Source organism: Streptomyces sp. R-07 (genome assembly GCF_049913175.1).
GTDB lineage: Bacteria > Actinomycetota > Actinomycetes > Streptomycetales > Streptomycetaceae > Streptomyces.
Genome location: NZ_CP183978.1, coordinates 5,987,235 through 6,044,655, shown reverse-complemented (window position 1 = coordinate 6,044,655; position 57,421 = coordinate 5,987,235). Strand labels below are relative to the sequence as shown.

Sequence of the window (57,421 nt, the reverse complement as noted above, 5' to 3'; positions counted from 1 at the left end):
GCCCTCGCTGCGCATGAGGACCTCCAGGACGGCGAACTCCTTCGGCGCGAGCTGGACCTCCTTGCCCTCGCGGAAGACCTCGCGGCGGTTCGGGTCGAGCTTGATGCCGGCGCGCTCCAGGACGGGCGGGAGCGGGACGGTGGTGCGGCGGCCGAGGGCGCGCACGCGCGCGGTGAGCTCGGTGAAGGCGAAGGGCTTGGGGAGGTAGTCGTCCGCCCCGAGCTCCAGGCCCTCGACGCGGTCGCTGACGTCGCCGGAGGCGGTGAGCATCAGGACGCGGGTGGGCATGCCGAGCTCGACGATCTTGCGGCAGACGTCGTCGCCGTGGACGAGCGGGAGGTCGCGGTCGAGGACGACGACGTCGTAGTCGTTGACCCCCACGCGCTCCAGGGCCGCTGCGCCGTCGTACACGACGTCGACGGCCATGGCCTCCCGGCGCAGTCCGGTGGCCACCGCATCGGCGAGCAGCTGCTCGTCCTCGACGACGAGTACGCGCACGTCGTACATCCTTCCCGTTGAGCCGCTGTCCGAGGTGGGGACCGGCTGAGACCTGAGCACTGACTGTGCGTGTCCATCCTGCCCCGTACGCGCGTAAACCGGCTGTAAGACGGTGGTGCGGGGCCCGGGGAGGGAGGGTGGTGAGCGGGGGGCGCGCGGTGGGGCGCGCGGCCCGGAACGAAGAATTCACCGGATTCACGGGCCAGTTGAGGTTTCTCTGAGGAAAGGGCTGGGGAGGACGACTGCACACCCCGTGATCACGCCCTGTATGTGGCGCGCCACCTACCGCTCTCTGTCCCCCAGAGTTCGCAGTGTGTGATCCACCCACCCTCGGCACACCCCCGTGCCACCGGACCCACGAGGAGGGGGCGACGATGGACGCTTTCACCGCAGGACTGCTGCACCGCATCAGGACCACGCAGACGGACCTCACGCGGGCCCGTGAGACGGGCGACGACTACCTGGCGGAGGTGGAGCAGGCGGAGCTGGACGACCTGCACCGCCTGGCCGCCGAGCACGGCGTGGAGGTCTAGCCACGCCGGGCTTCCGCCCGTCCCACCGGTACGCGTACGCGAGGGCCCCGGCGCCGTTTCCCGGCACCGGGGCCCTCGTGCGTCCGTCTCCGGCCCGCTAGTCGTGCCAGGCCCCCAGCTCCTCCAGGAGCTTCTGGAGGGGCCCGAAGAGGCCCGGGGAGGCCGCGAGGGTCAGCTCGCCGGACTCCGGCTCCCCTGGGCGCCCGCCGGTCAGGCCGCCCGCCTCGCGGGCGATGAGGGCGCCCGCGGCGAGGTCCCAGAGGTTGAGGCCGCGCTCGTAGTACGCGTCGAGGCGGCCGGCGGCGACGTCGCAGAGGTCGATGGCGGCCGAGCCGCCGCGCCGGATGTCGCGGACGAGCGGGATGACCCGCTGGGCGACGTCCGCCTGGTGGGCGCGGCGGGCCTGGATGTACCCGAAGCCCGTGCCGAGGAGTGCCTGGTCGAGGGCGGGTGAGGGGCGGACGGCGAGGGGCCGGTCTCCCGCGTACGCGCCGGCGCCGAGGACGGCCCGGTAGGTCTCCCCGCGCATCGGGGCCTCGACCACGCCGACGACGGTCTCGCCGTCCCGTTCGGCGGCGATCGAGACCGCCCAGGTGGGCAGGCCGTAGAGGTAGTTCACGGTGCCGTCGAGCGGGTCGATCACCCAGCGGATCCCGCTCGTCCCGGGGCTCGACGCGCCCTCCTCGCCGAGGAAGCCGTCCTGCGGGCGGTGCTCGGAGAGGAAGCCGGTGATCAGCTTCTCGGCGGCGATGTCCATCTCGGTGACCACGTCGATGGGGCTCGTCTTGGTCATCGCCACGGCCAGGTCGTCCGGCCGGCCGTCGCGCAGCAGCGCTCCGGCCCGCCGGGCGGCCTCCAGCGCGAGGTCGAGCAGTTCGGTGAGGAGAGGGTCGGGAACGACGGTCACAGCGGGCTCCTTACGCGTACGGGCTGTCGGCGCCGGCCGCGGCGGGCCGCTCCGCCCTGGCCGGGCAGCAGCCGATCGGGCAGAGGTCGTGGGAGGCGCCGAGGGCGCCGAGCGCGCACCGCTCGACCCTGGTGCCCCGCTCGTTCGCGGCGCGCTCCAGGACGAGCTCGCGGACGGCGGCGGCGAAGCGCGGGTCGGCCCCGACGGTCGCCGAGCGCCGGACGGGCAGGCCGAGCTCGGCCGCCTTGGCCGTGGCCTCCGTGTCGAGGTCGTAGAGGACCTCCATGTGGTCGGAGACGAAGCCGATCGGGACCATCACGGCGGCGGGCACGCCGGCGCCGTGCAGCTCTTCCAGGTGGTCGCAGATGTCGGGTTCCAGCCACGGGATGTGGGGGGCGCCGCTGCGGGACTGGTAGACGAGCTTCCAGGGGTGGTCGATCCCGGTCTCCTCGCGGACCGCGTCGGCGACGACCCGCGCGACGTCGAGGTGCTGGCGCACGTAGGCGCCGCCCTCGCCGTGCTCGGTGACGGGGCCGGAGGTGTCGGCGGCGGAGTCGGGGATGGAGTGGGTGGTGAAGGCGAGGTGGGCGCCGTCCCGCACGGAGGGGTCGAGCTCCGCGAGGGAGGCGAGGACGCCCTCGACCATGGGCGTGACGAAGCCGGGGTGGTTGAAGTAGTGCCGGAGCTTGTCGACCCGGGGCAGCGGGAGGCCCTCCGCCTCCAGGGTGGCGAGCGCGTCGGCGAGGTTCTCGCGGTACTGGCGGCAGCCGGAGTAGGAGGCGTACGCGCTGGTGGTGAGGACGGCGATGTGGCGCCGGCCGTCGGTGACCATCTCACGCAGGGTGTCGGTGAGGTACGGCGCCCAGTTCCGGTTTCCCCAGTAGACCGGCAGACCGAGCCCGGCCTGCTCGAAGTCCGTCCGCAGCGCGTCGAGGAGCGCGCGGTTCTGGTCGTTGATCGGGGAGACGCCGCCGAAGAGGAAGTAGTGCTGCCCCACTTCCTTGAGCCGTTCCTTCGGGATGCCGCGGCCGCGCGTCACGTTCTCCAGGAACGGGACCACGTCGTCCGGGCCCTCGGGGCCGCCGAACGAGAGCAGCAGCAGGGCGTCGTACGGGGCGGGATCGTGCTGATCGGACATGGCACCGATCCTCCCACCCGCCTCCGGCGGCGAGGGGCGCGGCCCGTCCGTGGCCGGTCGTCCGCAGAACCGTTCGTCCGAAAAACGAGGATGACCGATCGACTTCAACACCGTAGGCTTTAGCTATTAATTACACGTGTTGACCAAGGACCTCTCTTGCCCAGTCCCTACCGCGCGATCTTCGCGGCGCCCGGAACCGCATCGTTCTCCGTCGCGGGATTCCTCGGCCGGATGCCCCTGTCCATGATGGGCATCGGCATCGTGACCATGATTTCGCAGGTCACGGGCCGGTACGGCCTCGCCGGCGCGCTCTCGGCGACGCTCGCGATGTCCGCCGCGGTCCTCGGCCCGCTGGTCTCGCGCCTGGTCGACCGGCACGGACAGCGCGCGGTGCTCCGCCCCGTGACGCTGGTCTCGCTCGCCGCGGCCGCCGGACTCCTCCTCTGCGTGCAGCAGAAGGCGCCGGACTGGACCCTGTTCGTGTTCACGGCCGTGATCGGCTGCGTGCCCAGCGTGGGCGCGATGACCCGGGCCCGCTGGGCGGAGATCTACCGGGGCGAGGCGCGGCGCCTGCACACGGCGTACTCCTGGGAGTCGATCGTCGACGAGGTGTGCTTCATCGTCGGCCCGATCCTCTCCATCGGCCTGTCCACCGCCTGGTTCCCCGAGGCCGGCCCGCTCTTCGCCGGGGCGTTCCTGGCCGTCGGCGTCTTCTGGCTGACCTCGCAGCGCGCCACGGAGCCCCGGCCGCACCCGCGGAGCGGCGACGAGCGGGGCGGCTCCGCGCTCCGCTCCCCCGGCCTCCAGGTGCTCGCCCTCGCCTTCGTCGCCACCGGCGCCATCTTCGGCTCGGTGGACGTGGTGACCGTGGCCTTCGCCGAGGAGCAGGGCCACAAGGCCGCCGCCAGCCTCGTCCTGGCCGTCTACGCGCTGGGCTCCGGCCTGGCCGGCGCCGTCTTCGGACTGCTCCACCTCAAGGGCGATCCGTCCCGCAGGTGGCTCCTGGGCATCTGCGCGATGGCCGTGAGTATGATCCCCCTCCTACTGGCCGGGAACTTGCCGTTGCTGGCCGTGGCGCTCTTTGTCGCGGGCCTGTCCATCGCACCGACGATGGTGACCACCATGGGCCTCGTCGAAGCGCACGTACCGCGCACCAAGCTGACCGAGGGCATGACCTGGACGGGTACCGGGCTCGCGATCGGCGTGGCGCTCGGCTCCTCGGCCGCCGGCTGGGTGGTCGACGCCTCGGGAGCCGAGGCGGGGTACGTGGTGCCCGTCGTCTCGGGCGCGCTCGCGGTCGCGGTGGGTCTCCTCGGACACCGCCGGCTGCGCAGGCCGGCGCCGAACCGGGAGGGGCAGCGTGAGCGGGACGACAACAGCGGGGCCGGGGAGCGCCAGGACGGCGAGCAGCCCGTGGCGTAACTGGGCGGGGAACGTCACCTCCCGCCCCGTCAGGGAGGTGAGCCCGGCCTCCGCCGAGGAGCTCGCCGAGGCGGTGCGCCGCGCGGCCGAGGACGGGCTGCGGGTCAAGACGGTCGGCACCGGCCACTCCTTCACCTCGATCGCGGCCACCGACGGCGTGCTGATCCGGCCGGGTCTGCTGACCGGGATCCGGCGGATCGACCGCGAGGCGATGACCGTCACGGTCGAGTCGGGCACGCCCCTGAAGCGGCTCAACGTGGCGCTGGCCCGGGAGGGCCTGTCGCTCACGAACATGGGCGACATCATGGAGCAGACCGTCGCCGGCGCCACCTCCACCGGTACGCACGGCACGGGCCGCGAGTCGGCGTCCATAGCCGCGCAGATCCGCGAGCTGGAGCTGGTGACGGCCTCGGGCGAACTGCTGACCTGCTCCGAGAAGGAGAATCCGGAGGTCTTCGCGGCCGCCAGGATCGGTCTCGGCGCCCTCGGTGTGGTCACGGCGATCACCTTCGCGGTGGAGCCGGTCTTCCTGCTCACCGCGCGCGAGGAGCCGATGACCTTCGACCGGGTCACCTCGGAGTTCGACGCGCTGCACGCGGAGAACGAGCACTTCGAGTTCTACTGGTTCCCCCACACGGACAACTGCAACACCAAGCGCAACAACCGCAGCGCGGGCCCCGCCGCTCCCCCCGGGCGGATCAGCGGCTGGATCGAGGACGAGCTCCTCTCCAACGGCCTCTTCCAGGTGGCCTGCTCGCTGGGCCGGGCGGTGCCGCCGGTCGTCCCGTCGATCGCCAAGGTCTCCAGCCGGGCCCTGTCGGCCCGTACGTACACCGACATCCCGTACAAGGTCTTCACCTCGCCGCGCCGGGTCCGCTTCCTGGAGATGGAGTACGCGCTTCCGCGTGAGGCGGCCGTCGCCGCACTGCGCGAGGTCAAGGCGATGGTCGAGCGCTCACCGCTCAAGGTGAGCTTCCCGGTGGAGGTGCGGACGGCTCCCGCGGACGACATCGCGCTGTCGACGGCCTCGGGGCGGGAGACCGCGTACATCGCCGTCCACCTCTACAAGGGAACGCCCCACCAGGCGTACTTCACCGCGGTGGAGCGCATCATGACGGCGCACGGGGGCCGCCCCCACTGGGGCAAGGTCCACACCCGCGACGCCGCCTACTTCGCCGAGGTCTACCCGCGCTTCGCCGAATTCACGGCGCTGCGCGACCGGCTCGACCCGGACCGACTGTTCGCCAACGACTACCTGCGCAGGGTCCTGGGCGACTGACGATCACTCGGGCCCGCGCCTGACGGTCGGTCGGGTGCGGGCCTGACGGTCACTCCGCTCCCCCCACGGCCCCGGTCCCGGCTCCGGCCGGGTCCGGGGCCGTGGGGGTCTCGGGCTGCCCCGTCCCCGCGGTCGGCTCCTGGGTCGGCGCGGTCGGCTCCGTCGTCGGGCCGGTCGGTGTCGGGGCGGGCGTCGTCCCGCCGTCGGCGGACCCGGACGGGGTGGGCTCCGCCGAAGGGGTCCCGGTGCCGGTCCCCGCGGTCTCCGGGTCGCCGGGGGTCGGCATGGTTCCCGTCGTGGGCGTGCCGGCGCCGCCCTGCTGCCGTCCGGTGCCGTCCGCGGATCCCGACGGCGTGGGCGTGGGCTCCTGGTCCCGGTCGGGCGCCTCCTGGCCCGTGCTGCCGCCGCCGCGGACGACGGAGCCGAAGGTGGTGGTGTTTTGTGTGCCGCTGAAGTCCTGCCCGGAGACCAGCTCGTAGGCGGTGATGCCGCCCATGGTGACGCCGAAGACGAGGGCGGCGGCGATCGCCGGGCGCTTCCAGCCCCGGACACGGGTGCCGTGGGTGGTCGCCTCGCCGAACTCCTCGTCGGACGGCGGCGGGGCCGGGAGCGTGGCCTGCATCAGGGTGCGGTCGTCCAGCGGCCCGGCCGGGACCGGGACCTGACGCGCCTTCGGCTTGGCCGCGGCGGTCACGTCGCGGACCTGCTCGCCGGTGCGCTTGAAGAGCTGCTGGAAGAGCGGTCCTCCGCAGGTCGCGATGACACTGATCACACCGGCGCCGAGGATCGTGCCGTACACACCGAGGGTCGAGGCGAGCTTGGCGGCGATGACCGCGGCCAGGGCGCTGCCGGAGACCTGGGCGACGCTCAGGTCGATCCTTCTCCTGCCGCTCCCCTCCTCCTCCGGCTCGTCCCTGTCGGTTTTCGGCCTGTGACGCATCTCCGACCCCTGATGGTTCATCCGTTCGCCTTGCACCCAGAAGGGACAAACAGGAGAAGCGAATAGTTCCGTTTCTGCTGTTTCTGTGAAGAGCGACACGTACGGGGGAAGATCACGGAGACTCAACTCCCGTACCGCCCGAGAAGTTGGGCGGCGCGCCGGTCCACCCAGGTGGCCCGAATGGAGTACATTGACGAACCCTGGGTCCGGACGCCCTCACGGGTGCCCGGGATCATGGGGAGAGGGTCGGACACGACGCTCGAACCGGCGACGCCTCGGCATCGCACGGAAACCGACTGCACAGAGTGACCGCCAGTCACTCCGGGTAGCCGACAGGTAACCGTGCCATAACGGCGCTCCAGGGTCCATGCCCGACACGCCGGGCAACTCGGCAAGGTAGTGGCAGGCTGCACCCGGGCAGGCCACACTCGACTAGCGGAAGCAGCGACGCACGTGACGTCGGCAGGCACCACCCGGGAGGTCCCCATGCCCGAACTGCGTGTCGTGGCCGTCTCCAACGACGGCACACGACTGGTGCTGAAGGCTGCTGACAGCACGGAGTACACGCTTCCGATCGACGAGCGGCTCCGTGCCGCCGTGCGCAACGACCGCGCGCGCCTCGGCCAGATCGAGATCGAGGTGGAGAGCCACCTCCGTCCCCGCGACATCCAGGCCCGCATAAGGGCCGGTGCCTCCGCGGAGGAGGTCGCCCAGCTCGCCGGCATCCCCGTCGACCGCGTACGCCGCTTCGAGGGCCCCGTGCTCGCGGAGCGCGCCTTCATGGCCGAGCGGGCCCGCAAGACCCCGGTCCGCAGGCCCGGGGAGAACACCGGCCCGCAGCTCGGCGAGGCGGTGCAGGAGCGGCTGCTGCTGCGCGGCGCCGACAAGGACACCGTGCAGTGGGACTCCTGGCGGCGCGACGACGGCACCTGGGAGGTGCTGCTCGTCTACCGGGTCGCGGGCGAGGTCCACACGGCCAGCTGGACGTACGACCCGCCCCGGCGGCTCGTCCAGGCCGTGGACGACGAGGCACGGGCCCTGATCGGCGAGACCGACGACACGATCGCCGCGGCGCCGGAGCCGAGCTTCCCCTTCGTGCCGCGCATCGCCCGGCTGCCCCGGGACAGGCCGCTCGACCGCGCCCTGGACCGCCAGATCGACCGGCCCGACCGGCCCGACCGCCAGCTGGAGCGGGCGCCCGCACCCGTCGAGCCGGAGGAGGAGCGGGACTCGCTGACGAGCCTCCTGGAGGCCGTGCCCAGCTTCCGCGGCGACATGGTCGTGCCCGAGCCGCCGGACACCGAGCCTTCGGAAGAGGCGGAGGCGGAGGAGCCGCCGGCCCCGGCCGCCTCGGCGGGCGCGGGTTCGGCGTACGCCGACGTCCTGATGCCACGCGCGGTCTCGGGTCACCGCGACCGTCTGCACGGCGCCACGGACCGCCAGGCCGAGGCGGACGGCGTCCGCCCGGGCCGCCGCGCCGCCGTGCCGAGCTGGGACGAGATCGTCTTCGGCACCCGCAGGAAGAAGCAGGACTGACAGCAGTACGAGAAGGGCCCGCGCCGCTCGCCGACGCGGGCCCTTCTCGTACGCGCTACCGCGGATCCGTGTCACACCGTGTGACGCGGGTTCCTCTCGTACGCGCTACGGCGACGGACCGGGCCGCCGAACGGCGCGGGCTCGTCCGTACGCGCTACCGCGGGTCCGGGCCCGTGGCGACCGGGCGGGTGGGGTCCGAGGACCATTCCGACCAGGAGCCGGCGTAGAGGCCCGCGGGGATGCCCGCGATCTCCAGGGCGAGCACTTCGTGGGCGCCCGAGACACCCGAGCCGCAGTAGACCGCGACCGGGGTTCCCTCGGCCGCGCCGAGCGCGGTGAAGCGGTCCCGCAGGACGTCGGCGGCCAGGAAACGGCCCTCGGCGTCGACGTTCTCGGTCGTCGGGGCGGAGACCGCGCCCGGGATGTGCCCGCCGACCCGGTCGATCGGCTCCACGTCACCCCGGTAGCGCTCGGCCGCCCGGGCGTCCAGGAGCAGCCCCGTACGGGCCAGCGACGCCGCCGCGCCGGCGTCGAGCAGTCCGAGGGCGCCCGGTTCCGGCCGGAAGTCGCCCGGCTCCGGGGCGGGGACCTTCTCCGTGAGCTCCCCCGTCCAGGCCGCGAGGCCCCCGTCCAGGACCCGCACGTCCGGGTGTCCCGCCCAGCGGAGCAGCCACCAGGCGCGGGCCGCGCCCCAGCCGAGACCGCCGTCGTAGACGACGACCGGCCGGTCCGCCGACACGCCCGCCCGGCGCATCGCGGCCCCGAAGACCTCCGGGTCGGGCAGCGGGTGGCGGCCGCCGCTCCCGGGCGGTCCCGCGAGTTCCGCGTCCAGGTCGACGTAGACCGCGCCGGGGAGGTGGGCGGCCTCGTACGCGGGCCGTCCGGGCGGGCCGCCGAGCGTCCAGCGGACGTCCAGGAGGACCGGCGGCCGGGCCCCGGCCGACTCGCTCAACAGTTCGCTTGCGGAGATGATGGGCTTCATGGGAGCCATCCTCGCGCAGCCGCACGGCCGCGGGGGAAGGACCCGGCGACCTCCGACGGGATCGCGCCACGATCGGTGCGGCCGGGGCGCGCGGCGCCGCCGCCGGTGACACCATCGGACAGGGGCACGGCCACGACGACGGTCCGAGGAGAGAGTGACGATGACCGAGGCGACTCCTCGCCCTCCCGGCACACCCTGCTGGGTGAGCCTGATGGTGCACGGCCTTGACGCCACGCAGGAGTTCTACCACGAGCTCTTCGACTGGGACTTCGTCCCCGGCCCGCAGCAGCTCGGCCCGTACGTGCGCGCGCTGCTCGGCGGCAAGGAGGTTGCGGGCATCGGCCAGCTGCCGCCCGACCGGCACCTGCGCATCGCCTGGACCCCCTACCTGTCCGCCGAGGACGCCGACGAGACCGCCGAGAACATCCGCTGCTGCGGCGGCACCGTCGCCGTCGGCCCGCTGGACGCCGGCGAGGCGGGCCGCCTCGCGATCTGCTCCGACCCGGTGGGCGCGGTCTTCGGCGTCTGGCAGGCGGAGGCGCACCACGGCACGGCGACGGCGGGACCGCCCGGGACCCCGGTGTGGAACGAGCTCCTCACGTACGAGACGTCCTCGATCGGCAAGTTCTACCGGACGGTCTTCGGCTACGAGGTGGAGCCGGTCGTCTCCGCCGACCACGACTACGCGACGCTCCACGTGGCCGGGGCCCCGGTGGCCTCGCTGCACGGCGTCGGCAACGCACTCCCCCGGGACCGGGGCCCGCACTGGATGACGTACTTCGAGGTCGCCGACACGGACGCGGCCGCGCGGCTCGTCGTGGAGCTCGGCGGTCAGGTGCTGCGCCCGCCGCGCGAGGGCACGGCGGGCCGGCTCGCCCTGGTGGCGGACCCGGAGGGCGCGGTCTTCACCCTGGTCAGATCCGCCGAACACTGAGCGCGGGCGGTCGGGCGGTACTGGTCAGCCGCGCCGGCTCCGGACCAGGCCGCGGCGCAGCCGGGAGGTGCCCGGCCGTTCCCGGGTGGCCCCTCCGCCCGGGAGTCCGAGCTCGGTCAGTCGCTCGGCGGTGAAGTGGCGGGCGGTGTCGGGGTCGGCGTGGTGTTCCGCAAGGAACGCGGCGGCCTCCTCGCGGAGCCCCGGGTGGACCTTGTGCCGCATGCAGTAGCCGACGGCCCTGACCAGGGGCGTGAGTGAGGCGGGTGCGGGTCCGGGGACGGCGGGCTCCTCGCCGCGCTCCAGGTCCGCGACCAGGTGGTCGACGACGGTGAGCGGGATCCGGTTGCTGTTCTCGAAGGGGGTGAGCCGTTCGAGGACCTCGGCCGTGCCCACGCGCGCGATGGGGACGCCGTAGTGGACGGCGGCGGTGAGCATCGCCGTGGAGAAGCAGCCGACGACGAGTTCGGGCCGGCAGCGCTCGTAGAAGGTCTCGGCGAGCAGCGGCCCGTCGAGCACCGTGAGCCGTACGCCGCTGCGCTCGGCCTCCTCGTCCAGGGCCTGGGAGTAGCGGGCGGGCGCGGTCGGGTGGGGCTTGAAGACCACCGAGCGGTGTCCGGCCGCGGCGGCCCCGCGCAGCATCCGTACGTGCAGTTCCTCTTCCTCCTCGGCGGTGAGCAGGGAGAGGGCGGCGAGGTACTGGCCGAGCAGCAGGGCCGTCGGGCCGGCGGCGGCCGCCCGCGCGATCTCCGGGTCGTCGGCCGCCTCCTCGGCGATCTCGGACAGGACGGCGCGGAAGGCGGCGTCGGGGACGAGCTCGGGCTCGACCCCGTACTCGCTCAGGAGGAGGGGGCGAAGGCCCGGCACCAGGTCGAGGTGGAGGACCCGGCGGACGCGGCAGGCGATCGACTGCGCGAGGTCGGAGCGGGTCGGGCCGTAGCTCATCAGGCCGTCCGCGTAGACGTGCACGGTGCTCTCGGGGAAGGTGCCGGCGAGGGCCTTGGCCGGGTTGACCTGGATGGATTCGACGATCAGCTCGACCGGGGCGGTGCCGAGGTCCCAGGCGGTGCGCAGGACGCGCTGCCACAGCGGGGCCTCCTCGGGACGCGGGGCCCAGGCGGCGGGGTGGTACGGGTGGATCGTCTCGTTCCAGTCGAGGGTGCCGTCGAAGCGGGCGGCGATCCGCTCGTACCCGGTCATGGTCTCCAGACGCAGTGCGGTCTCCGGGATCTCGGCGTTGTGCGAGAGCAGCAGGAGCCTGCGGGCGGAGCCGCGGGGGCCGAACTGACCGGCGTCGAGCGCGGCGGCCAGGGTGGCCGCGCCGTACAGGGTGGACACCTGGAAGATCTGGACCGGCATGTCGGGGGCGGCGGCGGGGGCCATGGGTCAGGCGGTCCTTCCGGTGTCGCGCAGGCTCCGGAGGAGGGTGCTGCGCGGGGTGTCCATGGTGGCGAGGGTCTCGTCGAGGACCTCCTGCGGCATGCGGTGCAGGGCGTCGCGGACGTCGGAGCGCAGCCGCGCGGCGACGGCGGGCTCGTACGCGGCGACCTTCCCCATGTGGAAGGCGATCATCGCGCAGTAGGTGCGGACCGCCTTCGGGAGGAAGCGGTCCGCCTCGGCGTCCCGGGAGACGTCTTCGAGCAGGAGGTCGTACGAGGGAATGAAGTCCAGCTGCCGGTTGTCCGTGATCTGGGTGAGCGAGGTGGTGACGCCCCGCCGGTAGAAGACGCCGTGCAGGGAAAGGGCCGCGAACGTGCGCGCCTTGAGGTGGAGCCGCCAGATCCAGAGACGGTCCTCGGCCGTTCTGAGAGAGGTCTCGAAACGGGATTCCCCGTTCTCGAAGAGACGACCGCTGTAAATGCCGAAGGGGACGAAGGGATAGTCGACCATCGTCACCATGCTGGCCGGGGAGATTCCGTCCCGGGGGTCCATGACGGTGTCGCGGCGCTTGGCCGGGGCATAACGGATCTGCCGCTTCCGGCCTTCCGACAGGACGTGGTCGGTCCGGGCGAAATCGCAGTCCAGGCGGGAGATTCCGGCCACGGCCGCGCTCAGGTGGCCGGGCGCGTACCAGTCGTCGCCGTCGAGGAAGGTGAGGTAGTCGCCGCTCGCCGCGTCGATTCCGGTGTTGCGCGCCTGGGCGACGCCCTGATTCGTCTCGTGCCGGATGACGGTGGCGTTGGGCAGGCGGTCGCGCCAGCGGTCGAGGATCTCCGGGGTGTCGTCCGTCGAGCAGTCGTCGATCAGCAGGAACTCGAATTCCGGATCCGCGTTGTTCGCGAGACTGCGCAAGGTGTCGGGCGCGTATGCCCCGACATTGTGGAACGGTACGACGACGGACAGTTTCGGCACTCGGGATCCCCACACTGAAGCGAACAATTAAACGCCGTTACAGCGGGCACAGTAACGGCCGACTTTTCCCGGTGAACGATCCGCGTCTGCACTCCGGGTGAACTCTTGTCGTCCCTGACGGAAACCCCGTCACCTGCGGGCCCGTCCGCGGTGCAGGAACCCCGTCACGGCGAGCGCGAGGAGCGCCGCCGCGCCGACCGCGCCGCCGCGCCCGAGGCCCGGCGGCCGGAAGGAGCAGCTGACCGTGGTCGCCCTTCCGTCGAGGGGGACGGCGAGAAGACCCTCGTACGCGCGCGCGGGGCGGGCGTCCGCGTCTCCGGCGGCGCAGCGCCAGCCGGAGATGCGGGGGACGGCGAGGACCGCGACGCCCTTGCTGCCCGGGGGCAGTTCGGCCGTGACGGTGTGTCCGGTGGTACGCACGCGCGTGGCGCCGGTGGCGGTGAGGTGCCGCACGGCGGAGTCGAGCCGGGGGCCGACCAGGCATCCGATCGGTTCGCGGGGCAGCCGCACCTTGCCCTCGGGCCCGAGGTCGATGCGCACCTCACCGGAGTCCGGGACGGTGCCGAGGGCCTTCATGGGGGCGCGGACGGAGGGCGGCTTGCCGTCGAACTCCACGGGCCGCTCCCCCGCCAGGGCGGCCGTGCCCTTGTACTCGGGTGCCCAGAACCAGACCTGGGAGCCCGCCGGGCAGCCGGCGGTGAGGGTGCGTCCGGTCCGGCGCGGGGCGGGCAGTTCGTACACGTCGGCGCCGAGCAGGCGTTCCTGCCGGGCGAAGGCCGAGTCCCCGGGGTGCGTGGCCGGCCGCCCCGGCGGGCGGACGGTGACCAGGGGCGGTACGGGGGTGGTGGTGGCGGTGACCGTGGCGCGGGGCACCGCGTCCTGCCGTACGGGCTCCGTGGGCTCCGAGCGCAGCCGGGTGCCGATGGAGAACAGGGCGTCGGCCACGGGGTTGTCGAGGCTGACCGGGTGCCGGCCCTTGGCGTAGTAGCCGAAGCCGAGCGAGGCCAGGGTCCGGGAGGTCACGTCCGCGGTGAGGCTGCTGTAGTAGTCGGCGCCCTGCCCTCCGACGAGGAGGACGTCGTTGCCTCCGGGGACCTCGCCGGGGTCCGTGCGGTGGCGGGGCCAGTCGTCCGCGCGGGCCGCCTCGGCGGCGGCGGTCGCGTGCCAGGGGCCGATCCGGGGCGACCAGGAGACCTCGCTCCGCCGCTGCTCCTCGATCCGCTTCCCGGTGACGGCCACCTCGCCCGCCTGGGCGGCGACGAGCAGGACCACGGCCAGGACGGGGAGTACGCGCGCGTGGCGGCGGCGGTCGCCCGCCAGGGCGAGGAGGACGGCGACGACCGCGAGGAGCGCGGCCGCGCCGAAGGCGGGGAAGGTCCACCGGTCGATGTCGACGCTCCCCCGGGCCGCCCAGGCCAGGGCTCCGAGCAGCGCCACGCCCGCGAGGAGCGCCGCCGGCCGGGGCACGCCGCGGGCGGCGGAGAACCAGGCCGCGATCAGCAGCAGGCCGCACAGGACGAAGGTCTGACGGTACGGAATGCCGTTGGGCGAGGCGCCGGCGTGCCACAGGAGGTGGGTGGGCTCCCACTGGAGGGAGAGCGTCACCAGGACGACCGCGGCCGTCCAGACGGCCCGGACCCGCGGGGCGACGGCCCGGTTGAAGGGCAGCGTCAGGGCGAGCGCCAGGGCGGGGGTGCCGATGTAGAGGGCGGGGCTGGCGACGCTCGCGGTGGCCGGCAGGAACCGGGCGAGGACGTCCGTCCAGGGCGCGGGCGCGAAGGTGGTCTCCGGGGTCGGGTCCGCGACCTTCGTGGCGAGGAAGACGACCACGACGAGCGGCGCGGCGAGCCCGATGCCGATGAGGACGCCCCGGGCGGCCCGCAGCGCCCCGGCGAGGCGCTGCCGCGCTCCGGCGGTCTCCTCGGCGGTGAGGAGCCGTACGGCGAGGACCACGGCGGCACCGAGGGTCGCCATGTACGCGGTGTAGAAGTTGGCGATCCAGGCCAGGGCGACGACGAGGGGGCCGAGGACGGGACGGCGGCCGGTACGCGCCCACTCGCCGACCAGGCAGAGGAGGGGGAAGGCGACGAGACCGTCGAGCCACATCGGGACGGTGGCGCCGTAGTCGAGGGTCCAGCCGGAGAGGGCGTACGCGGTGCCGAGGACGGCGGCGACCGGCCACGGGCCGGGGCGCAGCCGCAGGAGCAGCAGCGCCATCGCGGCCGCCGCCGCGGTGATCTTGGCGGCGGTGATGACGTACAGCGCGAGTTCGACGCGGTCGGCGGGGAAGAACACGACGAGCAGGTCGAAGGGGCTGCTCAGATAGGTGCCGATGTCGCCGAGGAAGTTGGCGCCGAAGCCGGAGTTCCAGTTGAGGAAGGCGTCTCCGTGCGTCTCGCCGAGCAGGAGGGCGCGCCAGTACGCGTGGTACGGCAGGTACTGCTGGCCGAGGTCGACGACGTTCCTGGTCACCGGGCCGAAGGGGTACGTGCGGGAGAGCCGGGTGGCGAGGCAGAGCAGGACGGCGGTGAGCAGGGCGGCGGCGGCCGGGCCCCGCAGGGCGGACCGCCGCCGCTCGCCGCCGCGGTGCCGCTCCGCCGCGTCGCGTACGGTCTCGTCCTCGGCGTACACGGCCTCGGCGGCGGGGGGCACACATCCTCCAGGGGGCGTACGGCACTTGAGACGCCCGGAAGGTTCGTCACGGGCCGACCGCCATTACCGCCGAGGCGGGCGACCCGCAACCGATCAGCAGGCGCTCTTCAGGCACACCCCGGGTGAACTCCGGGTGCCGGCGCGGCCGATCCGGCACCTCATCCGACGGTCGCTGTCGCGGTCGCGGTCGCCACGAGCTCGTCGACCGTACGGGCCACCGTGCCGAACAGGTCGCGGACCGTCGTCAGGCTCGCGGCCTGGAGCGCCTCCGACGGCAGGATGCCGCCGTCCGGCGCCTCCAGGGGGCGGGTCGCGGTGGCCTCGGCGACCACGGTCGGGCGGTAGCCGAGGTTGAAGGCGCCCTGGGCGGTGAAGAGGACGCACATGTGCGTCATGAAACCGGCGAGGACCAGGTCCCCGCCCACGCCGAGGTCCTTGAGGGTCTCCTCCAGGTCGGTGGCGTGGAAGGCGTTCGGGAACTGCTTGACGACGACCTTCTCGCCCTCGATCGGGGCGACCTCGTCGCTGATCGAGCCGATCTCGGCCCGGATGTCGTACGGACCGCCCTCACCGCCGTCGTTGACGATGTGGACGACCGGGGCACCCGCGGCGCGGGCGGCGGCGAGCAGCCGGGCACCGGCGGCCACGGCCTCCTCGGCCCGGTCGAGCCGCATGACGCCGGTGCGGTAGGTGTTCTGGAAGTCGATCATGATCAGGGCCGACTCGCCGAGTCGCGGCAGCTCCTGGGGCAGGCCGATCACATCACGCAGGGTGGCGGAGGCGGTCATGACGGTTCCTTTCACGGAGGTTTCGGGGGAGACGGCGGGGTGCCGCGGAGGGCTCACGAGAGGGAAGCAGCGGGGTGCCGCGGAGGGAGCACGTGAGACCGGCTCACGAGAGGCTCTTCGCGGTGCCGTCGGGTGCGAGGTCGACGAGCTCGGCGGCGACGCCCTCGGCCCGGAACGCCTTGACCAGGGACTCCATGTCCTCGGAGTAGATGTTCCAGCCGTCGGTGTGCACCGGGACGACCTTGCGCGGGTCGAGGTGCCTGGCCACCAGGGCGGCGTTCGCGGAGGTGAGGGTCAGCGGGGCGTTGTCGAGGATCGCGGGGGTGCGGGCGGCGCCGGCGAAGAGGACGGCCGTGTCGATCGGGCCGATCTCCTTCCTGACCCGGTCACCGACCTCCCTCGCGACCTTCACCGAGGCGTTGTCACCGGAGATGTAGGTGGTGGGGACGCCCGGGCCGCTGAGGACGAAGCCGGTGACCTCGCCGTCCGTGCCGCGGTCGACGCCGTCGGGCCCGTGCAGGGCGGGCACGGCGGTGACCCGGACGGTGCCGGCGGCGGTCTTCAGCTGCTGGGAGTCCCAGCTCTTCATGCCGGTGACGTGGTCGCCGAGCCGCTTCCGGGCGCCGGGCGTGGAGAGGACGACGGGTACGTCCTTCAGGAAGGCGCGGCCCGAGTCGTCGAGGTTGTCGTCGTGCTGGTCGTGCGAGAGCAGCACGGCGTCGATCCGGCCGATCCGGTCGATGCCGAGCGCGGGGGCCTTCGTCTTCTCCAGGCCGCTCTTGTACTTCTTCGGCGCGTCGAAGGTCGGGTCGAGCAGCAGGCGCAGGCCGCCGACCTCGAGGATCGTGGTCGGCCCGCCGATGTGCGTGGCGGTGAACGTCGCGGTGGGGACGGCGCCCTCCGCTCCGTCGGCGGCGTCCTCGTCGGTGCCTCCGCAGCCGGCGAGGAGGGCCACGCTCGCGGTGGCGGCGACGGCACCCGATGCGACGCGTCGTCGGAGGAACGTCGAACGGTTCATGGGGGAACACCAGCTCTCTCGTTGCGAACGGTCGGACAGCTCGGAGGCGCGCCACCCTCCGGGCATGTTTCACACGCTAACACAACTCGTAATCAACGATTACATCAGCGAGGCACACCGCTCCCCACGAGCACCGCCGAAGAAGGATTCGCCCAGGTCCGCACTGTTAGCGCTGTTACCGGTCGCTGTTATCGAGCGCTGTTATCGTGGGGCCCATGTCGACGGCACGAGAGCGCATCCTGGAAGCGACCGGGGAACTGCTCGCCACCAAGGACGCGCTGGCGATCTCGACCCGGGCCATCTGCGACCGGGCGAAGGTCGGCATGCCCGAGATCTACCGCCAGTTCGGCGACAAGCAGGGGCTGCTGACGGCGGTGGCCGACATCGGCTTCGAGCGCTTCCTCGCCGAGAAGCGGCGGAACCCGCTCACCGAGGACCCGGTGGCGGACCTGTGCACGGCCTGGGACAGCCACGTCGCGTTCGCGCTGCGCAACCCGTACCTCTACCGCCTGATGTTCACGCCCACGGGCGACGCCAAGCCGCAGGCAATCAAGGAGGCGCAGGCGATCCTCCTGAAGGCCGTGGAGCGCTGCCGCGACGCCGGGCGCCTGCGCATGAGCCCCGAACTGGCCGGCCAGTCGATCCTCTCGGCCAATGTGGGCGTGTGCATGATGGCGCTGTCCTTCCCCGAGCTGTTCGGGGACCTCGCCATCTCGTACGCGGTACGTGACGCCGTCATCGGGAAGGTCACCGGCGACGAGCGCGAGGACACCCGGATCGGCACGGCGACGGTACTCGCCCAGGCGCTGCTCGGCACCCTGACGGGAACGGCCCCGGCGGACGGCGCCGCCCTCGACGACCTGACCCGCGCCCTCCGGCCGCCGGCCTGAGACGCGGACTCCGGCGGACCCCGGCGGGGGCTGTCGTCAGGCGTGGCTGACGGGGAGGACGTCCGGGGAGAGGGCGCCCGCGCGGGCGGCGGCCGAGGTCACGCGGCGGCGGTGGTGACGACGGCAGAGGACCTCGTAGCCGATCTCCTCGGCCGGGCGGTTCACGTCACCGACGACGACCCGCTCGCCCTCGACGACCATCTCGCCGCCGACCGTACGGGCGGCCACCTGCATCCAGACGGGCGACGCCGGCTATCGGGAGGCGGCTACCTGCGCGGCGATCCCGGCGAGTAGACAGCCGAGTCCGAACTCGAATTGACGGTCGGCGTCGAGGTCCTCCGCCTCGATCACCGAGCGGGCGAAGTTCGGGTACGCGCCACTGCTGACGATGTCACGCACGTACGGACCGACACTCGCCCGCCACTGCTCCTGAGTCAGGCCGGTGCGGCGCTGTGCGTCCTGTTCGGCGAGCTGGTCCGACACCGCACCGAGAACGTAGTGGTGCAGCGGACGGATGAGCGTGACGGCCAGGGACGCGTCGGGGGTCAGCGACGCTGCGGCGGCCAGCGCGAAGTCCAGCTGGCGCACAGAGTTCGGCCCGAGCGCCGGGCGGGACATCAGCGCACTGCCGAGCCACGGGTGCCGCAGCAGGTCGGCACGCAGGCGGCGGGCGACGCCGCCCAGGTCGGCGCGCCAGTCCCCGGACGGCGGCTGCGCCGGGTGCTCGCCGCGCACCGCGTCAACCATGAGGTCCAGCAGCTCGTCCCGGCCCGCGACATGGCGGTAGAGCGATGTCGTCCCAGAGCTCAGGTCCGCGGCGAGCCGACGCATGGACAGAGCCTCCAGGCCCTCCGTGTCGGCGATGCCGACGGCCACGGAGACGATCCGGTCGAGGCTCAGGCTCTGGCGACGCGGAGCGCGCGGCTCCCGCGCCCAGACCAGTGCGGGTGGCGGTTCCTCGGACATCGCGACAACTCCTCCAGTCAATCCACTGGGCACATCGTACGCCAGTGGCTACAGTGTTCCCATAAATGGGAACACTGTTCCCGCATCTCTCGGACCGAGGAGCCTTCATGCACGATGCCCGTATCCAGGTCCTGGTCGCCGGTGCCGGCACGGTGGGCCTGGCCGCCGCGCTGTTTCTGGCCCGTCACGGGGTGGAGGTCATGGCGGTGGAACGCCAGGCCGGGCCTTCGCAGCACCCCAGGGCCATCGGTGTCGGACCGCGCACCGTGGAACTCCTGCGCGAAATGGGCCTGGCCGAGGCGGTCGACGGTGTGGCCGTCGACATGGCCGGCGGCAACCTCGGCATGATCAAGGCCGAAAGCCTCGCCACCGCCGAAGCCCTCGCCGGCCCTGGCCCGTCGGCCGCCCGGTCCACCCCGTCGACGGTGCCGGGCGTCCGCCCGCCCGCCGACCCGCTGCGGGAGCTCAGCCCGGGTCGGCTTCGCGGCACCTGTCCGCAGAACCGGCTCGACGCGGTGCTGCTGCCGGCCGCCCGCAGGGAAGGCGCCACCGTGCTGTACGGGACAGAACTGGTCTCGTTCAGCCAGGACGGCGAAGGCGTCACGGCGATTCTCAACGGCCCGGACGGCAGGCGTTCGGTACGAGCCGACTACCTGGTGGCCGCAGACGGCGTGAAGAGCCCGGTCCGGGCCGCACTCGGCATCCCCACCACAGGCCCAGGCCCGCTCGGCGAGCCGAAGGTGAACATCCTGTTCCGCGCCGACCTGCGCAGCCTGACCCGGGGACGCTCCTTCCTCGCCTGCGAGATCACCCGCCCGGACTTCCACGGCATGCTGATGACGATCGACGGCGAGCGGGAGTGGGTCCTCCACGTCGGCTACGACCCGGACGCCGGCGAGTCGGCGCGGGACTTCACCCCGGAGCGCTGCCGCCAACTGGTCCACTCGGCACTCGGCAGCCAGGCCCCGGAGGTGGAGATCGTCTCCACGCTGCCGTGGCGGATCCGGGCGCTGGTCGCCTCCCGCTTCTCGGACGGACGGGTGTTCCTCGCCGGTGACGCCGCACACGCCATCCCGCCGCTGGGCGCCTTCGGCATGAACACCGGGATCGCCGACGCCCACAACCTGGCGTGGAAGCTGGCGCTGGTTCTGCGCGGTCCGGCCGCGCCGAACCTTCTGGACACCTACGATGCCGAGCGGCGTCCGGTCGGAGCGCTCGCCGTCGAGCAGGGCAGGCTCCGGCTGGCCGACCCCCGCCTGCACTGGGACGGAAGCCCGGCTCTGGCGGCCGAGCGAGCCCGGGCCGGCGTCGTCAACTCCCCCATCGTGCACCTGGGTTACCGATACGAGTCGACCGCGGTCATCGACCCTGTCGCCGATCTGCCGTCACACGAGGAGATCGCGCTCAACCTGGACGGCGCGCCGGGCTCCAGGGTGCCGCATCTGTGGGTCACCCGGCACGGCGCCCGGATGTCGACGCTGGACCTCGTGCGGTCACGCTTCACGGTGCTCGCCGGGCCGCGCGGCTCCGCATGGATCCAGGCCGCCGCCGAGGCTGCCGACCGGCTCGGGATGGATCTGGGCGCCGAACTGGTCACCGCAGACCCGGACGCCGGCCGGGACGCCGTCGTGGACGCCGAGGGCAGGTGGCCTGCCGCCTCCGGAACCACCCCTGGCGGCGCCCTCCTGGTCCGCCCCGACGGTTTCGTCGCCTGGCGGGCCTCCGACCCGACACACCCGGCGCGCGACCTGGAGCAGGCGCTGATCCGTCTGCTCGGCATGGAGACCGAGACGACCACGGCGCCGCCCCGCACAGCACCTGCCCCCGACGCCCCGTCAGCTCACTCACTCGGTGTCGCGGCGTGCACCCCGACCCATGGCATTTGACGCAGTGTCAGGCGTGGCTGACGGGCAGGACGTCCGGGGAGAGGGCGCCCGCACGGGCGGCGGCCGAGGTCATGCGGCGGCGGTGGTGACGACGGCAGAGGACCTCGTAGCCGATCTCCTCGGCCGGGCGGTTCACGTCACCGACGACGACCTGCTCACCCTCGACGACCATCTCGCCGCCGACCGTACGGGCGTTGTGCGTGGCGCGGGCGCCGCACCAGCACAGGGCCTCGACCTGGAGCTGCTCGATCCGGTCCGCCAGTTCGATCAGCCGCTGCGACCCGGGGAACAGCTTCGTGCGGAAGTCCGTCGTGATCCCGAAGGCGAAGACGTCCAGACCGAGGTCGTCGACGATGCGGGCGAGCTGGTCGATCTGCTCCGGGGCGAGGAACTGGGCCTCGTCCACGATCACGTAGTCGGCCTTGCCGCCCTGAGAGAGCTGGGTGACGAGGTACGCGTAGAGGTCCATGTCCCGCGGCGCCTCGACGGCCTCCGTCACCAGGCCGAGCCGGGAGGACAGCTTGCCCTCGCCCGCCCGGTCGTCGCGGGTGAAGATCACGCCCTGAAGCCCCCGCGCGTCGCGGTTGTGGGCGATCTGGAGCGCCAGGGTGCTCTTCCCGCAGTCCATGGTTCCGGAGAAGAAGACCAGCTCGGGCATGACGGGACGCGGACCTTTCGGGTCGTCGGAAGGATCGGAGGGATCAGGGGGTCAGGAACGGACTTCGAGCAGCGGGACGAGCTGCTCCGCGGGGGTCATGGACCCGTGCATGCCGACCATCGCGGACTCGTTGGGCTCGTTGACGGAGGCGGTGATCGCCACGTCGTCGTGGGCTGCGGCGACGACGTCGCCGATCCGCCCGTACACCCGCTCGTCGACCTCGGCGCCGAACCAGCCGAGGGAGACGGCCTCGTCGCGGCTCGCCACCCAGAACTGCTCGCCGACGACCTCGCGCCAGCAGGTGAGGACGTCCGCCTCGGCGCCGGGCACGGCGTAGATGTGGCGGGCGCGACCCTCGCCGCCGAGGAGGGCGACGCCCGCGCGCAGCTCCCAGTCCTCGTCGAAGTCGATGCGGTGCTGGTCGTCGAAGGGGATGTCGACCATGCCGTGGTCGGCCGTGACGTACAGGGCCGCGCGGGGCGGCAGTTGCTCGGCGAGCCGCTGTACGAGCCGGTCGACGAACATCAGCTGGCCGCGCCAGGCGTCGGAGTCGATGCCGAAGCGGTGGCCGGCGCCGTCGAGCTCGCTGTAGTACGTGTACACGAGCGAGCGGTCGCCGGCGGCGAGCTGCTCGGCGGCGAAGTCCATGCGCTCCTCACCGGAGAGCCGCCCGTGAAACGTTCCGCCGCTGAGCGCGATCTTGGTGAGCGGGGTCTGCTCGAAGATCGGGGAGGACACCTGGGCGGTGTGGATCCCGGCCTTGTGCGCGAGCTGGAAGACGGTGGGGTACGGCTGCCAGACGTGCGGCGCGGTCCACGGCTTCCAGCGCAGCTGGTTCATCAGCTCGCCGGTGTCGGGGTTGCGCACGGTGTAGCCGGCCAGTCCGTGCGTCCCGGGGTGGCGGCCGGTGCCGACGGAGGCGAGCGAGGTCGCGGTGGTGGCGGGGAATCCGGCGGTGACCGGACGGCCCGTGCCGCCCCGCGAGGAGCCGAGCAGCGAGGTCAGGTACGGGGCCTCGTCCGGGTGGGCCTTGATCTGCTCCCAGCCGAGACCGTCGATCAGGAAGACGCAGTTCCGGTCGGCCGGGGTCAGCTCGGCGATCCGCGCGTCGAAACCGGGCACGCCCTGGCCGGCCACCAGCGTCGGCAGCAGGTCGCCGAGCGAGCCGGAGGCGTACTCGGGCACGGGCGCGGTCTCCGGCGCGAGCGGGACCGGGTCGTCGGGCCAGCCGTGCGTCACGGCGGTCGGCTGCACCATCAGCGGGTGGGAGCGGCGGTGGCCGCGATGGCTTCGGACAGGGCCTGGGCGAACGCGAGGGTCTGCCGGACGGTGTCCGGGCCGTCGCCGGCGTCGCTCACGCGCAGGCTGAGGTCGTCGGCGGTGGCGTTGCCGGTGTAGCCGTGGTCGGCGTCGCAGTTGGGGTCGCCGCAGGCGGCGGGCTCCAGGTCGATGCGGGAGACGGCACCCCAGCCGATGGTGAGGACCACCTCGCGGGGCAGCGTGCCCGGCGTGTACGACTCGGGGTTGGCGACCACGCGGCTGACGACGACCGACGAGATCCGGTCGAGCTTCACGGACTCGGTGGAGGTCGTGGCGTACGGGGTCGGGGAGCTGGTGTCGGCGGCCTGCTCGTCGGTGTGGCTGACGATGAAGCGGTGCGGCGTCAGGACGAGGACGGTGACGTGGCGCCGGACCTCGTTCGCGTCGAAGGTGGTCTCCTGGTGGACCACGTACGACGCGACGGCCTCGCCGCCGACGGCGGCCTCCACCGCCTCGGCCACGAGGGCCGGGTAGTAGCCGCTGCGCTCGATCGCCGCGCGCAGCCCCTGGGTCGTCGTACCGCTCTTTGCCATGGACTCCATCCTACGGGGCCGAGGGGCCCCCTCAGGCCCGTCAGTAACGTGGCAGGCTCCGTGGGCCGAGGTCCGTGCGGGGCGCGGGCGGGGCCAGCCGGACGGTCGCGCCGAGGACGGAGAGTCCGCGGGGTGCCACGACCACCGGCTCCAGGGAGACCGCGACCACCTCGGGGTGGTCGTCGACGAGCCGGGACACCCGCAGCAGGAGCTCCTCCAGGGCCGGGGTGTCGACCGGGGCGGAGCCGCGCCAGCCGAAGAGCAGCGGGGCGGTGCGGAGGGAGCGGACGAGTTCGGCGGCGTCCCGGTCGGTGGCCGGAACCAGCCGGTGGGCGGTGTCGCCGAGCAGTTCGGAGGCCGCCCCCGAGAGGCCGAAGGAGAGGACGGCGCCGACGGCCGGGTCGATCGCGGAGCGGACGACGGTGTCGACGCCCCGGGGCACCATCGCCTGGACGACCGGCTGGAGCTCCTCCGGTTTGCCGAGGACCTCGGTCAGCTCGGCGTACGCCGTGCGGAGCTGCTCCTCGGTGGCGAGGTCGAGCCGGACGCCCCCGAGGTCGGGGCGGTGGCGGAGGTGCGGCGCGGTGGTCTTGAGCGCGACGGGGTAGCCGAGCCGGCCTGCGGCGGCCGCGGCCGCGCCGGGGGTGGGCGCGGGGAGGGTCGGCAGCGCCTTGATCCCGTACCGGGCGAGCAGCGCCCCGGCCTCCTCGGTGTCGAGGGTCACACCGCCGGCGTCCACTCCGTCGCCGCCGAGGACCCCCTCGATGAGCGCGGCGGCCCCGGCCTCGTCGATGTCCTCGTACTCGGGCACCCGCCCGGGCTCGGCGGCCTGCCGCCGCCACTGTCCGTACCGCACGGCCTCGGCCAGGGCCCGCACGGCCCGCTCGGCGGCGGGGTAGGCGGGGATGGCGGCGGCGCCCCCGGCAGGCGGGGCGGCGTCGGGACGGGGGGCGGCCGGTGCCGCGCCCGGGCCCGGCGCGGCGGCCGGGGGCGCGCCGGGCGCGGTCCGGACCGGGCTCGCCGCGGGCGCCTGGGCGGCCGGGGGCGCCTGACCGGTTCCGGTCGGGGAAGCGGCGGACCGGCGCTCGGCCGACAGCCCTTCGGGCAGGGGCGGGGACACGCGCGGGGGCCCGTCAGGCCCGGGCCCCGCCGGGGCTCCGGCCCGCCCGGCACCGGAGACGGCAGGGACCGCACCCCGTCCCGGCGCTGCCGGCCTCGTGCTCGTCGCGACCGCGAGGGCCTCCGCGAGGCCGCCCATCTCGACGTGGACGACGACGACCGGCTTGGTCGGCGCGGGGGCGGAGGCGACGGCCTCGCGGAGGGCGGCCGCGAGCACCTCGCCGTCGCCGAACTCGGTCGCACCGTCCTCGCCGACCCAGGGGATCGCGGTGACGACGACCGCGTCGGACGTCTCGTCGGCGAGTGCCGCCGCCAGCGCGTCACGGAAGTCCGCCGGGACCGCGGACGTCGTCAGGTCGAGCGGTCGCAGCGGTCGCAGCCCCTCGGTCAGGCAGGCGTCGTACGTGAGGAGGCCGAGCGACTCGGAGTTGCCGAGGATCGCGACCCGGGGCCCGGCGGGCAGCGGCTGGGCGGCGAGGAGCAGTCCGGCGTCGACGAGTTCGGTGACGGTGTCGACGCGGATCACCCCGGCCTGGCGGAGCAGCGCGGAGACCGTGGCGTGCGGGATGCGGGTGACCGGCACCCGGTGGCCGGGCGGGGCGCTGCCGCTGTGCCGGGCGCCCTTGACGACCACGACGGGCTTGACGGCGGCGGTGCGGCGGGCGAGCCGGGTGAACTTCCGGGGGTTGCCGATCGACTCCAGGTAGAGGAGGACGACGTCGGTGCCGGGGTCGTCGTACCAGTGCTGGAGGAAGTCGTTGCCGGAGACGTCGGCGCGGTTGCCGGCCGAGATGAAGGAGGAGAGCCCCGCGCCCCGCCGGTGCAGCCCGGCGAGGAGGGCGATCCCGATGGCGCCGGACTGGGTGAAGAGCCCGATCCGCCCGGCGGCCGGCATCTGCGGCGCGAGCGAGGCGTTGAGCCGGACATCGTCGGCGGTGTTGATGATCCCGAAGGCGTTGGGGCCGATGATCCGCATGCCGTACGAGCGGGCCTGGCGTACGAGCTCACGCTGGCGCTCGCGGCCGGCGGCCCCGCTCTCGGCGTATCCGGCGGAGAGCACGACGAGGCCGCGCACCCCGTGCTCGCCGCAGTCCGCGACGGCCTCGGGCACCCGGTCGGCGGGGACGGCGACGACGGCCAGGTCGACCGGTTCGCCGATGGCGCCGACGGAGGGGTGGGCGGGGACGCCGTCGAGCTCGGTCGCTCCGGTGAGCGCGGCGTTCACCGCGTACACCCGCCCCGTGAAGCCGGCCCCGAGGAGGTTGCGGAGCACGGTCCGGCCGACGCCGCCCGGTGCGCGTCCGGCGCCGACGACGGCTACGGACCCGGGGGTGAGGAGCCGCTGCACGGACCGCGCCTCGGCGCGCTGCTCCCGCGCGCGCTGCACGGCGAGGGAGCGATCGGTCGGTTCGAGGTCGAGGTGGAGCCGTACGGAGCCGTCCTCGAAGCTGCGCTTCTGGGTGTAGCCCGCGTCGGTGAAGACCTTGATCATCTTGTTGTTGGCGGGGAGCACCTCGGCGGCGAAGCGGCGGATGTTCCGCTCGCGCGCGACCGCCGCGATGTGTTCGAGGAGGGCGGAGGCGACGCCCCTCCCCTGGTGCGCGTCCTGGACGAGGAACGCGACCTCGGCCTCGTCGGCCGGGGCGGAGGCGGGCAGCCCCTGGGCGTTGATGCGGTCGTAGCGCACGGTGGCGATGAACTCGCCGCCTACGGTCGCCGCGAGCCCGACCCGGTCCACGAAGTCGTGGTGGGTGAAGCGGTGGACGTCCTTGGCGGACAGGCGCGGGTAGGGGGCGAAGAAGCGGTAGTACTTCGATTCGTCCGAGACCTGCTCGTAGAAGCTGACCAGCCGCTCGGCGTCGTCGGCGGTGATGGGCCTGATGCGCGCGGTGCCGCCGTCGCGGAGCACCACGTCCGCCTCCCAGTGGTCGGGGTAGGCGTGCTCGGGCGGAGCCGGCCTCGCCGGGGGTGCCGGTGGTTCCGCCGCTTCCGACTGCTCCGACGCGCTCTGCATGGGGTCAGCCTACGGCGGCGACACGACGGCGGCATCGGTCGCGTGGCGGGTGTGCGCGATGCAAGGTGTTGCAAGGTAGGGAGGGCCGAACGGCGGTCCGATCCGGGCCGAAGGTCGGCGCGAGCACCGCGCGACCCGTGAGAGACTGGTCTAGACAACCCGCTTGAGACTTGAAGGGCAACACCATGGCTGAGCGCCGCGTCAACGTCGGCTGGGCCGAGGGCCTGCACGCCCGCCCCGCGTCCATCTTCGTCCGTGCCGCCACGGCCTCCGGCGTGCCGGTGACGATCGCCAAGTCCGACGGCACCCCCGTGAACGCCGCCTCCATGCTCGCGGTGCTCGGCCTGGGCGCTCAGGGCGGCGAGGAGATCGTTCTCGCTTCGGAGGCCGACGGCGCCGAGATCGCGCTCGACCGCCTGGCGAAGCTGGTCGCCGAGGGCCTGGACGAGCTCCCCGAGACCGTCTGACCCCGGCCCCCCGTACGACGAATGGCCGTGGTCGCCGGAATTCCGGCGACCACGGCCATTCGCTTTTCCCCGGACTCCGCTTTCGGGCAGCACGATATATACAGGCAGCACGAATAGCCCGGCCGGAATGCCTGTTCTTTGTATACGGTGTGCGCGTTAATTCCGGGCACTCGCCGTGTTGACTGCGTGTTGCGAAACCCTCACACGGCCGGGCTCCGGCCTTTTGAGCCGGTGCAGCGACAGCGAGCGTTCCGCGTGCAGCGCGGTCAGCGCCCTCGCCCGTTCGGCGTCGCCGCGGGCCACGGCGTCCACGATCGCGCCGTGCTCGGCCCAGGCCTCCACCGGCTGGGCGGGCTGCTCGATCACGTACGTCCAGGCGATCTTGTGCCGCAGCTGGGTGAGGAGCGCGGTCAGGGCCGGGCTCCCGGAGGCCTGCGCGAGGGTCTCGTGGAACCAGCCGCCGAGCGAGCGCAGATCCTCGCCCTGGCCGCGCCTGGCCCGCTCCTGCCCCAGCCTGACCAGGCCGCGCAGCACCTTGAGGTGCGCCTCCGTGCGCCGCTGCGCGGCCCGCGCGGCCCCGAGCGGTTCGAGCAGCGCCCGCATGTCGAGCAGGTCGGCCGCCTCCTGCTCGGTCGGCTCGGCGACCTGGGCGCCCGCGTGGCGGCGGGTGACGACGAAGCCCTCGGACTCCAGGGTGCGCAGCGCCTCGCGGACCGGGACCCGGGAGACCCCGTACCGGCGGGCGAGCTGCTCCTCGGTCAGCCGCCCTCCCTGCTCGAACACGCCGGAGACGATGTCGTCCCGGATCGCCGTGCATACCGAATGCGCGGGAATGCGCATGTCCGACCTCCGCCTTGGTCCGCGCGAGACAATTCGAGCGGCGCCTGTTCTGCGCCCGATCTTCGACTCTATTGCAGCGCGCCGGAATTTCCGATGCCCCGGCGGAATCCATGGACGTCTTTTGGTCAGCGAAAAGCCCCGGCTCAGTACGAGCCGGGGCTTTTGCGACGCGGTGTGCGGCGGAGGTGCGGGTCAGACGGAGACGCCGCGGGCGCGGAGGTACGTGATCGGGTTGATGTCCGAGCCGTACTCGGGGCTCGTGCGGGCCTCGAAGTGGAGGTGCGGGCCGGTGGAGTTGCCGGAGGAGCCCGAGATGCCTATCTGCTGGCCCGGCTCGACGGTCTGACCGACGTAGACCCCGAGGGAGGAGAGGTGCCCGTACTGGGTGTACGTGCCGTCGTTCATCCGGATGACGATGTTGTTGCCGTACGCGCCGCCCCAGCCGGCCTCGACGACGGTGCCGGAGCCGACGGAGACGACCCGGGTGCCGTAGGCGGCGTGGAAGTCGATGCCGGAGTGGCTGCCGGAGGACCAGAGCGAGCCGCCGGTCTTGTAGCCGGTGGAGACGTACGAGCCGGCGACGGGGAGCTGGAAGGAGGCCAGACGGCGGCGCTCGGCCTCGCGGGCGGCGCGCTCGCGCTCCACCCGGATCTCCTTGGCGCGGGCCTCGGCCTTGCGCTTCGCCTCGGCCTTGGCCTTCGCCTTGGCGATGGCCTCGACGGCCTCCTGCTCCTGGGCGGCGGCCTGGGCGTTGATCCGGTCCACGAGGGAGTCCTCGTTGATCACCTGGATGAGGCCGGTGTCCTCGACGGAGCGGTTGTCCGTGTCGGCGGCGAGCGCCGGGGAGGCGAGGGTTCCGATGACGCCGGTGGTGGCCAGCGTCGCGACGCCGGCGATGCCCACGCTGCGGCGCGCCATCCGGCTCGGACCACGATGCTTCCCGGTGGCACGGGTGAACGCCATGTAGGGGCTGATCCTTTCCTTCCTTCTCGCCTACCGGGTTAGCTGACGGGTTCGGAGCAGGAAGGTCTCCTACGAGCCCCTCCGTACGAGACGAAGGCGCCCGATTCACCCCAGGGACTACGTGTGGGTCCCCGGCTCCCCAGGCTCGCGCCTGACGGGGACTCGGCGATGACTGTCCGATGCCGCGGCTGCGGCACGTGCAACTGACGAACAGCCGCACCGACGCTATGCGGATCGTCTTTCAATCACCAACCAGACACGCCTTTTGTAAGACATGCCACAGGGCATTCAAGCACCCTTGCCCCCAATACGGACAAAGCGGAGGACCCCGACGAACTATGCCGTCGGGGTCCTGCCGTTGTCGCGTCAGGGGCCGGAATCAGCCCGTCACGACGGTCACTTCACCGATGCCGAGCGCGCGCACCGGGTCCGCGATCTGCGCCGCGTCGCCGACCAGGACGGTCACGAGCCGGTCCACCGGGAAGGCGTTGACCACGGCGGCCGTCGCCTCGACCGTGCCGGTCTCGGCCAGGCGCGCGTACAACTGGGCCTGGAAGTCGTCCGGAAGGTGCTGCTCCACCTGGTCGGAGAGCGTCCCGGCCACGGAGGCGGCCGTCTCGTACTTGAGCGGCGCCACCCCCACCAGGTTCTGCACGGCCGTCTCCCGCTCGGCGTCGGTGAGGCCCTCCGCGGCGAGGGTGCGCAGCACCTTCCACAGGTCCTCAAGTGCCGGGCCCGTGTTGGGGGTGTCGACGGATCCGCTGATGGCGAGCATCGCGGCGCCGTTCCCCCCGGCGTCGGAGCGGAGCACCTGGCCGAAGGCCCGCACGCCGTACGTGTAGCCCTTCTCCTCGCGCAGGACCCGGTCCAGACGCGAGGTCAGGGTGCCGCCGAGGCAGTACGTGCCGAGGACCTGGGCCGGCCAGACGCGGTCGTGCCGGTCGGCGCCGATGCGGCCGATCAGCAGCTGCGTCTGAACGGCGCCGGGACGGTCCACGATGACGACCCGTCCGGTGTCGTCGGCGGTGATCGGCGGCATCGGGAGCGGCTCGGCCGGCTCACCCGTCCAGGCGCCCAGCGTCTCGGCGAGGACCTTGTCGAGGTCGACGCCGGTCAGGTCGCCGACGACCACGGCGGTGGCCGTGGCGGGCCGGACGTACGCCTCGTAGAAGGCGCGGACGGCCGCGGCGTCGATCGCGGCGACGGTCTCCTCGGTGCCCTGGCGCGGCCGGGACATCCGCGACTCGGCCGGGAACAGCTCCTTGGAGAGCTGCTTGGCCGCGCGACGGGCCGGGTTGGCCGTCTCGTGCGGGATCTCGTCGAGACGGTTGCGCACCAGGCGCTCGATCTCGGTGTCCAGGAACGCCGGGGCGATCAGGGCCTCGGAGATCAGGCCGAGCGCCTTGGGCAGCCGGGAGACCGGAACCTCCAGGGAGACCCGTACGCCCGGGTGGTCGGCGTGCGCGTCGAGCGTGGCGCCGCAGCGCTCCAGCTCGGCCGCGAACTCCTCGGCGCTGCGCTGGTCGGTGCCCTCGGAGAGCGCGCGGGCCATGATGGTGGCGACACCGTCGAGACCGGCGGGCTCGGCGTCCAGCGGGGCCGGCAGGAAGATCTCCACGGCGACGACCTGCTGGCCGGGGCGGTGGCTGGTGAGCAGGGTCAGGCCGTTGTCCAGCTTCCCGCGGTCCGGGGCCGGGAAGGCCCAGGGCCTGGCGGCGCCGGGCGCCGGCTGCGGGTGGAAGTCCATGCTCGTCAAAGACACGGCAGCGTCGGTCACTGGTCCGCTCCCTCTTCGTCGTCATCGCCGTCGGCGTCGTCGCTCTGCTCGCTCGCCAGGGGCTCGTAGACGAGCACCGCGCGGTTGTCGGGGCGCAGCTTGGCCGCGGCGACCGCCTGCACCTCCTCGGCGGTGATGTCGAGGACCCGGTCGACGGCGGTGAGGGCGAGCTGCGGGTCGCCGAACAGCACGGCGAACCGGCACAGTTCGTCCGCGCGGCCCGCGACGGTGCCGAGCCGGTCCAGCCACTCGCGCTCCAGCTGGGCCTGCGCGCGCTCCATCTCCTCGGGCGTGGGGCCCTCGGCGGCGAACCGGGCGAGCTCCTCGTCGACGGCCGCCTCGATCTGCGGGACCTCGACGCCTCCGGAGGTCTTGACGTCCAGCCAGCCCAGCGAGGGCGCCCCGGCGAGCCGCAGCAGGCCGAAGCCGGCGGCGACGGCCGTGCGGTCACGGCGGACCAGGCGGTTGTGCAGGCGGGAGGACTCCCCGCCGCCCAGGACCGTCAGGGCCAGGTCGGCGGCGTCGCACTCGCGCGTGCCGTCGTGCGGCAGCCGGTAGGCGGCCATCAGCGCGCGCGCCGGGACCTCCTCCTCGACGACCTCGCGCAGCTGCTCGCCGATGACCTCGGGCAGGTCGCCGGAACGCGGCTGGGGCTTGCCGTCGTGGGCGGGGATGGAGCCGAAGTACTTCTCGACCCAGGCGAGCGTCTGCGCCGGGTCGATGTCGCCGACGACGGACAGCACCGCGTTGTTCGGGGCGTAGTACGTGCGGAAGAAGTTCCGCGCGTCCTCCAGGGTGGCCGCGTCCAGGTCGGCCATGGAGCCGATCGGCGTGTGGTGGTACGGGTGGCCCGCCGGGTAGGCGAGGGCGGTCAGCTTCTCGAAGGCCGTGCCGTACGGCACGTTGTCGTAGCGCTGGCGGCGCTCGTTCTTGACGACGTCCCGCTGGTTCTCCATGGACTCGTCGTCCAGGGCGGCGAGCAGCGAGCCCATGCGGTCGGCCTCCAGCCAGAGCGCGAGCTCCAGCTGGTGCGTGGGCATGGTCTCGAAGTAGTTGGTGCGCTCGAAGCTCGTGGTGCCGTTGAGCGAGCCGCCGGCGCCCTGCACCAGCTCGAAGTGGCCGTTCCCGTGCACCTGCTTCGAGCCCTGGAACATCAGGTGCTCGAAGAGGTGGGCGAGGCCCGTGCGGCCCTTGACCTCGTGACGCGAGCCGACGTCGTACCAGAGGCAGACCGCGGCGACCGGGGTCAGGTGGTCCTCCGAGAGCACCACGCGCAGGCCGTTCGCCAACCGGTGCTCGGTCGCTGTCAGGCCGCCGGAGCCGGCCTCGGCCGTGGCCGTGTGACCCATGGGCATGTACGTCCCTTCGATCGCGATGTGAAAAAGTCCTGCCACTGTATGCAAGCGCGCCGACACCTGGCGAAGTTCCCGACCCTTCGTGATGTCCCTCGTCCGGGTCGCGGTCGGCGTTGTCGGTGGCACGGTCCACAATGGTCCGCGTCAGATCAACCTTGTTGGTGAAGGAGCCGCAGCCGCGATGGCCCGCCGCAGCACGAAGACACCGCCGCCGGACGACGCGTTCGAGGAGCGAATCCTCGACATCGACGTCGTCGACGAGATGCAGGGCTCCTTCCTCGAGTACGCGTACTCGGTGATCTACTCGCGCGCCCTGCCGGACGCCCGCGACGGAATGAAGCCCGTCCAGCGCCGCATCGTCTTCCAGATGGGCGAGATGGGGCTGCGGCCCGACCGCGGCTTCGTCAAGTGCGCCCGTGTCGTCGGCGAGGTGATGGGCAAGCTCCACCCGCACGGCGACGCGTCGATCTACGACGCGATGGTCCGCATGGCGCAGCCCTTCTCCATGCGCCTCCCCCTCGTCGACGGCCACGGCAACTTCGGTTCCCTGGGCAACGACGACCCGCCGGCCGCCATGCGGTACACCGAGTCGCGGATGGCGCCGGCCGCGCTGCTCATGACCGAGTCCATCGACGAGGACACGGTCGACTTCACGCCGAACTACGACGGCCAGGAGCAGGAGCCGGTCGCGCTCCCCGCCGCCTACCCGAACCTGCTGGTCAACGGCGCCTCGGGCATCGCGGTCGGCATGGCGACGAACATGCCCCCGCACAACCTCGGCGAGGTCATCGCGGCCGCCCGCCACCTGATCCGCCACCCGAACGCAGACCTCGAGACGCTGATGCGTTTCGTGCCCGGCCCCGACCTGCCCACCGGCGGCCGGATCGTCGGCCTCTCCGGCATCAAGGACGCGTACGAGTCGGGCCGCGGCTCCTTCAAGATCCGCGCCACGACGAGCGTGGAGACGGTGACGGCGCGCCGCAAGGGCATCGTCGTGACCGAGCTGCCCTTCACGGTCGGCCCCGAGAAGGTCATCTCCAAGATCAAGGACCTGGTCGGCTCCAAGAAGCTCCAGGGCATCGCGGACGTCAAGGACCTCACCGACCGCAGCCACGGTCTGCGCCTGGTCATCGAGATCAAGAACGGCTTCGTGCCCGAGGCCGTCCTGGAGCAGCTCTACAAGCTGACGCCGATGGAGGAGTCCTTCGGCATCAACAACGTGGCGCTGGTCGACGGACAGCCGCTCACCCTCGGCCTCAAGGAGCTCCTGGAGGTCTACCTCGACCACCGCTTCGAGGTCGTCCGGCGCCGCTCCGAGTTCCGCCGCACCAAGAAGCGCGACCGGCTCCACCTGGTCGACGGCCTCCTCGTCGCGCTGCTCGACATCGACGAGGTCATCCGGCTCATCCGGGAGAGCGAGAACTCCGCCCAGGCCAAGGAGCGCCTGATGGAGCGCTTCTCGCTGAGCGAGATCCAGACGCAGTACATCCTGGACACCCCGCTGCGCCGCCTCACCAAATTCGACCGGCTTGAACTGGAGAGCGAGCGCGACCGTCTCAACGGCGAGATCGACGAGCTGACCGGCATCCTCGACTCCGACGCGGAGCTGCGCAAGCTGGTCTCGGCGGAACTGGCGGCGGTCGCCAAGAAGTTCGCCACGGACCGGCGCACGGTCCTGCTGGAGTCGGCGGGCGCGCCCGTCGCGGCCGTGTCCCTGGAGGTCGCGGACGACCCGTGCCGGGTGCTGCTCTCCTCGACCGGCCTCCTCGCCCGTACGGCGACGGCGGAGCTGCCCGCGGTGGACCCGGACGCGGCGCGCGTCAAGCACGACGTGATCGTGTCGGCGGTGGCGGCGACCCAGCGCGGTGACGTCGGCGCGGTGACCTCGGCCGGCCGGCTGCTGCGGGTCGCGGTGATCGACCTGCCGCAGCTTCCGGACACGGCGAGCGCCCCGAACCTGGCGGGCGGCGCACCACTGTCGGAGTTCCTCACCCTGGAGGGGGACGAGACGGTGGTCTGCCTGACCACGCTGGACGAGTCCTCGCCGGGCCTCGCCCTCGGCACGCTGCAGGGCGTGGTCAAGCGCGTGGTGCCGGACTATCCGGCGAACAAGGACGAGCTGGAGGTCATCACCCTCAAGGACGGTGACCGGATCGTGGGCGCGACGGAGCTGCGGACGGGCGAGGAGGACCTGGTCTTCATCACCTCCGACGCCCAGTTGCTGCGCTACCAGGCCTCGCAGGTACGGCCGCAGGGCCGCCCGGCGGGCGGCATGGCGGGCGTCAAGCTCACCGCGGGCGCCGAGGTGATCTCGTTCACGGCGGTCGACCCGGCGGCGGACGCCGTCGTCTTCACCGTCGCGGGCTCCACGGGCACCCTGGACTCGTCGACGGGTACGTCGGCGAAGCTGACCCCCTTCGACCAGTACCCGCGCAAGGGCCGCGCGACCGGCGGCGTCCGCTGCCAGCGCTTCCTGAAGGGCGAAGACGTCCTGATCCTGGCCTGGGCGGGCGCCACCCCGGCCCGCGCCGCGCAGAAGACCGGCACCCCGGTGACGCTGCCGGAGATCGACCCCCGCCGCGACGGCTCGGGCACTCCGCTGCCGAAGCCGGTCGACGTGGTGGCGAGCCCGGCGGGTTAGGCCTCGTCCGGTGGATCGGGGTCGGAGGAGTCCTAGGACTCCTCCGGCCCCTCCTCCGTCCGCTGCACGTACCGCAGGACGCCCCACATGCTCGGCTCGTCCGGGGTGTCCTGCGGGCCGTTCAGCTCACAGGAGGCGAGTTCCTTGCGCAGTCCGGCCGCGTCGACGCCGGAGCCGATCAGGACGAGCTGGGTGAGGCGCTCCTCGCCGGCCGGCCAGGGCTCGGGGTAGAAGCGCAGGAAGCGGCCGACCGCGTGCACGGTGTAGCGGTTGGCCGGGTCGGCGGGGCCGAGGTCGACGAAGCCCTTGATCCGGTAGAGGCCCTCGGGGCGCGAGTCGAGGAAGGCCATGAGCCGGCGCGGGTGCAGGGGCGTCGAGGCCGTCACCGAGAGGGTCTCGTAGGCCGCGTGCGGATGGGCGTGGCCGCCGTCCTCGGAGCCGTACAGGATGTCCTCGATCGACATCTGGCCCTCGATCTCGCCCTCCTGTACGACCCGGTCGAAGAGCAGCTCCGGATCGACCCGCCCGTGGGAGGCCTCGACCACTGCGGCGCGTCCGGCGAGCCCGGCCACCGTGTCCCGCACGCTCCGCAGCTCGTCCGCGGGCACCCGGTCGGCCTTGTTGACGACGACGAGGTCGGCGAGGGAGAGGTGCCGGTCGGTCCCGGGGTGCCGCTGCCGCGTGGCCGCGAACTCGGCCGCGTCGACGACCTGGACCAGCCCTCCGTACACGACCCGCTCGTTCTCGCTGGCGAGCACCATGCGGACCAGCTCCTCCGGCTCCGCCAGCCCGCTCGCCTCGATCACGATCACGTCGAGCCGGGACTCGGGCCGGGTCAGGACCTCCAGGTACTCGTCGAGCTCGCCGGCGTCGACGGCGCAGCAGAGGCAGCCGTTGCCGAGGGAGACGGTGGAGCCGACCTGGCCCGCGACGGTCATCGCGTCGATGCCGATGTCGCCGAAGTCGTTGACCATGACTCCGATGCGGGTGCCCCGGGCGCTGCGCAGCAGGTGGTTCAGGAGCGTGGTCTTCCCCGCCCCGAGAAACCCGGCCAGGACGACGACGGGGATCTGCTGCGTGGTCAAGGGACGTGCCTCCGGTTCCTTGGGATCACGCGGCCGTGGGAGCCGCGGGAAACCCCCAGAATAGGCGCCCGTTCCGTCACCATTTCCGGTCACCGGCCGCGGCCGTCTACCGTTTCCGGCATGACCCCCGCACAGACCGGCCCCCCGCGCCCCCGCGCGCGCCGTCGACGGTTCGGGTGGCCGCAGCGGGTGTTCTCGCAGGTCCTGCTGATGCAGCTGGCCATCGCGACCGGTGTGACCGTCCTCGCCACCGGGCTCTTCCTCGCCCCGCTCAGCGCCCAGCTCGACGACCAGGCCATGCGCCGTGCCCTGGCCATCGCCGGGACCACCGCGTCGCCCCGGCTCGCGGCGGACCTCACCGGCAGCCGGCCGTCCGCGCGGGGCCCGGTCCAGACGGAGGCGGAGCGGATCCGGGCCTCCACGGGAGCCGAGTACGTCGTGGTCATGGACACGCACGGAGTGCGCTGGTCGCACACCGACCCCGCCCAGATCGGCAGGCTCGTCTCCACCGACCCCAGCACGGCCCTCGCCGGGCACGAGGTGATGGAGATCGACAGCGGCACCCTGGGCCGCTCGGCACGCGGCAAGGTGCCGCTGCGGGACGCCGACGGGCGGATCGTCGGCGCGGTCTCCGTCGGCATCGAGTACGACAGCGTCCGCGACCGGCTCCTCGCCGCCATCCCGGGGCTCCTCGCCTACGCGGGCGGCGCGCTCGCGGCCGGGGCGCTCGCCGCGTACCTGATCTCCCGGCGGCTCCAGCGGCAGACCCACGACCTGGCCTTCTCCGACATCTCCGCGCTGCTCGCCGAACGCGAGGCCATGCTGCACGGCATCCGGGAAGGCGTCGTGGCCCTGGACCGCAACGGCTCCGTGCGGCTCATGAACGACGAGGCCCAGCGGCTCCTCGGCCTCGGCCCCGAGGCGGCGGGCCGGCCGCTGGACGAGGTCCTCGGCGGGGGCCGTACCGCCGACGTCCTCGCGGGCCGGGTCACCGGCGAGGACCTGCTCACCGTCCGGGGACACCGGGTGCTGATCGCCAACCGGATGCCCACGGACGACGGCGGCGCGGTGGCGACCCTCCGCGACCGCACCGAGCTGGAACGCCTCGGCCGCGAGCTGGACTCCACCCGGGGCCTGATCGACGCGCTGCGCGCCCAGGACCACGAGCACGCCAACCGGCTGCACACCCTCCTCGGGCTCCTGGAGCTGGAGATGCACGAGGAGGCGGTCGAGTTCGTCACGGAGGTGGTCGGCGTGCACCGGGCCACCGCCGAGCAGGTCACGGAGAAGGTCCACGACCCGCTCCTCGCCGCGCTCCTGGTCGGGAAGGCGGCCGTCGCCGCCGAGCGCGGCGTCTCGCTGCGGCTCGCGCCCGACTCCCTGCTGCCGGACCGGCTCGTCGACCCGCGCGAGCTGGTCACCGTCGTCGGCAACCTGGTCGACAACGCCCTGGACGCCGTCGCCGGCACCCCCGGCGCCCGCATCGAGGTCTCCTTCCGCGCCCAGGGCCGTACGGTGGTGCTGCGGGTCTCGGACAGCGGCCCGGGGGTCCCGGAGGAGCGCCGCGAGCTGATCTTCACCGAGGGCTGGACGACGAAGGAGCTGCCTTCCCACGGGAAGCGCGGGCTCGGGCTCGCCCTGGTGCGCCGGCTCGCCGAGCGCCGGGGCGGCACCGCCGAGGTGGCCGGCGGTCCCGGGGGCGGCGCCGAGTTCACGGTGGTCCTCCCGGACGCCCTGACCGAGCCGCGGGCCGCCGCACCCGAGCCGGCCGAGGAGGCGCGATGATCGACGTGCTCGTGGTCGACGACGACGTGCTGGTCGCGCGGATCAACGCCGCCTACGTCGCCAAGGTGCCCGGCTTCCGGGTCGTCGCCACCGCCCACTCCACCGCCGAGGCCCTGGCCGCCCTGGACGCACACCCGGTGGATCTGATCCTCCTGGACCACTACCTGCCCGACGAGAACGGACTGGCGGCGGTACGGGAACTCCGCGCGCGCGGCCACCAGTGCGACGTGATCATGGTGACGGCGGCCCGCGACGTGGCCACCGTGCAGTCGGCGATGCGACACGGCGCGCTCCAGTACCTGGTCAAGCCGTTCAACTTCGCCGGGCTCCGCGCCAAGCTGGAGGCCTACGCGACGCTCCGCCGCACCCTGGAGAGCGGCGGCGAGGCGGAGCAGGCCGAGGTGGACCGGATCTTCGGAGTCCTGTCGGCGGGCGCCGTCGCCCCCGACCTGCCCAAGGGCCACTCCCCCACCACGGCCGAGCTGGTCCGGCAGGTACTCCTCGCGGCCGACGGCCCGCTGTCCGCCCAGGAGATCGCCGAGCGGGCCGGCGTCAGCCGCCAGACCGCGCAGCGCTACCTCAAGCTCCTGGAACGCACCGGCCGGGTGCGCCTCTCCCTCCGGTACGGCGAGACGGGCCGCCCCGAGCACCGGTACGCCTGGGCGAGCTCGCCGTCCGGCGGCTGACGCTCCGCGCGGGACGGTCAGACGGCGCCCGCGCCCGTCAGGGCCCGCACCTCGGTCTCGGCGTGCCGGGCCTCGTCGGGCGGCTCGGTCGAGGTGACCGTACCGATCCACCCGGCCAGGAAGCCGAGCGGGATGGAGACCACTCCGGGGTTCTGCAGCGGGAAGAGGTGGAAGTCGACGCCCGGGAAGAGTGATTCCGGGCTGCCGGAGACGACCGGGGAGACGAGGACGAGCAGCACCGCGGGGATCAGGCCGCCGTACACCGCCCAGACCGCACCCCGGGTGGTGAACTTCCGCCAGAACAGCGAGTAGAGCAGCACCGGCAGATTGGCGGAGGCCGCGACGGCGAAGGCCAGGCCGACGAGGAAGGCGACGTTGAGGTCGCGGGCGAGCAGCCCGAGGCCGATGGCGGCCGCCCCGATCCCCGCGGCGGCGACCCGGGCCACGGTCACCTCGCTGTACTGCTTCGCGTGCCGGCGGCGCAGTGAGCTGTACAGGTCGTGGGCGACGGAGGCCGAGGAGGCCAGCGTGATCCCCGCGACGACGGCGAGGATCGTCGCGAAGGCGACGGCGGCGACGATCGCGAAGAGCACCGTACCGCCGGTGGAGCCCGCGCCCCCGCCGAGGTCGAGGGCGAGCAGCGGTACGGCGGTGTTCCCGGAGGCGTTGGAAGCGCGCACCTCGTCGGGGCCGATCAGCGCGGCCGCGCCGAAGCCGAGCACGATGGTCATCAGGTAGAAGCTGCCGATGAGCCCGATGGACCAGACGACGGAGCGGCGGGCGGCCCGGGCGGTCGGCACGGTGTAGAACCGCGACAGGATGTGCGGCAGGCCCGCGGTGCCCAGGACGAGGGCGAGTCCGAGGCTGATGAAGTCGAGTCGGGCCGTCCAGTCGCCGCCGTAGCGCAGCCCGGGCGCGAGGAATCCCAGGCCGTGCCCGCTGCGGTCGGCCGCGGTGGAGAGCAGGCTGTTCACATCGCCGTGGAATCGGAGCAGGACGAGGACGGTGAGCGCGATCGTGCCGGCCATGAGCAGGACCGCCTTGACGATCTGGATCCAGGTGGTGGCCCGCATGCCGCCGAGCGACACGTAGATCACCATCAGCGCGCCCACGCCGATCACCGTCCACGAGCGCGCCGCCTCGCTGGAACCGCCGAGCAGCAGCGCCACCAGGCTCCCGGCCCCCACCATCTGGGCCACGAGGTACAGCACGGAGACGGCCACGGAGGACGTCCCGGCGGCGATCCGCACCGGCCTCTCCGCCATCCGCGCGGCGACGACGTCGGCCAGCGTGAACCGCCCGCAGTTGCGGACCAGTTCGGCGACCAGCAGGAGCACGACCAGCCAGGCGACGAGGAAGCCGACGGAGTACAGCATGCCGTCGTAGCCGTAGAGCGCGATGAGCCCGGAGATGCCGAGGAAGGAGGCCGCGGACATGTAGTCCCCGGCGATGGCGAATCCGTTCTCCAACGGCGAGAACAGCCGCCCTCCGGCGTAGAACTCCTCCGCCGAACCCTGGCGGTGGCGGCTCACCCAGGTGGTGATCCCCAGGGTGACCGCGACGAACACGCTGAACAGCAGGAGCGCCAGGGTCTGATGGTCTCCGGTCACGGCTGCACCACCCCTCGGGTCATCTCCTGTGTGTCCCAGCGCAGTTCCAGCGCGGCCCGGTCCCGGCGCAGCCGCGCGTGGCGCGTGTACGCCCAGGTCAGCAGGAAGGTGGTGAGGAACTGCCCGAGCCCCGCGACCATCGCCACGTTCACCGCTCCGGCCACCGGCCGGGCCATGAGCCCGGGTGCGGCGGTCGCCGCCACCACATAGGCGAGGTACCACAGGAGGAACGCCAGGGTGGCCGGGAAGACGAACCGGCGGTAGCGGCCGCGCACTTCCTGGAAGGCGGGGCTCCGCTGCACTTCCAGATAGATCTCCGCCGCACTGTGGACCCGCTGCCGCGGCACCGCGTCGGGCCGGCCGTCACCGGGCGCCCCGGCCGCCGCTTCCTCGCCCCAACCGGAGGCCGTCGCGTCGTACCAGGGGTCGTCGACCGCCATCGCCGAAGCGTCGCGCCCTTCCTGCTTGTCCACCTGCTCCACCGGCCAACTCTCCTTGTCAGCGAACCGTTTCGGCCGCGTGCCCAAGGATGGACAGAGCGGGAAGATCCCGGACTCTTCTCCTCCCTCACTTCACCCCATCAGGTGACTCTCCTCCCAGGCGCCCTGACCAGACCGTGCTGATATGCGTACCGCACGGCTTGGGCCCGATCACGCACCCCGGTCTTGGCGAAGAGGTTGTTGATGTGCGTCTTCACCGTGGCCGTGGAGATCCGCAGCCGCCCGGCGATCTCCGGATTGGACAGCCCGTCCGCGACCAGCACGAGCACCTCCGTCTCCCGCTCGGTCAGACCGTCGGCATAGGCGGGTGAGGTGTCCGAAGTCCCCGGGGGCGCCCCGGTCGCACCGCCCGTCACCGGTCCGGGCTCGGGGCCGGGTCGTTCGGACCGCTCGTCCCGGTCGAGCAGCCGCTCCAACAGCCGCCGCTGCACGGAGGGCGAGAGCCCGGCCCGCCCGTCGATCACATCCCGCACGGCCCGCTCGATCTCAGCCCCGCCTGCGTCCTTGGTGAGGTACCCGCGCGCCCCGGCCCGCAGCGCCGGGAACAGCGAGTCGTCGTCGGCGTAGGTGGTGAGCACGACGACCTCCGTCCCGGGGTGCCGGTCGCGGATCCGGCGGGTGGCCTCGACGCCGTCGCAGCGGGGCATCCGCAGATCCATCAGGACGACGTCGGGACCGAGCTCGGCGGTGAGCGCGACCGCCTCCTCCCCGTCCCGGGCCGCCCCGACGACCTCGATCCCGGGCAGCAGGCCGAGCAGCATCACGATCCCCTCACGCACGACGGCCTGGTCGTCGGCGACGACGACCCGCGCGACGCGGTCGCCGTCCGCGGCGCTCATGCCGGCACCCGCAGTCGCACCGTGAACCCGGTGCCCTCGGGCCCCGCGTCCAGGCTGCCGCCGAGGAGTTCGGCCCTCTCTCTCATACCGAGCAGCCCGTACCCGGAGCCCGAGGACTTCAGCCCCGCCCCCGCCCGCGCGGCTTCGTCCGTCCGGGGCGGCCCGGAGTCGCATATCTCCAGGGAGATCTCTTCCGTCCCGTACGCGAACCGGATCCTGGTCCGGGCGCCCGGGGCGTGCTTGCGGACATTGGTGAGGGCCTCCTGCGCGACCCGCCGCACCGCCTGCGAGGCCTCGGCGGGCAGGTCCCGGCGCTCGCCGGTGACGTCGACCTCGGCGCGGTCCTCGCGCGCCAGCTCCCGCAGATAGTCCTCGACCGGCGCCATGTCCCCGCGCAGGGCCGAGAGTGCGTGACGGGTCTCGGCGAGGCCCTCCCTGGCCATGGAACGGGCCGAGGTCACGAGCTTGAGGATCTCCGCGCTGTCCGCCCCGGCCTCGATCTGGAGCCGTGCGACCTCCAGGTGCACCATCTGCGCGGAGAGGCTGTGGGCGAGCACGTCATGTATCTCGCGCGCGATCCTGGCCCGCTCGGCGAGCGCCGCCGAGGCGGCCTCGGCCTCCCGGGCGAGCCGTTCCTGGGCGAGCAGCTGGAATCCGGCCCCGCGCGCCTCGGCGTCGAGCCGGAGGGAGTAGCCGGCGAGCAGCACGGCCGCCGTGGTGACACCGGCCCCGACGATCCCGGTCTCGTCGGCCTCCACGAACCCGGCCACGAGAACCGCCACGGTGGCCAGCCCCATGGGGAGCGGCAGCCGCTCCATCGCCATGACCGCGACGACGATCCAGATCACCGTCGCGGGTGTCGGCGCACCGGCCGCGTAGGCCCCGAGGCCGCAGAGCGTGATCACCACGAGGAGTCCCAGCGAGGCCGCCAGGCGATGGTCGAGGGTCGTGTGGTGATACCGCAGCGCCGCCACGACGCAGAGCCCGAACCCCAGCGGGGGCAGCGGCGCGAACCAGCCGTCGAACGCACCCGAGGTGTAGCAGCCGGTCACCACCAGGACGCTCAGGCCCGCGATCATGGTGTGGTCGAGGACGATCCGCCCGCGGGGCACTCCGACACGGGTGAGCGCCTCCCGAGAGGGCCAGGAGCGCCAGGTGGGCCCCTGCGCCACCCCTCCGCTCGCCCCTGCCGGTTCGCTCACCCTCGAACGCGTCCTCGTACGCGTCCTCGCGAATCCTCGATCGCGCTTCTCGCCCATGTCCGTCCCCCTCCGACACTTCCATGTTACGGAGAGTCAGCGACGGTGGGATCGGCCCGTGGGTGGAGCGTGTGGCTCCACCCACGGGTGGAGTGCCTCAGGCGTCGATGCGCGAGCGGTCGAGGGTCGCCGCGGAGCCGGTGATGAACTCCTTGCGGGGTGCCACGTCATTGCCCATGAGGAGGTCGAAGACCTGCTCCGCCGCGTCCAGGTCGCCGATGTTGATCCGGCGCAGGGTGCGGTGGCGCGGGTCCATCGTGGTCTCCGCGAGCTGGTCGGCGTCCATCTCGCCCAGACCCTTGTAGCGCTGGATGGCGTCCTTGTAACGGACCCCCTTGCGCTGGAACTCCAGGAGGGTCTGCCGCAGCTCGTTGTCCGAGTACGTGTAGACGTACTTGTCCTGGCCCTTCTTGGGCTGGACGAGTTCGATCCGGTGCAGCGGCGGCACCGCGGCGAAGACACGTCCGGACTCGACCATGGGCCGCATGTACCGCTGGAAGAGCGTCAGCAGCAGGCAGCGGATGTGGGCGCCGTCGACGTCGGCGTCGACCAGGAGGACGATCTTCCCGTAGCGCGCGGCGTCGATGTCGAAGGTGCGGCCCGAGCCCGCTCCTATGACCTGGATGATCGCCCCGCACTCGGCGTTCTTGAGCATGTCCGAGACGGACGACTTCTGGACGTTGAGGATCTTGCCACGGATCGGCAGCAGGGCCTGGAACTCGCTGTTCCGGGCGAGCTTGGCCGTGCCCAGGGCCGAGTCTCCCTCGACGATGAAGAGCTCGCTGCGCTCCACGTCGTCACTGCGGCAGTCCGCCAGCTTGGCCGGCAGCGAGGAGGACTCGAGCGCCGTCTTCCTGCGCTGAGCGTCCTTGTGCTGCCGGGCCGCGATCCGGGTCCGCGCCGCGGCGACGGCCTTCTCCAGCACGGCGCGGGCCTGCGCCTTGGCGTCCCGCTTGGTGGAGGTGAGGAAGGCCTTGAGCTCCTTGGCCACCACGTTCGCCACGATCCGGCGGGCGGCTGAGGTGCCGAGGATCTCCTTCGTCTGCCCCTCGAACTGCGGCTCGGCGAGGCGGACCGTCACGACGGCCGTGAGGCCTTCCAGGGCGTCGTCCTTGACGATGTCGTCCTCGGCGACGCGCAGCATCTTGGCCGAGCGCAGCACCTCGTTCACCGTCTTGGTGATGGCCTGCTCGAAGCCGGAGACGTGGGTGCCGCCCTTGGGGGTGGCGATGATGTTGACGAAGGACTTGACGTTGGTGTCGTAGCCGGTGCCCCAGCGCAGGGCGATGTCGACGGCGAGCTCACGGGTGACCTCGGTCGGGGTCATGTGGCCGCGGTCGTCGAGAACCGGGACGGTCTCCTTGAAGGTGCCCTGTCCGGTGAGGCGCTGGATGTCGCAGACGGCCTTGTCCTGCGCGAGGTACTCGCAGAACTCGCTGATGCCCCCGTCGAAGCGGAAGGTCTCCTCGCTCTTGCCGATACCGGCCAGGTCCCGCTCGTCGCGGACGACGATGGTGAGGCCCGGCACGAGGAAGGCGGTCTGGCGGGCGCGCTGGTGGAGCGTCTCCAGGGAGAGCTTGGCGTCCTTGAGGAAGATCTGCCGGTCCGCCCAGTAACGGATGCGCGTGCCGGTGCGGGTCTTGGGGACGCGCTTGCCCTTGACCAGGCCGTTCGCCGGGTCGAAGGGGCTGTCGGGGCCCTGCTCGGTGAAGATGCCCGGGACACCGCGGCGGAAGGAGATCGAGTGGATCGCGCTGTTCCGGTCGACCTCGACGTCGAGGCGGGCCGACAGGGCGTTGACCACGGAGGCGCCGACGCCGTGCAGGCCACCGGACGCCGCGTACGACCCGCCGCCGAACTTTCCGCCGGCGTGCAGCTTGGTCATGACGACCTCGACGCCGGAGAGGCCGGTCTTCGGCTCGACGTCGACAGGGATGCCGCGGCCGTTGTCCTGGACCTCGACGGAGCCGTCGTCGTGGAGGATGACCTCGATGTGGTCGCAGTAGCCGCCGAGGGCCTCGTCGACCGAGTTGTCGATGATCTCCCAGATGCAGTGCATCAGGCCGCGGCTGTCGGTGGACCCGATGTACATACCGGGGCGCTTGCGGACCGCTTCGAGCCCTTCCAGTACGAGCAGGTGCCGCGCGGTGTAGTTGGAACCGTCACGGTCTGCGGTCAGCAGCGCACTGGACGGCACGGACGTCTCGGCGGTCACGCGGTTCGCTCCTCGCTGAATTTGAAATCTGGCCCGGTGGGGTAAGGCCCGGCGTCGGTCACCGCTCAGAGGGTACCGATGCCTGGTAGAGCCGTTGTAACGCCACCCTCCCCGATTGCTCATGCTAGTCCAGTGTCGTATGGATGTTCGATCCCTCGATGGGGTGACGTGAACATCACGTTCCCTTCCAGGCATGAACCATTTAGGCTCCGGGCACGTCCTCATGAACAACCGGCAACCACGCCGGGAGGGCTAACCGACACAAGCAACGCGAAATCCGTAGTGCGACGCAATACGGCTCATTCGCCGCCAACCGGCAGCAGACAGCCACCTTGGTAAGAAGTTTCGAGGAAAAGCCACGAGCGGGAACGTTTTCGGCCTGGTTGGATGTTGACCCTGGTACGACAGCTCGTCGAGCTAGAGAAGAGGCGACGTGACTACTGTTCTGACCCCCGCGAGCCCCCTGACGGCCGCTGACCGTTGCGACCGCTGCGGCGCCCAGGCATACCTGCGCGTCGTTCTGACCAGCGGAGGTGACTTGCTCTTCTGCGCCCACCACGGACGTAAGTTCGAGCCGGAACTCAAGAAGATCGCCGTTGAGATACAGGATGAGACGGACCGGCTGACGGACGTGCCGGCCCGCACGATGGGCGAAGACCACGCCTGACGCCATCCACGACGAGCCCAGGGCCGGTCGCTGACCGGACGACGGGCGGTCACCCCGTGTTCGAGGGGTGACCGCCCGCTCTCGTATCCGGCCCTTCGAGCCGCGGCTCAGAAGCGCGCCGGAAGCACCGCCGAGACGCGCGTGTAGACGCCTGGGTTCTCCGCCTGCCCGCAGCCGCTGCCCCAGGACACGAGTCCGACGAGAAGACCCTTGGCCACCAGCGGGCCCCCGCTGTCGCCCTGGCACGCGTCCTTTCCGCCCTGCTGGTCACCCGCGCACAGCATCGTCGCGCTCTGGTAGCGGACGCCGAAACCGCCCGGGTACGCCCGCTCGCACGCCGTGTCCGGCAGAACCTGGACCCGCGCCGTCCGCAGCGTGGAGGCGTAGGCGCCGTCGCCGGTCGTGTCACCCCAGCCGTAGACGTCCGCCGCCGCCCCCGGCACGTCCGCCGCGTCTCCCGAGCGGGCGACGCCGATCACGTACGACTGCGGCAGCGCGCTCACCAGTGTCAGCACGGCCAGGTCGCCCGAATTGCTCGTGGGGTCGTAGTCGGGGTTCACCCAGGTGTCGGAGATCCGGACCTCCTGCCCGCCCTGTCCGCGCAGCGCCGCACGGCCCGCGATGACCACGAAGTCGCGCACCTCCCACGGCTCGCCGCCGAGCACCTCTCGCCCCAGGCAGTGCGCCGCCGTGAGCACCTTGGTCGGCGCGACGACCACACCCCCGCAGAACTGCCCGGCGCGCGTACCCCCGAACCGGTCACGGCTGGACAGCGCCACGACCCACGGCGCGTCCGTGATCTGGGCCGGCCGGCCGCCCACCACGACGCTGTCGGCGGCCACGGGAGCGGCGGTGGCGAGCTGCCCAGCGGCCGCGGCGACCAGGCCCAGAGCACCCGTCAATGCTCGGGTGAGGGAACCACGCATGGAGCCTCCTGACTCTCGGGTGACGTCGGTTCACCCAGCGTCCAGCACGCGCCCCCGCCGTGCACCCGCGCAAAGCCGGAGGGCCCGGCTCCCCCTCTCGGGGAACCGGGCCCTTCCGTGTACCGCTGCGTACCTCGTACGGATCAGTCGAGGTAGTCGCGCAGGACCTGCGAGCGCGACGGGTGACGGAGCTTCGACATCGTCTTCGACTCGATCTGACGGATCCGCTCTCGCGTCACGCCGTAGACCTTGCCGATCTCGTCCAGCGTCTTCGGCTGACCGTCGGTGAGGCCGAAGCGCATGGAGACGACGCCCGCCTCACGCTCGGAGAGCGTGTCGAGAACGGAGTGCAGCTGCTCCTGGAGCAGCGTGAAGCTGACCGCGTCGGCCGGCACGACCGCCTCGGAGTCCTCGATGAGGTCGCCGAACTCGCTGTCGCCGTCCTCACCCAGCGGGGTGTGGAGGGAGATCGGCTCACGGCCGTACTTCTGGACCTCGATGACCTTCTCGGGGGTCATGTCGAGCTCCTTGGCCAGCTCCTCCGGGGTGGGCTCACGGCCCAGGTCCTGGAGCATCTGGCGCTGGACGCGCGCGAGCTTGTTGATGACCTCGACCATGTGCACCGGGATACGGATGGTGCGGGCCTGGTCGGCCATCGCGCGGGTGATCGCCTGACGGATCCACCAGGTGGCGTACGTGGAGAACTTGTAGCCCTTGGTGTAGTCGAACTTCTCGACCGCGCGGATCAGACCCAGGTTGCCCTCCTGGATCAGGTCCAGGAAGAGCATGCCGCGGCCGGTGTAGCGCTTGGCCAGCGAGACCACCAGACGGAGGTTGGCCTCCAGGAGGTGGTTCTTGGCCCGGCGGCCGTCCTCGGCGATGATCTCCAGCTCGCGCTTGAGCTTCGGGGCGAGCTTGTCCGAGTTCGCGAGCTTGTCCTCGGCGAACAGACCGGCCTCGATGCGCTTGGCGAGCTCGACCTCCTGCTCGGCGTTGAGCAGCGGGACCTTGCCGATCTGCTTCAGGTAGTCCTTGACCGGGTCGGCGGTGGCACCGGCGACGGCGACCTGCTGCGCCGGAGCGTCGTCCTCGTCCTCGTCGGACAGGACGAAGCCCTTGTTCTCGCCCTCGGTCTCCTCGTCCTCACCCTTGCCGGGCGCGACGTCCTCGATGAGCTCCTCGCCCTCGACGATCTCGTCGCCGTCCTTCTTGGACGCGGTCTTCTTGGCCGTCGTCTTCTTGGCGACGGTCTTCTTGGCCACCGCCTTCTTGGCGACGGTCTTCTTCGCGGCCGCCTTCTTGGCGGTCGATCCGGCCTCGTCGGCCGGGTCGGTGCCCTCGGCCGTGGGGGCCGTGGCGGCCGAGACGGTGGTCTTCGTCACGGTCGTCCTGGCGGTGACGGTCTTGGTGGCGGTGCGCTTGGCCGGGCTCTTCGCTGCGACGCTCTTGCGGGCGCGCTTCGGCGACTCCGCTGCACTGACCATCAGCGTCACACCCTCTTCCTCGAGGATCTGATTGAGGCTGCGCAGAACATTCTTCCACTGGGTTGGCGGAATCTGGTCAGCTTCGAAGGCCCGACGCACGTCATCGCCGGCGATCTGCCCATCAGCCTTTCCCCGCTCGATGAGCGCCATCACAGACTCGGACTCGGCGATCTCCGGCGGGAGCGTACGGGATGTGCTGGCCGACACGAACAACCTCTCGGAACGATGGAAAACGGCTTCCGGCCCCGCCCTGGATCGGGCTGGAGCCGACGACCGTCGACGGGGAATGTGCCGACGGCGCGGGCTGGACCGGGGAACTGCACAGCGCCTCCATCGGCTGCTGTATTCCTTCCTCGGCTGTCACCTCTTAGGTCATCGCACGGCTCGGAGGAGTGTTACGCCCAATCTTCGTGGCCCGAGTCACACCTCATGTGCGACGAAACACCCAGAGTGGTCGATCACAGCACATTCGCGCCGCCGGAACCCGGGCGCCACCCGGGGAGACCCTCTCGGGCCCCCGAATGGTGCTCGGACCCGGCGGCACGCGGTGCGTGCGCCTCGCTCCCGGCCACGGCCCGCGGATCAGTGTTCGCGAGGGGCGGGGACGACGCGCTCCACCTCGTGGTGGACCGTGAGCAGCTGTCGCATGGCGCTCTCGGCGCCGTGGGCATCCCCGGCCGCGAGCGCGTCCACGATACGGGCGTGGTGCGCCAGGCAGGCCTCGCTCGGGCGGTCACAGCCGGTGACGGGACCGCCGGAGACCTGGAGCGCGGCGCCGACGATGCCGGAGAGGTGCTCCAGCATGCGGTTCCCGGCCAGCTGGATGAGGAGGGAGTGGAACTCCGTGTCGGCCCGGGAGAAGGTGACGCCGTCGCCCTGGGCGAACGCGTGCCCCATGATCTCGACCATGTCGGCGAGGCGCTGCTGCACGTCCTCGCGACCGTGGCCCGCGGCGAGGCGGGCGGCCAGGGGCTCGATCGTCCACCGAAGCTCGTTCAGCTCGCGGCGCTGGTCGTCGCGCTGCGGGCCGAAGGCGCGCCATTCGATGATGTCGGGATCGAGGAGGTTCCAGTCGCTGACGGGCCTGACCCGCGTACCGACGTTCGGGCGGGCGCTGACGAGCCCCTTCGCCTCCAGCACGCGCAGCGACTCACGCACGACGGTGCGCGAGACCTCGAACCGCTGGCCGATCTCCTCGGGGACGAGCGGACGGTCGGCCCCGAGGTCGCCGGAGACGATCATCTGGCCGAGCTGCTGGACGAGCTGCCCGTGCAGTCCGCGGCCCCGGTTGCCGGCGCTCCGGCGGCCGACGCGGCCCAGGTCGGTGTCCACCCCCTCCCAGGAGGGCGGGCCCACGCGGCCGGCGGCGGGCGCCTCCGCGTAGGGGTAGCGGTCGAGATCGCCCGGGGCGCCGAGGCCGGAGTCGACGGGGCGGGCGGCGGTCATCATGGTGTGCGCAAGGGTACTCACGCATCCTTTGTCGGCGTTGCTTCCGGGACCCTTGAGGTCTTTGGTGAAAAGCACACGAAAGGGTGATCGGCACCCCCTACACAATTGACGATTAATCGGACATTTGTGGCAGATTTCAGGGGAGTTGAGCGAGAAGCGGAAGCTTTAGGTCCGCAAGTGATCACCAACGAGCCTTACGGCGAAGGCCGGTGAACACATAGGCGCAGAGCAACCCTGTCAACGTCAGCGAGAGCGCCACCCCCGCGGGCTGACCGACCACCCGCAGCACCCCCGCCAGCCACCGATCGAGAGCCGGTGACCACTGCGGGCCGGCGAACTCGCGCAGCCGTGCCGGGAGTCCGGCCGCGGAGCGTACCGACGGCCCGGTCAGCACCTTCTGCAGCAGTGGGACGAAGGCGACCGGTACCGCGAGCACGGCCGCCACTCCGGCCGCCGCGGCCCGGAACACCCCGGCGCCGAGCACCCCGGCCCACGCGCAGCCGACGACCAACCCCAGCCAATTCGCGCAGAGCGTCGGCCAGTTCTTCGGTACGGGGACCAACCCGCCGCCGTGGACCAACCTCAGGGCCGACAGGTCGACCGCCACGACGAGCACCCCGAGCACGAGGGCGACGACCGCGGCCACGGCGAGCTTCGCGAGCAGCAGGCCCGGCCTGCGGGGCACGGCGCCGCGCCCTGTGGTGAGCGCGGGATAGCGGTACTCCTCGCCGAAGGAGAAGGCTCCGAGCAGCCCCGCGCCGAGGGCCGCGGGCGGCAGGGGGGAGATCGCCGGCCAGCCGGCCAGGACGGCGGGCAGCTCGGCTCGGCCGCCGCGCCCGAGGAGCAGGGCGAGCGTCACGGAGGCGAGCAGGACCGCGGCCGCGACGAGCGGGGTGGACGGCACGCCCAGCAGTCGGCGGATCTCGTACCGCAGCGGGCGCAGGGGCGAGCGGGCGGGCTTCCGGGCGGCGCCTCGCGGCCTGTCCGGGGTCTCCCGGGCCGTCTCCCCGGAGCGCTGCTCGGCGCGCGCTGACGCGGCGGCACGACTCTCGGCGTTCCCGGGCCCCTCGCCTTCCCGCGCACGCGACGCCGGCCCCGTGCCACTTCCGCCACGACCGGCAGCGGCGCGGCTGTCGCCTCCTCTCTCGTCGGCGAGCCGGTGGATCGGTACGCCGTGCCGGAAGGCGGTGTCGCCGACGGCGGCGCAGTCGCTCCCGTAGACGTACAGGCGGTTGCCGCCCTCGGCGACCACCTCGACGGGACGGCGGGCGGCTCTGGCCTCCTGGGTGACGGCCGCGGCCAGGCGCGCGGCGTGCGGGGTCCGGACGACGACCCGGGGACGCAGCCGGGTACGGGCGAACTCGACGGCGTCCTGGTCCGCGACGAGCCGGCCGCCGTCGAGGGTGACGACGCGGTCGGCGTTACGGGCCGCGTCCTTGGGGTCGTCCGTCGTGTACAGCACGGTTCCCCCCTCGGCGGCGTGCGCGCGCAGCAGTTCGTACAACCACCCGCTCTCGGGTACGGAGAGACCCGCGGCCGGCTCGTCGAGCAGCAGGGTGTGAGGCGTGCCCAACAGGGCTGAGGCAAGCCCGAGTCGACGGTCCGCACCGATCGGCAGGGTGCCGATCCGCCGGCGCTCCAGGCCGGCGAGGCCCACGGTCCGCACCAGCTCCTCGACCCGCGCGGCGGGAACTCCCGAGGCGGCGCCGAGCATCCGGAGCTGCCCCCGGAGCGTGCGGGAAGGATGTCCGGGGACGTCGCCGAGGAGCACGCCGACCTCGCGAGCGGGATGCGCGATGCGGTGCAGCGGCCGGCCGCGGAAGTAGGTGATCCCACGGCCCGGCTCGAGTTCGAGCATGAGCCGGAGGGTGGTGGTCTTGCCGGATCCCCGGGAGCCGAGGAGAGCGGTCACGGCACCCGGCCGGGCCTCGAAGGTGAGATCGTCCACGGCGGGCGGGCGATCGCGGCGGGGAGTGCTGGTCAGTCCGATTGCCTGGAGCATCGCTTCTCTCGCGGTAGGTGACACCGCTCCGCGGCAGGGCGGCGCTACCGCAGCAAGATAACGCTACATTTCGGACTTTCAGCGCAGGGCGGGCATCCAGGGGTGCCGGATGCCCACGGCTCTCAGACCTCGGGGCGCAGCATCGGCGGGTTGAGAAGAGTGGCCCCACCTGCCCGGAAGAGCTGTGCGGGGCGCCCTCCCTGACGGGTCGTGGTACCTCCGGCCGGGACCAGGAAGCCGGGCGTGCCGGTCACCTTGCGATGGAAGTTGCGCGGGTCGAGGGACACGCCCCAGACGGCCTCGTAGACGCGCCGCAGTTCTCCGACCGTGAACTCCGGCGGGCAGAAGGCCGTGGCGAGGGAGGAGTACTCGATCTTGGAGCGGGCGCGCTCCACCCCGTCCGCGAGGATCCGGGCGTGGTCGAAGGCGAGCGCCGTCGGCCCTCCGTCCTCGGCCACGGCCGTCTCGTCCTCGCCGAGCAGTTCCTCGACCGGGGCCCAGCGGGCACTGTTCGCGTCGCCGCCGGCGCGCGGCGCGGGAAGGTCCGGCGCCAGCGCCAGGTGCGCGACGCTCACCACCCGCATGCGCGGGTCGCGGTCCGGCGCCCCGTACGTCGCCAGCTGCTCCAGGTGCGCGCCGTTGCTCGGCACGGGCGGCGGGGCGGCCGGATCGTGGGCGCAGAGGCCGGTCTCCTCGACCAGTTCGCGCGCCGCCGCCGCCCCGAGGTCCTCCTCGGCCTGTACGAAACCGCCGGGCAGCGCCCAACGCCCCTGGTACGGCGCCTCTCCTCGCCGCACGACCAGGGTGCAGAGTGCGTGGCGCCGCACGGTGAGCACGACCAGATCGACGGTCACGGCGAAGGGAGGAAAGGCCGAGGGGTCGTAGGGAGGCATGCCGCGATCATAGTCGTCTTCCTGACGATAAACACGCCTCGCGGAAGCATCGGCCGCGACTTCCTCACCGCGCCGCGAGGCTTCCCTCGTCTCTGTGCCCGGCATCCCGTCACACCCCCAGTTGAAGGCCCTGTGCGGCCTCCTCGACCATACCGAGACCCAGCCTGCCGACCCGTACGGCGAAGGGTTCGCCGGCGACCACGAGCCCCGACAGCCGGATGGCGCCGAGCGGGGCCGAGGCCGGCGGCTGCACCGAGACGGACCGGCCCGGCACGTCAGGTCTGATGCCCGCGAGGGCGAGCAGCGCATGGACCGCTCCGGCGGCCGCGACGGCCGCCGGGCGGCACGCCGCCGGGTGGGGCACCGGGCGGCCACCCGTCGTCCGCTGCTCTCCCGCGTACATCTCGGGGAGCCGATGGGTGAAGGCCTCCGCGGCGTCGAGCAGCCCCCGGAGCAGGGAGGCGGCCTCCTTCTCGTGACCGGCGGCGGCGAGACCGGCCACGGCGACCGCGGTCTCGTGCACCCGGACCGCTCCGGCGCGGTGCCCGAAGGGGTTGTGGCCCGGTTCCTTGGTCCCGAGACCGCGCAGTCCCCAGCCGGAGTCGAGCGCCGGGGTACCGAGCAGCCTGGCCACCTGTTCGGCCTCGGCCCTGCCCAGGAGGCCCGGCGCGTACCGGCCGCCGCCCACCAGCCCGGTGTCGAGCAGGTGCGCGGCCCAACCGCCCAGCTGCGACCAGGTCCGGCCGTCCGGTGCGCGGGCCACGGCGGGCCGGCCTCCCGCCGGGTCGTCGAGCCAGAACTCGCGCCTGAACCGCTCGCGCAGGAACCGGGCCTCTTCGCGCAGGGCGTCTCCCCCGGGCCGCCCGCAGCCGTCGAGGAGGTCGGCACCGAGCAGGGCCGCGCGGTGCGCGTGCGCCTGGGTCTCGGCCCGCCAGGGCCCGGCGGGGCCCGGGTCCGGCACGAACCCGTTCCGGCCGGCCGTACGCCGGAGCCAGTCGAGGCAGCGCTCCGCCACGGGAAGCAGCTCCTCCAGGTCCGCGGACGGGAGCCCCCAGCGGCGGGCCTCGGCGAGCACGGCCGGAAAGGCGAGGGTGGCCTCGATGCCCGTGCAGCGGGGCGGGAGGTGCGGGCCCGCGTCCCTGAGGGGCCCCTGGAGGCGGCCGGCCTCGGGTCCACCGCCGGAGAGTTGGGTGCGCCCGAGGGCGCGCAGGGTGGTGGCGGCGAGCCGGGTGCCGAGGGGCAGGGCCATCCGGGCCGCCCAGAGCGCTTCGGCGGTGACCGGTCCGCAGCGCCAGGGGACTCCGGCCGCGAGGTAGACGTCGGCGGGGTGGGCAGGGTCGCGCTGGAGCAGGGCCCGCAGGTCGTCGACGGAGGCGCGGAGCAGTTCCGCCGCGCGTGGGTCGTCTCCCTCGGCGCGGGCCTCGGAGAGGAGGTGACCGCCGGGCCGTCCGGTACCCGCACCCGAGGAGGCGGCGGGGCGGGCGGCCGACTCCCCGCGCACGCGGAGCCGGAGTGTGAACGCCGCTCCGGGCGCCAGCTCGGCTTCCCAGCGCAGGACGCCCGCCGCCGCCAGGGAGTCCATGGGCGGCGGGTCCGCGGTGACGGCGACGGATCTGCCGTCGCCGCCGGTCCACCGCAGTCCGGTGCCGTGGACGCTCGCGGCGAGTTCGGGGCCGGTTCTCCCGGACGCCACCGCGCCCAGATCCGCGAGATCCGTGCCCAGGGCGACCTCCACGGGGAGCCGGAGCGGCCGGGCCGCGGCGCTGCGCAGGGTGATCCGCTCGGTCCCGTCGGCGCTCCGCGTGCGTTCGACGGTGAGGGCGGGATCGGGCCCGGTGTCGCCCGGGACGCGCAGGGCACCGAGGAACACCGCCCGGTCGGCGGCCGCCATGCGGCCCTGCAACGCGACGGGCTCACGCCCCGCCACCCGCAGGACGCAGCGGGACAGGAGCCGTCGCCCCGCGTCGTACACCCCCTCGGGTCCTTCTCCGGTGAGCTGGCCGTGCTCGGAGCAGACGGCGAAGGCGGGCAGCGCCACGCAGAGAAGGGCGCCGTGCACCGAGGGAAGTTCCGCGGGACGCGTCGCGCGCGGTAACGCGATGCCGGCGCCGTTGGTGTGTCCGGAGACGGCTCCGGACGGGTGGGTGTTCGGGTGTCCGGCGGGGCGGCCGGGGGCCGGGACGGGGCTGGGAGCCATGGCGGGTAAGGGGTGCTCTCTGTGCGAACCGGGCGGCCGGCAGGGTGTCGGCGGCACGGTTCGTACGACTCCGCCAGAGAGCTGAACGCGCTTGTGGGCGGCCGGGTCACGGTCGTCATCGGCCACTCCTGGAGCCGCGCTGCCCGCCGTGCCGTGGCGTACCGCTCCCCGGCCTCCCGGCGGCGGGCTCGCCGGGACGGACTCCGGCCGCCGGCCGGCGGTCCCTCCCGCCGGTCTGCCGCCCCGGCTTCCTGAGGGTCAGCGGGGTGCCCGGCCTGCGGCCGGCCCGCATCCGCACCCGCCGCGAGGTCGACGGCACGTCCTGCTCCGCGGCGGCCCGGGCGTCCCGCTCGCTCCTCAGGCAGGACCGGAGCGACTCGGGGTCCAGCCCTTCGTTGCACGCCTGGTGCAGCAGCCGGGCGAAGACGTACTCGGGGTCGGCGTCGAGCGCCAGCCCGAGAGCGACCCGGGCGGTCGGCTCGTCTCCCGTGGACCAGGCCGTCCAGCCCGCGAGGGTGAGGGGCGCGGCGGCGTGCTCCTGGTAGGGCGTGACACAGCGCCGCGCCAGGACGCGCCAGAGCCGCAGGGCGGCGGTCCCCTCCCAGCCCTCCATCCACTCGGCGGCGCGGTCCCGGGTGACCCGGTCCTGCAGGCCGAGGACCAGAGCGGCCGCCTCGTCGGTCGTGATCAGGGCGTCGTCGGCCGCGTCGTCCGCGGCCGTGGCACCGGCGGGCCGTCCGGGAACCATCGGCAGCACGGGACTCACCGAGCTCGGCACGCCCGCCGCACCGGCCTGGTCCCTCGGGCTCTTCGGGCTCTTCGGGTTGACGAACCGGCGGAGGATCTCGCGGGCGAGGCGCACCGTCGTCTCGCGCACTTCCTCCCGCCCCTGGCCTTCGGCGCCTTCGAGGATCCGGGGGACGATCGAGGCCGCGGCCGCGTCGAGGGCGGCCCGCTGCTCCTCGTCCCGGGGTCCGCCGCGCGGCTTCAGCCGGGCCTCCATGTCCCGCTGGGAGCCCCGTACCTGCACTCCGGCGTACGCCGCGGCGGCCGCCATCACCGAGGTGCCGGTCAGCGCGAGCGGGGTGCCGTCGGGAGGGCAGCAGCGCTGGTCGGGGCAGCAGTACGAGAAGTAGAGCCCGTCGGTGATGCAGAGGGCCTCGTAGACGGGGATGTCGAGGGCTCCGCAGGCGGTCCGCAAGCGTTGGGCGAAGGGCCGCAGCCGCTCCATGACCCTGCGGCCGGTCTCGCCGGGCGCGGGGTCCTGGCACAGGAAGACGACGATGCCGTCCGGCCGGGTGCCGGATCGGGCGCCTCCCTCGACCAGGCACTCGGCGAGATGGTCCGCGGTGGACGCCCACTCGCGGGGCGAGCGCGGGATTCCGAGCCTGACCCGGCCCCCGAAGCGGCCGTGCTCACCGTGGAGGGCGACCAGGACCACGGAGTCGGTGGGATGGAAGCCCAGCACGAACGGCAGGGCGTCGGCCAGCTCCGCCGGGCCGCGCAGGGTGATCTGCTGGGTACGGGTGGGTCCACTGGATTCGTGGTGATTCGCGTTCATGGTCAGGACCGTCTCGTGATCTCCCGAAATCCGAAAGCCCTGTGGATAACTCCAGGAACGGGGCATCCGCCCACCCGCCGAGTTGTCCACAGGTTCGACGTCTCATTCGCGCGATGTCCGAGGCATCGGGTTGCATGGGGGCATGACCCAAGCAGCCCCGCTGGAAGACCGCGCCGCCCTCCGAGCCGCCGCCGATGCCGTGCTCGCCCGTCTCGTCTCCGACCCGACGGGCAGGGCCAGACTGCGCGAGGACCAGTGGCGGGCCATCGAGGCCCTGGTCGCCGACCACCGCCGGGCCCTGGTGGTGCAGCGGACCGGCTGGGGCAAGTCGGCCGTGTACTTCGTGGCGACCTCCCTGCTCCGCGAGCGCGGCAGCGGCCCGACCGTGATCGTCTCCCCCCTGCTCGCGCTGATGCGCAACCAGGTGGAGGCGGCGGCCCGGGCGGGCATCCGCGCCCGGACGATCAACTCGTCGAACACCGAGGAGTGGGAGACGGTCCAGGAGGAAGTGGCCTCCGGCGAGGTGGACGTGCTCCTGGTGAGCCCCGAGCGGCTCAACAATCCCGACTTCCGTGACCAGGTGCTGCCCCGGCTGGCCGCCGCCACCGGGCTGCTCGTGGTCGACGAGGCGCACTGCATCTCGGACTGGGGCCACGACTTCCGGCCCGACTACCGGCGGCTGCGGACGATGCTGGCGGACCTGCCCGCCGGCGTTCCGGTGCTGGCCACGACGGCTACGGCGAACGCGCGGGTGACGGCGGACGTGGCCGAGCAGCTCGGCACGGGCGCGGGCACGGACGCCCTCGTCCTGCGCGGCCCCCTCGACCGGGAGAGCCTGAGTCTGGGCGTGGTCCGGCTGCCGGACGCCGCGCACCGGCTGGCCTGGCTCGCCGACCACCTCGGCGAGCTCCCCGGCTCCGGGATCATCTACACGCTGACGGTCGCCGCGGCGGACGAGGTCACCGCCTACCTGCGCCAGTGCGGGCACACCGTGTCCTCCTACACGGGCCGGACGGAGAACGCCGACCGGCAGCAGGCGGAGGACGACCTGCAGGCCAACCGGGTCAAGGCGCTCGTGGCGACCTCGGCGCTCGGGATGGGGTTCGACAAGCCGGACCTCGGCTTCGTGGTGCATCTCGGGTCGCCGTCCTCCCCCATCGCGTACTACCAGCAGGTCGGCCGGGCCGGGCGAGGGGTGGAGCACGCCGAGGTGCTGCTGCTGCCCGGGCAGGAGGACGAGGCGATCTGGCGCTACTTCGCCTCGGTGGCCTTTCCGCCCGAGGAGCAGGTGCGCCGCACGATCGACGTCCTCGCGCAGGCGGGCCGGGCCTTGTCCCTGCCCGCCCTGGAGCCGCTGGTCGAGCTGCGCAGGACGCGGCTTGAGACCATGCTCAAGGTCCTGGACGTGGACGGCGCGGTGCGGCGGGTGAAGGGCGGCTGGGAGAGCACCGGGCAGCCCTGGGTGTACGACACCGAGCGGTACGCGTGGGTCGCGCGGCAGCGGGCGGCCGAGCAGCAGGCGATGCGCGACTACGCGGCGTCGACCGGGTGCCGGATGGAGTTCCTGCGGCGCCAGTTGGACGACGAGGAGGCCGCTCCGTGCGGTCGCTGCGACAACTGCGCGGGGAGCAGGTTCGACCCGAAGGTGTCCGAGGCGGCGCTGGACGCGGCCAAGGGCGAGCTGGGGCGGCCCGGCGTGGAGGTCGAGCCCCGGAAGATGTGGCCCACCGGACTCGCCGCCGTCGGGGTCGATCTGAAGGGCCGTATCCCGCCCGGGGAGCAGGCGTCCGGCGGCCGGGCCCTGGGGCGGCTCTCGGACATCGGCTGGGGCAACCGGCTCCGTCCACTGCTCGCCGAC

45 protein-coding genes, 1 pseudogene and 1 riboswitch (2 of these 47 only partly in view) are annotated in these 57,421 nt (G+C 72.8%); of the genes and pseudogenes, 13 read left to right on the top strand and 33 right to left on the bottom strand.

Features of this window, described 5'->3' with window-relative positions; translation table 11 throughout:
- Positions 1–498 carry the 5' portion of a response regulator transcription factor gene (locus ACN9M0_RS27785; RefSeq protein WP_017237674.1) on the bottom strand. 156 nt of this gene lie to the left of the window's left edge, so the window shows 498 of its 654 coding nt (coding positions 1–498); the start codon lies at positions 496–498; the stop codon falls past the left edge of the window.
- Between the two features lie 374 nt (positions 499–872).
- On the opposite strand from ACN9M0_RS27785, the gene ACN9M0_RS27780 reads away from it, so the two are divergent.
- Positions 873–1,031 (top strand): hypothetical protein, encoded by a 159-nt coding sequence (locus ACN9M0_RS27780; RefSeq protein ID WP_366039256.1) that lies wholly within the window; start codon positions 873–875, stop codon positions 1,029–1,031.
- A 97-nt stretch (positions 1,032–1,128) separates the two neighbouring features.
- Here the strand turns inward: ACN9M0_RS27780 and ACN9M0_RS27775 are convergent, their stop codons facing one another.
- Together ACN9M0_RS27775 and ACN9M0_RS27770 are read right to left on the bottom strand one after the other, a co-directional pair.
- Positions 1,129–1,938, bottom strand: a complete 810-nt coding sequence (locus ACN9M0_RS27775; protein WP_399698893.1) for an inositol monophosphatase family protein — start codon at positions 1,936–1,938, stop codon at positions 1,129–1,131.
- Positions 1,939–1,948: 10 nt separating this feature from the next.
- Positions 1,949–3,076, bottom strand: a complete 1,128-nt coding sequence (locus ACN9M0_RS27770) for a ferrochelatase (protein ID WP_366039258.1) — start codon at positions 3,074–3,076, stop codon at positions 1,949–1,951.
- 156 nt (positions 3,077–3,232) lie between these two features.
- Between ACN9M0_RS27770 and ACN9M0_RS27765 the strand changes: the two genes are divergently transcribed.
- Together ACN9M0_RS27765 and ACN9M0_RS27760 are read left to right on the top strand one after the other, a co-directional pair.
- A complete protein-coding gene (locus ACN9M0_RS27765; RefSeq protein ID WP_399698891.1) occupies positions 3,233–4,498 on the top strand; it encodes an MFS transporter in 1,266 nt (421 codons plus the stop codon).
- Entirely contained in the window at positions 4,437–5,777 is a 1,341-nt protein-coding gene (locus ACN9M0_RS27760) for a D-arabinono-1,4-lactone oxidase (protein ID WP_426404375.1), read from the top strand. Before ACN9M0_RS27765 ends, ACN9M0_RS27760 begins: the two co-directional genes overlap by 62 nt.
- A 49-nt stretch (positions 5,778–5,826) precedes the next feature.
- On the opposite strand, the gene ACN9M0_RS27755 is transcribed toward ACN9M0_RS27760, so the two are convergent.
- Positions 5,827–6,717 carry a hypothetical protein gene (locus tag ACN9M0_RS27755; RefSeq protein WP_426404374.1) on the bottom strand — a complete coding sequence of 297 codons (891 nt, stop codon included), beginning with the start codon at positions 6,715–6,717 and terminating at the stop codon, positions 5,827–5,829.
- 486 nt (positions 6,718–7,203) lie between these two features.
- On the opposite strand from ACN9M0_RS27755, the gene sepH reads away from it, so the two are divergent.
- On the top strand, positions 7,204–8,253 hold the full coding sequence (sepH, locus tag ACN9M0_RS27750; protein WP_366039265.1) for a septation protein SepH: 1,050 nt from the start codon (positions 7,204–7,206) through the stop codon (positions 8,251–8,253).
- Positions 8,254–8,407: 154 nt separating this feature from the next.
- Here the strand turns inward: sepH and ACN9M0_RS27745 are convergent, their stop codons facing one another.
- The gene (locus tag ACN9M0_RS27745) at positions 8,408–9,235 is read right to left on the bottom strand and encodes a sulfurtransferase (RefSeq protein ID WP_366039266.1); all 828 of its coding nucleotides are present in this window, start codon (positions 9,233–9,235) and stop codon (positions 8,408–8,410) included.
- Between the two features lie 160 nt (positions 9,236–9,395).
- Here ACN9M0_RS27745 and ACN9M0_RS27740 point away from each other — a divergent pair, with 160 nt between their 5' ends.
- A complete protein-coding gene (locus ACN9M0_RS27740) occupies positions 9,396–10,169 on the top strand; it encodes a VOC family protein (protein WP_366039267.1) in 774 nt (257 codons plus the stop codon).
- Positions 10,170–10,193: 24 nt separating this feature from the next.
- Here the strand turns inward: ACN9M0_RS27740 and ACN9M0_RS27735 are convergent, their stop codons facing one another.
- The 5 genes from ACN9M0_RS27735 to ACN9M0_RS27715 form a co-directional block, all read right to left on the bottom strand.
- Positions 10,194–11,549 carry a polysialyltransferase family glycosyltransferase gene (locus tag ACN9M0_RS27735; protein ID WP_426404373.1) on the bottom strand — a complete coding sequence of 452 codons (1,356 nt, stop codon included), beginning with the start codon at positions 11,547–11,549 and terminating at the stop codon, positions 10,194–10,196.
- Positions 11,550–11,552: 3 nt separating this feature from the next.
- Positions 11,553–12,518, bottom strand: a complete 966-nt coding sequence (locus ACN9M0_RS27730; RefSeq protein WP_399698882.1) for a glycosyltransferase family 2 protein — start codon at positions 12,516–12,518, stop codon at positions 11,553–11,555.
- 129 nt (positions 12,519–12,647) lie between these two features.
- The gene (locus ACN9M0_RS27725; RefSeq protein WP_426404372.1) at positions 12,648–15,170 is read right to left on the bottom strand and encodes a YfhO family protein; all 2,523 of its coding nucleotides are present in this window, start codon (positions 15,168–15,170) and stop codon (positions 12,648–12,650) included.
- A 158-nt stretch (positions 15,171–15,328) separates the two neighbouring features.
- Complete coding sequence (locus ACN9M0_RS27720) at positions 15,329–15,958, bottom strand: isochorismatase family protein (RefSeq protein ID WP_366039271.1); 630 nt, start codon at positions 15,956–15,958, stop codon at positions 15,329–15,331.
- Between the two features lie 103 nt (positions 15,959–16,061).
- Positions 16,062–16,976 (bottom strand): MBL fold metallo-hydrolase, encoded by a 915-nt coding sequence (locus tag ACN9M0_RS27715; RefSeq protein ID WP_426404371.1) that lies wholly within the window; start codon positions 16,974–16,976, stop codon positions 16,062–16,064.
- Positions 16,977–17,191: 215 nt separating this feature from the next.
- Here ACN9M0_RS27715 and ACN9M0_RS27710 point away from each other — a divergent pair, with 215 nt between their 5' ends.
- Positions 17,192–17,866 (top strand): TetR/AcrR family transcriptional regulator, encoded by a 675-nt coding sequence (locus ACN9M0_RS27710; protein ID WP_366039274.1) that lies wholly within the window; start codon positions 17,192–17,194, stop codon positions 17,864–17,866.
- Between the two features lie 36 nt (positions 17,867–17,902).
- Here the strand turns inward: ACN9M0_RS27710 and ACN9M0_RS27705 are convergent.
- Positions 17,903–18,088 (bottom strand): annotated as a pseudogene (locus ACN9M0_RS27705) (thymidine kinase); the annotation flags it as partial.
- A 30-nt stretch (positions 18,089–18,118) separates the two neighbouring features.
- On the bottom strand, positions 18,119–18,832 hold the full coding sequence (locus ACN9M0_RS27700; RefSeq protein WP_426404370.1) for a TetR/AcrR family transcriptional regulator: 714 nt from the start codon (positions 18,830–18,832) through the stop codon (positions 18,119–18,121).
- A 107-nt stretch (positions 18,833–18,939) separates the two neighbouring features.
- Between ACN9M0_RS27700 and ACN9M0_RS27695 the strand changes: the two genes are divergently transcribed.
- Positions 18,940–20,718: an FAD-dependent monooxygenase gene (locus ACN9M0_RS27695; RefSeq protein ID WP_426404369.1), complete on the top strand. Its 1,779-nt coding sequence runs from the start codon at positions 18,940–18,942 to the stop codon at positions 20,716–20,718.
- Between the two features lie 7 nt (positions 20,719–20,725).
- Here ACN9M0_RS27695 and ACN9M0_RS27690 read toward each other — a convergent pair whose 3' ends face one another.
- Genes ACN9M0_RS27690 through ACN9M0_RS27675 form a run of 4 tightly spaced genes read right to left on the bottom strand, consistent with a single transcriptional unit; the run spans position 20,726 to position 26,362 of the window.
- Positions 20,726–21,376: a thymidine kinase gene (locus tag ACN9M0_RS27690; RefSeq protein ID WP_366039277.1), complete on the bottom strand. Its 651-nt coding sequence runs from the start codon at positions 21,374–21,376 to the stop codon at positions 20,726–20,728.
- 51 nt (positions 21,377–21,427) lie between these two features.
- The gene (locus ACN9M0_RS27685) at positions 21,428–22,633 is read right to left on the bottom strand and encodes an alkaline phosphatase family protein (RefSeq protein WP_366039278.1); all 1,206 of its coding nucleotides are present in this window, start codon (positions 22,631–22,633) and stop codon (positions 21,428–21,430) included.
- A complete protein-coding gene (locus ACN9M0_RS27680; RefSeq protein WP_056556995.1) occupies positions 22,633–23,229 on the bottom strand; it encodes a DUF5998 family protein in 597 nt (198 codons plus the stop codon). Before ACN9M0_RS27680 ends, ACN9M0_RS27685 begins: the two co-directional genes overlap by 1 nt.
- Before the next feature lie 40 nt (positions 23,230–23,269).
- Positions 23,270–26,362, bottom strand: coding sequence for a GNAT family N-acetyltransferase (locus tag ACN9M0_RS27675; protein WP_426404368.1), 3,093 nt, complete (start codon positions 26,360–26,362; stop codon positions 23,270–23,272).
- A gap of 185 nt (positions 26,363–26,547) precedes the next feature.
- On the opposite strand from ACN9M0_RS27675, the gene ACN9M0_RS27670 reads away from it, so the two are divergent.
- Positions 26,548–26,829: an HPr family phosphocarrier protein gene (locus ACN9M0_RS27670; protein ID WP_267046286.1), complete on the top strand. Its 282-nt coding sequence runs from the start codon at positions 26,548–26,550 to the stop codon at positions 26,827–26,829.
- A gap of 156 nt (positions 26,830–26,985) precedes the next feature.
- Here the strand turns inward: ACN9M0_RS27670 and ACN9M0_RS27665 are convergent, their stop codons facing one another.
- From ACN9M0_RS27665 to ACN9M0_RS27650, 4 genes are all read right to left on the bottom strand, one after another.
- Entirely contained in the window at positions 26,986–27,669 is a 684-nt protein-coding gene (locus tag ACN9M0_RS27665; protein WP_366038550.1) for a GntR family transcriptional regulator, read from the bottom strand.
- 192 nt (positions 27,670–27,861) lie between these two features.
- Positions 27,862–28,632: a M23 family metallopeptidase gene (locus ACN9M0_RS27660; RefSeq protein WP_366038549.1), complete on the bottom strand. Its 771-nt coding sequence runs from the start codon at positions 28,630–28,632 to the stop codon at positions 27,862–27,864.
- Between the two features lie 12 nt (positions 28,633–28,644).
- A riboswitch (cyclic di-AMP (ydaO/yuaA leader) is annotated at positions 28,645–28,810 on the bottom strand.
- 201 nt (positions 28,811–29,011) lie between these two features.
- Complete coding sequence (locus tag ACN9M0_RS27655) at positions 29,012–30,409, bottom strand: M16 family metallopeptidase (protein WP_366038548.1); 1,398 nt, start codon at positions 30,407–30,409, stop codon at positions 29,012–29,014.
- Positions 30,406–31,764 (bottom strand): M16 family metallopeptidase, encoded by a 1,359-nt coding sequence (locus ACN9M0_RS27650; RefSeq protein ID WP_366038547.1) that lies wholly within the window; start codon positions 31,762–31,764, stop codon positions 30,406–30,408. Before ACN9M0_RS27650 ends, ACN9M0_RS27655 begins: the two co-directional genes overlap by 4 nt.
- Before the next feature lie 181 nt (positions 31,765–31,945).
- On the opposite strand from ACN9M0_RS27650, the gene ACN9M0_RS27645 reads away from it, so the two are divergent.
- The gene (locus ACN9M0_RS27645) at positions 31,946–34,405 is read left to right on the top strand and encodes a DNA gyrase/topoisomerase IV subunit A (protein WP_426404367.1); all 2,460 of its coding nucleotides are present in this window, start codon (positions 31,946–31,948) and stop codon (positions 34,403–34,405) included.
- Positions 34,406–34,437: 32 nt separating this feature from the next.
- On the opposite strand, the gene ACN9M0_RS27640 is transcribed toward ACN9M0_RS27645, so the two are convergent.
- The gene (locus ACN9M0_RS27640; RefSeq protein ID WP_426404366.1) at positions 34,438–35,490 is read right to left on the bottom strand and encodes a CobW family GTP-binding protein; all 1,053 of its coding nucleotides are present in this window, start codon (positions 35,488–35,490) and stop codon (positions 34,438–34,440) included.
- 120 nt (positions 35,491–35,610) lie between these two features.
- Between ACN9M0_RS27640 and ACN9M0_RS27635 the strand changes: the two genes are divergently transcribed.
- Both ACN9M0_RS27635 and ACN9M0_RS27630 read left to right on the top strand, forming a co-directional pair.
- Positions 35,611–37,275 carry a sensor histidine kinase gene (locus ACN9M0_RS27635; protein ID WP_366038544.1) on the top strand — a complete coding sequence of 555 codons (1,665 nt, stop codon included), beginning with the start codon at positions 35,611–35,613 and terminating at the stop codon, positions 37,273–37,275.
- Positions 37,272–37,961, top strand: a complete 690-nt coding sequence (locus ACN9M0_RS27630; RefSeq protein WP_366038543.1) for a DUF7342 family protein — start codon at positions 37,272–37,274, stop codon at positions 37,959–37,961. Before ACN9M0_RS27635 ends, ACN9M0_RS27630 begins: the two co-directional genes overlap by 4 nt.
- Positions 37,962–37,978: 17 nt before the next feature.
- Here the strand turns inward: ACN9M0_RS27630 and ACN9M0_RS27625 are convergent, their stop codons facing one another.
- The 5 genes from ACN9M0_RS27625 to ACN9M0_RS27605 form a co-directional block, all read right to left on the bottom strand.
- Positions 37,979–39,571 (bottom strand): cation acetate symporter, encoded by a 1,593-nt coding sequence (locus ACN9M0_RS27625; protein WP_399698866.1) that lies wholly within the window; start codon positions 39,569–39,571, stop codon positions 37,979–37,981.
- Positions 39,568–40,011, bottom strand: coding sequence for a DUF485 domain-containing protein (locus ACN9M0_RS27620; RefSeq protein WP_366038556.1), 444 nt, complete (start codon positions 40,009–40,011; stop codon positions 39,568–39,570). The genes ACN9M0_RS27625 and ACN9M0_RS27620 overlap by 4 nt, the downstream gene beginning before the upstream one ends.
- Before the next feature lie 140 nt (positions 40,012–40,151).
- On the bottom strand, positions 40,152–40,910 hold the full coding sequence (locus ACN9M0_RS27615; protein WP_426404365.1) for a response regulator: 759 nt from the start codon (positions 40,908–40,910) through the stop codon (positions 40,152–40,154).
- Complete coding sequence (locus ACN9M0_RS27610; RefSeq protein ID WP_399698864.1) at positions 40,907–42,169, bottom strand: sensor histidine kinase; 1,263 nt, start codon at positions 42,167–42,169, stop codon at positions 40,907–40,909. The genes ACN9M0_RS27615 and ACN9M0_RS27610 overlap by 4 nt, the downstream gene beginning before the upstream one ends.
- 97 nt (positions 42,170–42,266) lie before the next feature.
- The gene (locus ACN9M0_RS27605; protein ID WP_366038539.1) at positions 42,267–44,384 is read right to left on the bottom strand and encodes a DNA gyrase/topoisomerase IV subunit B; all 2,118 of its coding nucleotides are present in this window, start codon (positions 44,382–44,384) and stop codon (positions 42,267–42,269) included.
- A 433-nt stretch (positions 44,385–44,817) separates the two neighbouring features.
- Between ACN9M0_RS27605 and ACN9M0_RS27600 the strand changes: the two genes are divergently transcribed.
- Positions 44,818–45,051 (top strand): DUF7455 domain-containing protein, encoded by a 234-nt coding sequence (locus ACN9M0_RS27600; RefSeq protein ID WP_030687247.1) that lies wholly within the window; start codon positions 44,818–44,820, stop codon positions 45,049–45,051.
- A 107-nt stretch (positions 45,052–45,158) separates the two neighbouring features.
- Here the strand turns inward: ACN9M0_RS27600 and ACN9M0_RS27595 are convergent, their stop codons facing one another.
- From ACN9M0_RS27595 to ACN9M0_RS27565, 7 genes are all read right to left on the bottom strand, one after another.
- Positions 45,159–45,977, bottom strand: a complete 819-nt coding sequence (locus ACN9M0_RS27595; RefSeq protein WP_366038538.1) for a S1 family serine peptidase — start codon at positions 45,975–45,977, stop codon at positions 45,159–45,161.
- Positions 45,978–46,120: 143 nt separating this feature from the next.
- Positions 46,121–47,668 carry an RNA polymerase sigma factor gene (locus tag ACN9M0_RS27590; protein ID WP_366038537.1) on the bottom strand — a complete coding sequence of 516 codons (1,548 nt, stop codon included), beginning with the start codon at positions 47,666–47,668 and terminating at the stop codon, positions 46,121–46,123.
- Between the two features lie 375 nt (positions 47,669–48,043).
- Complete coding sequence (locus tag ACN9M0_RS27585; protein WP_366038536.1) at positions 48,044–48,931, bottom strand: FadR/GntR family transcriptional regulator; 888 nt, start codon at positions 48,929–48,931, stop codon at positions 48,044–48,046.
- A 160-nt stretch (positions 48,932–49,091) separates the two neighbouring features.
- Entirely contained in the window at positions 49,092–50,912 is a 1,821-nt protein-coding gene (locus ACN9M0_RS27580; protein ID WP_426404364.1) for an ATP-binding cassette domain-containing protein, read from the bottom strand.
- Between the two features lie 122 nt (positions 50,913–51,034).
- On the bottom strand, positions 51,035–51,805 hold the full coding sequence (locus tag ACN9M0_RS27575) for an NUDIX hydrolase (protein WP_366038534.1): 771 nt from the start codon (positions 51,803–51,805) through the stop codon (positions 51,035–51,037).
- A gap of 109 nt (positions 51,806–51,914) precedes the next feature.
- A complete protein-coding gene (locus ACN9M0_RS27570) occupies positions 51,915–54,002 on the bottom strand; it encodes a glycogen debranching N-terminal domain-containing protein (protein ID WP_426404363.1) in 2,088 nt (695 codons plus the stop codon).
- A 115-nt stretch (positions 54,003–54,117) separates the two neighbouring features.
- Positions 54,118–55,563 (bottom strand): DUF4192 domain-containing protein, encoded by a 1,446-nt coding sequence (locus tag ACN9M0_RS27565; RefSeq protein WP_399698856.1) that lies wholly within the window; start codon positions 55,561–55,563, stop codon positions 54,118–54,120.
- Between the two features lie 142 nt (positions 55,564–55,705).
- Between ACN9M0_RS27565 and ACN9M0_RS27560 the strand changes: the two genes are divergently transcribed.
- Positions 55,706–57,421, top strand: partial view of a RecQ family ATP-dependent DNA helicase gene (locus ACN9M0_RS27560; protein ID WP_366038530.1) — the 5' portion only. It continues 468 nt past the right edge of the window; the window shows 1,716 of its 2,184 coding nt (coding positions 1–1,716); the start codon lies at positions 55,706–55,708; the stop codon falls past the right edge of the window.

Bases quoted from the DNA above. Each gene is read 5' to 3' on its own strand.
- ACN9M0_RS27610 (WP_399698864.1), bottom strand. From the start codon at position 42,169: ATGGGCGAGAAGCGCGATCGAGGATTCGCGAGGACGCGTACGAGGACG.
- ACN9M0_RS27580 (WP_426404364.1), bottom strand. From the start codon at position 50,912: ATGCTCCAGGCAATCGGACTGACCAGCACTCCCCGCCGCGATCGCCCG.
- ACN9M0_RS27715 (WP_426404371.1), bottom strand. From the start codon at position 16,976: ATGAACCGTTCGACGTTCCTCCGACGACGCGTCGCATCGGGTGCCGTC.
- ACN9M0_RS27680 (WP_056556995.1), bottom strand. From the start codon at position 23,229: ATGGCAAAGAGCGGTACGACGACCCAGGGGCTGCGCGCGGCGATCGAG.
- ACN9M0_RS27740 (WP_366039267.1), top strand. From the start codon at position 9,396: ATGACCGAGGCGACTCCTCGCCCTCCCGGCACACCCTGCTGGGTGAGC.
- ACN9M0_RS27615 (WP_426404365.1), bottom strand. From the start codon at position 40,910: ATGAGCGCCGCGGACGGCGACCGCGTCGCGCGGGTCGTCGTCGCCGAC.
- ACN9M0_RS27620 (WP_366038556.1), bottom strand. From the start codon at position 40,011: ATGGCGGTCGACGACCCCTGGTACGACGCGACGGCCTCCGGTTGGGGC.
- ACN9M0_RS27630 (WP_366038543.1), top strand. From the start codon at position 37,272: ATGATCGACGTGCTCGTGGTCGACGACGACGTGCTGGTCGCGCGGATC.
- ACN9M0_RS27675 (WP_426404368.1), bottom strand. From the start codon at position 26,362: ATGCAGAGCGCGTCGGAGCAGTCGGAAGCGGCGGAACCACCGGCACCC.
- ACN9M0_RS27780 (WP_366039256.1), top strand. From the start codon at position 873: ATGGACGCTTTCACCGCAGGACTGCTGCACCGCATCAGGACCACGCAG.
- ACN9M0_RS27690 (WP_366039277.1), bottom strand. From the start codon at position 21,376: ATGCCCGAGCTGGTCTTCTTCTCCGGAACCATGGACTGCGGGAAGAGC.
- ACN9M0_RS27695 (WP_426404369.1), top strand. From the start codon at position 18,940: ATGCACGATGCCCGTATCCAGGTCCTGGTCGCCGGTGCCGGCACGGTG.
- ACN9M0_RS27735 (WP_426404373.1), bottom strand. From the start codon at position 11,549: ATGGCCCCCGCCGCCGCCCCCGACATGCCGGTCCAGATCTTCCAGGTG.
- ACN9M0_RS27670 (WP_267046286.1), top strand. From the start codon at position 26,548: ATGGCTGAGCGCCGCGTCAACGTCGGCTGGGCCGAGGGCCTGCACGCC.
- ACN9M0_RS27700 (WP_426404370.1), bottom strand. From the start codon at position 18,832: ATGTCCGAGGAACCGCCACCCGCACTGGTCTGGGCGCGGGAGCCGCGC.
- ACN9M0_RS27745 (WP_366039266.1), bottom strand. From the start codon at position 9,235: ATGAAGCCCATCATCTCCGCAAGCGAACTGTTGAGCGAGTCGGCCGGG.
- ACN9M0_RS27720 (WP_366039271.1), bottom strand. From the start codon at position 15,958: ATGACCGCCTCCGCCACCCTGCGTGATGTGATCGGCCTGCCCCAGGAG.
- ACN9M0_RS27755 (WP_426404374.1), bottom strand. From the start codon at position 6,717: ATGCGTCACAGGCCGAAAACCGACAGGGACGAGCCGGAGGAGGAGGGG.
- ACN9M0_RS27575 (WP_366038534.1), bottom strand. From the start codon at position 51,805: ATGCCTCCCTACGACCCCTCGGCCTTTCCTCCCTTCGCCGTGACCGTC.
- ACN9M0_RS27570 (WP_426404363.1), bottom strand. From the start codon at position 54,002: ATGGCTCCCAGCCCCGTCCCGGCCCCCGGCCGCCCCGCCGGACACCCG.
- ACN9M0_RS27565 (WP_399698856.1), bottom strand. From the start codon at position 55,563: ATGAACGCGAATCACCACGAATCCAGTGGACCCACCCGTACCCAGCAG.
- ACN9M0_RS27770 (WP_366039258.1), bottom strand. From the start codon at position 3,076: ATGTCCGATCAGCACGATCCCGCCCCGTACGACGCCCTGCTGCTGCTC.
- ACN9M0_RS27645 (WP_426404367.1), top strand. From the start codon at position 31,946: ATGGCCCGCCGCAGCACGAAGACACCGCCGCCGGACGACGCGTTCGAG.
- ACN9M0_RS27595 (WP_366038538.1), bottom strand. From the start codon at position 45,977: ATGCGTGGTTCCCTCACCCGAGCATTGACGGGTGCTCTGGGCCTGGTC.
- ACN9M0_RS27710 (WP_366039274.1), top strand. From the start codon at position 17,192: ATGTCGACGGCACGAGAGCGCATCCTGGAAGCGACCGGGGAACTGCTC.
- ACN9M0_RS27635 (WP_366038544.1), top strand. From the start codon at position 35,611: ATGACCCCCGCACAGACCGGCCCCCCGCGCCCCCGCGCGCGCCGTCGA.
- ACN9M0_RS27685 (WP_366039278.1), bottom strand. From the start codon at position 22,633: ATGGTGCAGCCGACCGCCGTGACGCACGGCTGGCCCGACGACCCGGTC.
- ACN9M0_RS27650 (WP_366038547.1), bottom strand. From the start codon at position 31,764: ATGCCCATGGGTCACACGGCCACGGCCGAGGCCGGCTCCGGCGGCCTG.
- ACN9M0_RS27660 (WP_366038549.1), bottom strand. From the start codon at position 28,632: ATGGCGTTCACCCGTGCCACCGGGAAGCATCGTGGTCCGAGCCGGATG.
- ACN9M0_RS27665 (WP_366038550.1), bottom strand. From the start codon at position 27,669: ATGCGCATTCCCGCGCATTCGGTATGCACGGCGATCCGGGACGACATC.
- sepH (WP_366039265.1), top strand. From the start codon at position 7,204: ATGCCCGAACTGCGTGTCGTGGCCGTCTCCAACGACGGCACACGACTG.